General features: G+C 74.0%; 54 protein-coding genes, 1 other RNA gene and 1 pseudogene (1 of these 56 only partly in view). 31 read left to right on the forward strand and 25 right to left on the reverse strand.

Features of this window, described 5'->3' with window-relative positions; genetic code table 11:
* The 3 genes from EFE23_RS13220 to mctP all read left to right on the forward strand — a co-directional run.
* On the forward strand, positions 1 to 678 hold a 678-nt coding region (locus tag EFE23_RS13220; RefSeq protein ID WP_199737057.1), incomplete at its 5' end, for a histidine phosphatase family protein.
* A gap of 347 nt (positions 679 to 1025) precedes the next feature.
* Positions 1026 to 1268: a DUF3311 domain-containing protein gene (locus EFE23_RS13225; RefSeq protein WP_123241214.1), complete on the forward strand. Its 243-nt coding sequence runs from the start codon at positions 1026 to 1028 to the stop codon at positions 1266 to 1268.
* Positions 1268 to 2923: a monocarboxylate uptake permease MctP gene (gene mctP / locus EFE23_RS13230; protein ID WP_123241215.1), complete on the forward strand. Its 1656-nt coding sequence runs from the start codon at positions 1268 to 1270 to the stop codon at positions 2921 to 2923. Before EFE23_RS13225 ends, mctP begins: the two co-directional genes overlap by 1 nt.
* Before the next feature lie 57 nt (positions 2924 to 2980).
* Here mctP and EFE23_RS13235 read toward each other — a convergent pair whose 3' ends face one another.
* Complete coding sequence (locus EFE23_RS13235) at positions 2981 to 3448, reverse strand: MarR family winged helix-turn-helix transcriptional regulator (protein WP_123241216.1); 468 nt, start codon at positions 3446 to 3448, stop codon at positions 2981 to 2983.
* 55 nt (positions 3449 to 3503) lie between these two features.
* On the opposite strand from EFE23_RS13235, the gene EFE23_RS13240 reads away from it, so the two are divergent.
* Positions 3504 to 4736, forward strand: coding sequence for an MFS transporter (locus tag EFE23_RS13240; protein WP_123241217.1), 1233 nt, complete (start codon positions 3504 to 3506; stop codon positions 4734 to 4736).
* 11 nt (positions 4737 to 4747) lie between these two features.
* On the opposite strand, the gene EFE23_RS13245 is transcribed toward EFE23_RS13240, so the two are convergent.
* Complete coding sequence (locus tag EFE23_RS13245; RefSeq protein ID WP_123241218.1) at positions 4748 to 5509, reverse strand: sulfite exporter TauE/SafE family protein; 762 nt, start codon at positions 5507 to 5509, stop codon at positions 4748 to 4750.
* A gap of 123 nt (positions 5510 to 5632) precedes the next feature.
* Here EFE23_RS13245 and EFE23_RS13250 point away from each other — a divergent pair, with 123 nt between their 5' ends.
* From EFE23_RS13250 to EFE23_RS13275, 6 genes are all read left to right on the forward strand, one after another.
* Complete coding sequence (locus tag EFE23_RS13250; RefSeq protein ID WP_123241219.1) at positions 5633 to 6142, forward strand: SigE family RNA polymerase sigma factor; 510 nt, start codon at positions 5633 to 5635, stop codon at positions 6140 to 6142.
* The gene (locus EFE23_RS13255; RefSeq protein ID WP_148058445.1) at positions 6139 to 7587 is read left to right on the forward strand and encodes a hypothetical protein; all 1449 of its coding nucleotides are present in this window, start codon (positions 6139 to 6141) and stop codon (positions 7585 to 7587) included. The genes EFE23_RS13250 and EFE23_RS13255 overlap by 4 nt, the downstream gene beginning before the upstream one ends.
* A gap of 156 nt (positions 7588 to 7743) precedes the next feature.
* Positions 7744 to 8028, forward strand: a complete 285-nt coding sequence (locus EFE23_RS13260) for a hypothetical protein (protein WP_123241221.1) — start codon at positions 7744 to 7746, stop codon at positions 8026 to 8028.
* A gap of 15 nt (positions 8029 to 8043) precedes the next feature.
* The gene (locus EFE23_RS13265) at positions 8044 to 8412 is read left to right on the forward strand and encodes a PIN domain-containing protein (protein ID WP_148058446.1); all 369 of its coding nucleotides are present in this window, start codon (positions 8044 to 8046) and stop codon (positions 8410 to 8412) included.
* A 60-nt stretch (positions 8413 to 8472) separates the two neighbouring features.
* Positions 8473 to 8883, forward strand: an RNA gene (rnpB, locus tag EFE23_RS13270) — RNase P RNA component class A.
* 61 nt (positions 8884 to 8944) lie between these two features.
* The gene (locus tag EFE23_RS13275; protein ID WP_123241223.1) at positions 8945 to 9589 is read left to right on the forward strand and encodes a class I SAM-dependent DNA methyltransferase; all 645 of its coding nucleotides are present in this window, start codon (positions 8945 to 8947) and stop codon (positions 9587 to 9589) included.
* On the opposite strand, the gene EFE23_RS28160 is transcribed toward EFE23_RS13275, so the two are convergent.
* Entirely contained in the window at positions 9586 to 9729 is a 144-nt protein-coding gene (locus EFE23_RS28160) for a VOC family protein (RefSeq protein WP_158675854.1), read from the reverse strand. The genes EFE23_RS13275 and EFE23_RS28160 overlap by 4 nt on opposite strands.
* 27 nt (positions 9730 to 9756) lie before the next feature.
* A complete protein-coding gene (locus tag EFE23_RS13280; protein ID WP_123241224.1) occupies positions 9757 to 10821 on the reverse strand; it encodes a DNA glycosylase AlkZ-like family protein in 1065 nt (354 codons plus the stop codon).
* 88 nt (positions 10822 to 10909) lie between these two features.
* On the opposite strand from EFE23_RS13280, the gene EFE23_RS13285 reads away from it, so the two are divergent.
* Positions 10910 to 11236 carry a PadR family transcriptional regulator gene (locus tag EFE23_RS13285; RefSeq protein WP_123241225.1) on the forward strand — a complete coding sequence of 109 codons (327 nt, stop codon included), beginning with the start codon at positions 10910 to 10912 and terminating at the stop codon, positions 11234 to 11236.
* The gene (locus EFE23_RS13290) at positions 11230 to 12201 is read left to right on the forward strand and encodes a hypothetical protein (protein WP_233600966.1); all 972 of its coding nucleotides are present in this window, start codon (positions 11230 to 11232) and stop codon (positions 12199 to 12201) included. Before EFE23_RS13285 ends, EFE23_RS13290 begins: the two co-directional genes overlap by 7 nt.
* A 25-nt stretch (positions 12202 to 12226) precedes the next feature.
* Here the strand turns inward: EFE23_RS13290 and EFE23_RS13295 are convergent, their stop codons facing one another.
* The 3 genes from EFE23_RS13295 to EFE23_RS28490 form a co-directional block, all read right to left on the reverse strand.
* A complete protein-coding gene (locus EFE23_RS13295; protein ID WP_148058447.1) occupies positions 12227 to 12688 on the reverse strand; it encodes a hypothetical protein in 462 nt (153 codons plus the stop codon).
* A 139-nt stretch (positions 12689 to 12827) separates the two neighbouring features.
* Positions 12828 to 13277: a hypothetical protein gene (locus EFE23_RS13300; protein WP_148058448.1), complete on the reverse strand. Its 450-nt coding sequence runs from the start codon at positions 13275 to 13277 to the stop codon at positions 12828 to 12830.
* Between the two features lie 165 nt (positions 13278 to 13442).
* Entirely contained in the window at positions 13443 to 14480 is a 1038-nt protein-coding gene (locus tag EFE23_RS28490) for a hypothetical protein (protein WP_199737058.1), read from the reverse strand.
* Positions 14481 to 14766: 286 nt separating this feature from the next.
* On the opposite strand from EFE23_RS28490, the gene EFE23_RS13315 reads away from it, so the two are divergent.
* The 3 genes from EFE23_RS13315 to EFE23_RS13330 all read left to right on the forward strand — a co-directional run bounded on the left by EFE23_RS13315 (position 14767) and on the right by EFE23_RS13330 (position 17745).
* A complete protein-coding gene (locus EFE23_RS13315) occupies positions 14767 to 16329 on the forward strand; it encodes an RNB domain-containing ribonuclease (RefSeq protein ID WP_233600967.1) in 1563 nt (520 codons plus the stop codon).
* A gap of 245 nt (positions 16330 to 16574) precedes the next feature.
* Positions 16575 to 17273: an NADPH-dependent F420 reductase gene (gene npdG, locus EFE23_RS13325; protein WP_123241228.1), complete on the forward strand. Its 699-nt coding sequence runs from the start codon at positions 16575 to 16577 to the stop codon at positions 17271 to 17273.
* Between the two features lie 28 nt (positions 17274 to 17301).
* Positions 17302 to 17745 carry a VOC family protein gene (locus tag EFE23_RS13330; protein WP_123241229.1) on the forward strand — a complete coding sequence of 148 codons (444 nt, stop codon included), beginning with the start codon at positions 17302 to 17304 and terminating at the stop codon, positions 17743 to 17745.
* A gap of 46 nt (positions 17746 to 17791) precedes the next feature.
* Here EFE23_RS13330 and panB read toward each other — a convergent pair whose 3' ends face one another.
* On the reverse strand, positions 17792 to 18637 hold the full coding sequence (gene panB, locus EFE23_RS13335; RefSeq protein WP_123241230.1) for a 3-methyl-2-oxobutanoate hydroxymethyltransferase: 846 nt from the start codon (positions 18635 to 18637) through the stop codon (positions 17792 to 17794).
* 130 nt (positions 18638 to 18767) lie between these two features.
* Positions 18768 to 20531, reverse strand: coding sequence for an NAD+ synthase (locus EFE23_RS13340; RefSeq protein ID WP_123241231.1), 1764 nt, complete (start codon positions 20529 to 20531; stop codon positions 18768 to 18770).
* 235 nt (positions 20532 to 20766) lie between these two features.
* Here EFE23_RS13340 and glnA (EFE23_RS13345) point away from each other — a divergent pair, with 235 nt between their 5' ends.
* From glnA (EFE23_RS13345) to EFE23_RS13360, 4 genes are all read left to right on the forward strand, one after another.
* Positions 20767 to 22116, forward strand: coding sequence for a type I glutamate--ammonia ligase (gene glnA / locus EFE23_RS13345; RefSeq protein ID WP_123241232.1), 1350 nt, complete (start codon positions 20767 to 20769; stop codon positions 22114 to 22116).
* 80 nt (positions 22117 to 22196) lie between these two features.
* The gene (locus EFE23_RS13350; RefSeq protein WP_123241233.1) at positions 22197 to 22622 is read left to right on the forward strand and encodes a DUF350 domain-containing protein; all 426 of its coding nucleotides are present in this window, start codon (positions 22197 to 22199) and stop codon (positions 22620 to 22622) included.
* Positions 22623 to 22655: 33 nt separating this feature from the next.
* Positions 22656 to 23348, forward strand: a complete 693-nt coding sequence (locus EFE23_RS13355; RefSeq protein WP_123241234.1) for a helix-turn-helix transcriptional regulator — start codon at positions 22656 to 22658, stop codon at positions 23346 to 23348.
* A 96-nt stretch (positions 23349 to 23444) separates the two neighbouring features.
* Positions 23445 to 23819 carry a VOC family protein gene (locus tag EFE23_RS13360; protein WP_123241235.1) on the forward strand — a complete coding sequence of 125 codons (375 nt, stop codon included), beginning with the start codon at positions 23445 to 23447 and terminating at the stop codon, positions 23817 to 23819.
* A gap of 82 nt (positions 23820 to 23901) precedes the next feature.
* Here the strand turns inward: EFE23_RS13360 and EFE23_RS13365 are convergent, their stop codons facing one another.
* A complete protein-coding gene (locus EFE23_RS13365) occupies positions 23902 to 24357 on the reverse strand; it encodes a hypothetical protein (RefSeq protein WP_123241236.1) in 456 nt (151 codons plus the stop codon).
* A gap of 179 nt (positions 24358 to 24536) precedes the next feature.
* On the opposite strand from EFE23_RS13365, the gene EFE23_RS13370 reads away from it, so the two are divergent.
* A complete protein-coding gene (locus tag EFE23_RS13370; RefSeq protein WP_123241237.1) occupies positions 24537 to 25421 on the forward strand; it encodes a Vgb family protein in 885 nt (294 codons plus the stop codon).
* 119 nt (positions 25422 to 25540) lie between these two features.
* Here EFE23_RS13370 and EFE23_RS13375 read toward each other — a convergent pair whose 3' ends face one another.
* Positions 25541 to 26470: a S66 peptidase family protein gene (locus EFE23_RS13375; protein WP_123241238.1), complete on the reverse strand. Its 930-nt coding sequence runs from the start codon at positions 26468 to 26470 to the stop codon at positions 25541 to 25543.
* A gap of 364 nt (positions 26471 to 26834) precedes the next feature.
* On the opposite strand from EFE23_RS13375, the gene EFE23_RS13380 reads away from it, so the two are divergent.
* The gene (locus EFE23_RS13380; protein ID WP_123241239.1) at positions 26835 to 27602 is read left to right on the forward strand and encodes a type 1 glutamine amidotransferase; all 768 of its coding nucleotides are present in this window, start codon (positions 26835 to 26837) and stop codon (positions 27600 to 27602) included.
* Position 27603: 1 nt separating this feature from the next.
* Positions 27604 to 30636, forward strand: a complete 3033-nt coding sequence (locus EFE23_RS13385; RefSeq protein WP_123241240.1) for a bifunctional [glutamine synthetase] adenylyltransferase/[glutamine synthetase]-adenylyl-L-tyrosine phosphorylase — start codon at positions 27604 to 27606, stop codon at positions 30634 to 30636.
* Between the two features lie 624 nt (positions 30637 to 31260).
* On the opposite strand, the gene EFE23_RS13390 is transcribed toward EFE23_RS13385, so the two are convergent.
* Entirely contained in the window at positions 31261 to 32844 is a 1584-nt protein-coding gene (locus EFE23_RS13390; protein WP_123241241.1) for a hypothetical protein, read from the reverse strand.
* Between the two features lie 44 nt (positions 32845 to 32888).
* Between EFE23_RS13390 and mptB (EFE23_RS13395) the strand changes: the two genes are divergently transcribed.
* Positions 32889 to 34292, forward strand: coding sequence for a polyprenol phosphomannose-dependent alpha 1,6 mannosyltransferase MptB (gene mptB, locus EFE23_RS13395; RefSeq protein ID WP_199737059.1), 1404 nt, complete (start codon positions 32889 to 32891; stop codon positions 34290 to 34292).
* 10 nt (positions 34293 to 34302) lie between these two features.
* Complete coding sequence (gene mptB / locus EFE23_RS13400; protein ID WP_123241243.1) at positions 34303 to 35796, forward strand: polyprenol phosphomannose-dependent alpha 1,6 mannosyltransferase MptB; 1494 nt, start codon at positions 34303 to 34305, stop codon at positions 35794 to 35796.
* A 283-nt stretch (positions 35797 to 36079) separates the two neighbouring features.
* Here the strand turns inward: mptB (EFE23_RS13400) and glnA (EFE23_RS13405) are convergent, their stop codons facing one another.
* Positions 36080 to 37504 carry a type I glutamate--ammonia ligase gene (gene glnA, locus EFE23_RS13405; protein WP_123241244.1) on the reverse strand — a complete coding sequence of 475 codons (1425 nt, stop codon included), beginning with the start codon at positions 37502 to 37504 and terminating at the stop codon, positions 36080 to 36082.
* Between the two features lie 298 nt (positions 37505 to 37802).
* Between glnA (EFE23_RS13405) and EFE23_RS13410 the strand changes: the two genes are divergently transcribed.
* Positions 37803 to 38213 carry an RDD family protein gene (locus tag EFE23_RS13410; RefSeq protein WP_123241245.1) on the forward strand — a complete coding sequence of 137 codons (411 nt, stop codon included), beginning with the start codon at positions 37803 to 37805 and terminating at the stop codon, positions 38211 to 38213.
* Between the two features lie 251 nt (positions 38214 to 38464).
* Here the strand turns inward: EFE23_RS13410 and EFE23_RS13415 are convergent, their stop codons facing one another.
* Positions 38465 to 39154, reverse strand: coding sequence for a DUF4191 domain-containing protein (locus tag EFE23_RS13415; protein ID WP_123241246.1), 690 nt, complete (start codon positions 39152 to 39154; stop codon positions 38465 to 38467).
* A gap of 211 nt (positions 39155 to 39365) precedes the next feature.
* On the opposite strand from EFE23_RS13415, the gene EFE23_RS28495 reads away from it, so the two are divergent.
* Both EFE23_RS28495 and EFE23_RS29435 read left to right on the forward strand, forming a co-directional pair.
* A complete protein-coding gene (locus EFE23_RS28495; protein WP_199737060.1) occupies positions 39366 to 39536 on the forward strand; it encodes a hypothetical protein in 171 nt (56 codons plus the stop codon).
* Positions 39537 to 39745: 209 nt separating this feature from the next.
* The gene (locus EFE23_RS29435) at positions 39746 to 42688 is read left to right on the forward strand and encodes a helix-turn-helix transcriptional regulator (RefSeq protein WP_305034508.1); all 2943 of its coding nucleotides are present in this window, start codon (positions 39746 to 39748) and stop codon (positions 42686 to 42688) included.
* Positions 42689 to 42772: 84 nt separating this feature from the next.
* On the opposite strand, the gene EFE23_RS13425 is transcribed toward EFE23_RS29435, so the two are convergent.
* The gene (locus EFE23_RS13425; protein ID WP_123241248.1) at positions 42773 to 44647 is read right to left on the reverse strand and encodes a DUF423 domain-containing protein; all 1875 of its coding nucleotides are present in this window, start codon (positions 44645 to 44647) and stop codon (positions 42773 to 42775) included.
* A 105-nt stretch (positions 44648 to 44752) separates the two neighbouring features.
* Positions 44753 to 45799, reverse strand: coding sequence for a lipoyl synthase (gene lipA / locus EFE23_RS13430; protein ID WP_199737061.1), 1047 nt, complete (start codon positions 45797 to 45799; stop codon positions 44753 to 44755).
* Positions 45800 to 46188: 389 nt separating this feature from the next.
* On the opposite strand from lipA, the gene aspS reads away from it, so the two are divergent.
* From aspS to EFE23_RS28505, 3 genes are all read left to right on the forward strand, one after another.
* A complete protein-coding gene (gene aspS / locus EFE23_RS13435) occupies positions 46189 to 47475 on the forward strand; it encodes an aspartate--tRNA(Asn) ligase (protein WP_123241250.1) in 1287 nt (428 codons plus the stop codon).
* Positions 47476 to 47557: 82 nt separating this feature from the next.
* A complete protein-coding gene (locus EFE23_RS28500; RefSeq protein ID WP_199737063.1) occupies positions 47558 to 47722 on the forward strand; it encodes an RNA polymerase sigma factor in 165 nt (54 codons plus the stop codon).
* Positions 47723 to 47792: 70 nt separating this feature from the next.
* Positions 47793 to 48074 carry an FUSC family protein gene (locus EFE23_RS28505; protein ID WP_373684015.1) on the forward strand — a complete coding sequence of 94 codons (282 nt, stop codon included), beginning with the start codon at positions 47793 to 47795 and terminating at the stop codon, positions 48072 to 48074.
* Positions 48075 to 48095: 21 nt separating this feature from the next.
* Here the strand turns inward: EFE23_RS28505 and EFE23_RS28510 are convergent.
* From EFE23_RS28510 to EFE23_RS13465, 5 genes and pseudogenes are all read right to left on the reverse strand, one after another.
* Positions 48096 to 48395 (reverse strand): annotated as a pseudogene (locus EFE23_RS28510) (adenine nucleotide alpha hydrolase family protein); the annotation flags it as partial.
* 45 nt (positions 48396 to 48440) lie between these two features.
* A complete protein-coding gene (locus EFE23_RS13450; RefSeq protein WP_123241252.1) occupies positions 48441 to 48779 on the reverse strand; it encodes a VOC family protein in 339 nt (112 codons plus the stop codon).
* 17 nt (positions 48780 to 48796) lie between these two features.
* Positions 48797 to 48976 (reverse strand): hypothetical protein, encoded by a 180-nt coding sequence (locus tag EFE23_RS13455; protein WP_199737062.1) that lies wholly within the window; start codon positions 48974 to 48976, stop codon positions 48797 to 48799.
* Positions 48977 to 48993: 17 nt separating this feature from the next.
* Positions 48994 to 49635, reverse strand: coding sequence for a lipoyl(octanoyl) transferase LipB (gene lipB, locus EFE23_RS13460; RefSeq protein ID WP_123241253.1), 642 nt, complete (start codon positions 49633 to 49635; stop codon positions 48994 to 48996).
* 59 nt (positions 49636 to 49694) lie between these two features.
* On the reverse strand, positions 49695 to 51518 hold the full coding sequence (locus EFE23_RS13465) for a DUF6311 domain-containing protein (protein ID WP_123241254.1): 1824 nt from the start codon (positions 51516 to 51518) through the stop codon (positions 49695 to 49697).
* 188 nt (positions 51519 to 51706) lie between these two features.
* On the opposite strand from EFE23_RS13465, the gene EFE23_RS13470 reads away from it, so the two are divergent.
* A complete protein-coding gene (locus EFE23_RS13470) occupies positions 51707 to 52933 on the forward strand; it encodes an extracellular catalytic domain type 1 short-chain-length polyhydroxyalkanoate depolymerase (RefSeq protein WP_123241255.1) in 1227 nt (408 codons plus the stop codon).
* A gap of 27 nt (positions 52934 to 52960) precedes the next feature.
* Here the strand turns inward: EFE23_RS13470 and EFE23_RS13475 are convergent, their stop codons facing one another.
* The 4 genes from EFE23_RS13475 to EFE23_RS13495 all read right to left on the reverse strand — a co-directional run.
* A complete protein-coding gene (locus EFE23_RS13475) occupies positions 52961 to 53860 on the reverse strand; it encodes a TIGR01777 family oxidoreductase (protein ID WP_123241256.1) in 900 nt (299 codons plus the stop codon).
* A gap of 353 nt (positions 53861 to 54213) precedes the next feature.
* Positions 54214 to 55131: an LLM class flavin-dependent oxidoreductase gene (locus EFE23_RS13485; RefSeq protein ID WP_123241266.1), complete on the reverse strand. Its 918-nt coding sequence runs from the start codon at positions 55129 to 55131 to the stop codon at positions 54214 to 54216.
* Between the two features lie 92 nt (positions 55132 to 55223).
* Positions 55224 to 56117: an oxidoreductase gene (locus EFE23_RS13490; RefSeq protein ID WP_123241257.1), complete on the reverse strand. Its 894-nt coding sequence runs from the start codon at positions 56115 to 56117 to the stop codon at positions 55224 to 55226.
* Positions 56114 to 56439: the 3' portion of a hemerythrin domain-containing protein gene (locus EFE23_RS13495; protein WP_233600969.1), read on the reverse strand. It continues 187 nt past the right edge of the window; only the last 326 of its 513 coding nucleotides appear in the window; the start codon falls outside the window, past its right edge — the gene reads right to left on this strand; the stop codon is at positions 56114 to 56116. Before EFE23_RS13495 ends, EFE23_RS13490 begins: the two co-directional genes overlap by 4 nt.

A 56439-nucleotide genomic window follows, 5' to 3' on the forward strand; every position in this document is an offset into this window, starting at 1 on the left:
ACCGGCACCGACCCGGCCACCACGCCGGCCTCCTGGGAGCCGCGGCCCGTCGAGGAGGGCACCCGGCTGATCCTGGTCCGGCACGGCGAGACCGAGCACACCGTGCAGAAGCGCTACTCGGGACGCGGCGACGTCCCGCTCACCGACCGGGGGCGGGCCCAGGCCGCGGCCACCGCCGCCCGGGTGGCCGCGCTGGCGCCGTCCGTCGCGGCCGTGGTCAGCTCGCCGCTGTCCCGGTGCACGGCGACCGCCGAGGCGGTCGCCGCGCTGGTCGGCAACCCACCGGTACGCCCCGACGACGACCTGATCGAGTGCGACTTCGGGGTCTGGGAGGGACGCACCTTCGCCGAGGTACGCGAGGGCTGGGCGGGCGAGCTGGACGCCTGGCTCGCCTCCCCGAGGATCGCCCCGCCGCAGGGCGAGTCGTTCGCCGCCGTCGCCGAGCGGACCGGCCGGGCGGTCGAGCGGCTGCGGGACGCGTACCCGGGGGAGACGGTCGTGGTGGTCTCCCACGTCTCGCCGATCAAGCTGGTGCTGCGCGACGCCCTGGCCGCCGGTGACGCCTTCCTGCACCGGCTCTACCTGGACACCGCCGGCGTCTCGGTGCTGGACCTGTACCCCGACGGCGGCGTCGCGGTCCGCTCGGTGAACGACACCGCCCACCTGACCGGGCTCTGAGCATCGAGGTCCCTGGGAGCCGCACCGGCCGAGGACGAGCGCTCCTGTTCGGGCCGCTTTCGAGCTGATGTCGGCAACGACTCGCCGGGGCGGATGGCGCGCGCGGCGATCCGGCGCCGGGACGGCCCCGGGCCTGTTGAGTCGTTCGTGACATCAGCTCCACAGGCGGCGGCAAGGGGGCCCAGCCGACCGGGCCGGAGCAGGCCAAGGGGATGACGCCGGCCGTTCGGCGCACGCGGGCCGCCGCTCGGCGCATCACCGTCGTCCGGCTGAACGTGACCGCGCTCACAGGGTCGTAGCCTCCGGCCGTCACATGGCGAGTTACGACTTTCCCGGAGGTGTGTCACATGGCTGCACCAGAACCGGAGGCGCCGACAACGGCGCGATCCAGGGCGAAGGACCACAGCCCCTGGAACTGGTTGCTCTTCCTACCGATCGTGGTGCCGCTGATCCCGGCCTTCTTCAACGCCGACTCACCCCGGCTGTTCGGGTTTCCGCGTTTCTACTGGCTGCAACTGGCCTGGATCATTCTCGGCGTGGCCACCACCACGCTGGTCTACCAGATGACGAAGAAGCGGGGTGACCGCTGATGTGGCGCGACCACCTCACCGAGATCATCGTCTTCACGCTGCTCTTCCTGCTGGTCAGTGCGATGGGATTCGTGGCGGCCCGGTGGCGGGCCCCGCGCGACATGGCGCACCTGGACGAGTGGGGGCTGGGCGGGCGCAACTTCGGCGGCTGGATCACCTGGTTCCTGGTCGGCGGTGACCTCTACACCGCCTACACCTTTGTGGCGGTGCCGGCGCTGATTTTCGGGGCCGGCGCGATGGGCTTCTTCGCCGTGCCGTACACGATCGTCATCTACCCGATGGTGTTCCTGGTGCTCTGCCGCCTCTGGTCGGTATCCCACCGGCACGGCTACGTCACCCCGGCGGACTTCGTCCGCAACCGCTTCGACTCCCCGATCCTCGCGCTGCTGGTCGCGATCACCGGCATCGTGGCGACCATGCCGTACATCGCCCTGCAGTTGGTCGGCATCGAGTCGGTGCTCAAGACGATGGGCGTGACCGGCGACAACGCGCTCGCGCGGCACCTGCCGATCATCATCGCGTTCGCCATCCTGGCCGCGTACACGTACCAGTCCGGGCTGCGCGCTCCGGCGCTGATCGCCTTCGTCAAGGACTCGCTGATCTACATCGTGATCCTGGTCGCGGTCATCTACCTGCCGTACAAGCTCGGCGGCTGGGGGAGCATCTTCGACGCGGCGGACGCGAAGTTCAAGGCGTCCCCCGCACCGGGGGACGGCATCCTGCTCAACGCCAACAACCAGCTCCAGTACGTCACCCTGGCGTTCGGCTCGGCGCTGGCGCTGTTCCTCTACCCGCACAGCATCACCGGAGTGCTGGCCAGCCGGAACCGCGACGTGATCAAGCGGAACATGTCCGCGCTGCCGGCGTACAGCCTGCTGCTCGGGTTGATCGCGCTGCTCGGCTACATGGCGATCGCGGCGAAGGTGAAGCCGCTGCCGGGAGCCTCGGCGGGCAGTGTGGACAGCAACACCGTGGTGCCGCTGCTGTTCGACCAGCAGTTCCCGGACTGGTTCGCGGGCGTCGCGTACGCGGCCATCGGCATCGGCGCGCTGGTGCCGGCGGCGATCATGTCGATCGCGGCGGCGAACCTGTTCACCCGCAACATCTACAAGGAGTACCTGAAGCGCGACGCCAGCCCGGCGCAGGAGGCGCAGATCTCGAAGATCACCTCGCTGCTGGTCAAGGTGGGCGCGCTGGCGTTCATCATCTTCCTCGACCCGCAGTTCTCCATCGACCTGCAGCTCATCGGTGGCGTGATCATCCTCCAGACGCTGCCGGCGGTGGCGCTGGGCCTCTACACCCGCTGGTTCCACCGCGGCGCGCTCATCGCCGGCTGGGTGGCCGGCATGGGCATGGGCATGTGGATGCTCTACCAGATCGGCAACCCGGCCACCGGCAAGAAGCACTTCGCCGGCTCGGCGTTCCCGCTCTCCGAGTTCGGCTTCGACACCAAGAAGACGATCTACGTCGGGATCGTGGCGGTGCTGGTCAACCTGGCCGTGGCCGCGCTGCTCACCCTGGTCCTGCGGGCGGCGAAGGTGGCCGACGGGGTGGACGGCACCACCCCGGACGACTACTTCGCCGACGAGGGCGACCCCCGGGTCACCCCCGGCACCGAACGCGACGCCGACTCCGCCCGGGAGCCCGTCGCCTGAACCCACGAGGCCCCCGGTGTGCCGATCGCGCGGCGCCCCGGGGACCTCGTCGTGTGCTCAGCGGGGCCGGTTGCGCGCGTCCAGGGCCTCGTTGAGGCGGTGCAGCAGGTCGGCGAGGGTGCCCCGGTCGTCGGGGGACCAGTTGGCCAGGATGTCGCCGTAGAGCCGGGTGCGGGCCGCCTGCACCGCGGCCATCCGCTGCAGGCCGGCGGGGGTGGGCGAGATCACGGTGCCGCGCCCGTCGGCCGGGTCGGGGGTACGCGCGATCAGGCCGTCCCGGTGCATCGCGGAGACCTGCCGGGTGACCGTGGAGCCGTCCAGGTTCAGCCGGGCGGCCAGGGCCGACACGTTCTGCGGGCCGGCCTTGTCCAGGTGCCGCAGGATCACGTACGCGGCGCGGTCCAGCACCCGGTGCTCGGCGGTGCCGGTGGCCCGGCGGGTCGCCTCGCCCAGCCGCATGAGCAGCGCGACCTCCGTCTCGATCCGGCCGAGTGTGATCTCTTCCGCAGTGGCGTCGTCGCTCATAGCTGTATGATACAACTGAATTACCTGTACGATACAGCTATCTGGGAGGCGCGGAGTGGATCGGCGATCCGAACCCAACCGCAGTGCCATCTACGCCACCACGCTGGTGGCCTTCCTCGCCATCGCCGGCATCGCCGTGGTGGACCCGATCCTGCCCGCCATCGGCGAGGCCATCGGGGTCACCGCCTGGCAGGTCGAGCTGCTGTTCACCGCGTACATCGCGGTGATGGCGGTCGGCATGATCCCGGCGACCCTGGCCAGCGGGAGGTTCGGCTTCAAACCCGTGCTGATCACCGGCGTCTCGGTGGTCGGCCTGGCCGCGATCCTCGCCTCGTTCAGCAACGACATCGTGCAGCTCTCCGCGCTGCGCGGCGTCTGGGGACTGGGCAACGCGATGTTCTTCGCCACCGCCATGGTGGTGCTGGTCAACCTCGCCAACGACCGGGAATGGGTGGTCGGCCTCTTCGAGACCGCGCTCGGCCTCGGCTTCGCCGTCGGCCCGCTGCTCGGCGGCCTGCTCGGCGAGGTGAGCTGGCGGCTGCCCTTCTTCGTCTGCGGCGTGTTCATGGTGCTGGCGCTCGCCGTCGCCGCGCGCAAGCTGCGCGAGCCGGCCCGCAAGCAGGCCCCGGTACGCGTCGGCCAGATCTTCTCCACCTACCGCAAGCCGGCGTTCATCACCCTCTGCGTGGTCACCGCCGCCTACAACTTCGTCTTCTTCGTGGTGCTCGGCTACACCCCGCTGTACCTGCACCTCGACGTCATCCCGCTGGGGCTGGCCTTCACCGGCTGGGGCCTCGGCCTGGCCGCCGGCATCCTGCTCGTCGGCCACCGGCTGGCGCACCGGATCGGCGCGGTGCAGACCGTCGGTGTGGCCATCGCCGGCCTGCTGGTCTGCATGGTCCTCTTCGCCACCTCCACCGGCACCGCCATGTCGCTGGTGGTCCTGGTGCTCGCCGGCCTGTTCATGGGCCTGGCCAACGCCAACCTCACCGACCTGGCGCTCGGCCTCGGCTCCAGCGACCGGCGGGTCGCCACCGGCGCGTTCAACCTGGTGCGCTGGGGCGCCGCCGCACCGGCCCCGATCATCGCCGGCAAGCTCGCCGAGCACGGGCTGGCCCTGCCGTTCTGGGTCGGCTTCGGGGTGCTCGCCGTCGGCGTGCTGGTCTACCTCGCCTTCGCGCACGTGATGGCCGCCGGCTACGGCGAGCGGGTGCTCTGGTCGCGGTGGAACTCGGCCGCCCGGCGCAACGAGCACGCCCCCGAGGAGCCGGTCGGCGAGGCGTACTGAGCCCGGGCGGCTCAGCGCAGGGCGCGGTAGAGCAGGTAGAGACCGATCACCGTGCCGAACACCACGATCATGGCCTTCAGCAGCACCGGCGGCAGCCGGCGGACCAACCGGGCGCCCGCGTACCCACCGACCAGGGTGGCCGGCGCGACCACCGCGACCGCCGCCCAGTCCACCGGGCCGAAGAGCGAGAACACCACCAGCGTGGTCAGCCCCACCACGGCGGAGAGCAGATTCTTGATCGCGCTCACCCGGGCCAGGGTGGTGTCCAGCACCAGGGCCAGCCCGGCCACCAGCATCACGCCGAGCGCGGCGCCGAAGTAACCGCCGTACACCGAGCCGAGCCCGACCATCGCCTGGACCGTGACCGTCCGGCGGCGCGGGCTGAGGTCGGCCGGGTGGCCGACCAGCCGGCGCAGCGGATCCTGGAAGGCGAGCACGGCGGTCGCGCCCAGCACCAGGAACGGCACCACCAGTTCGAACGCCCGCGCCGGGGTGGCCAGTAGCAGCACGCAGCCGACCAGCGTGCCCGCGATCGTGGTGGGGATCAGCAGCGCCACCCGGCGGGCCGGCGGCAGATCCGGGTAGCTGCCCGCCACACTCGCCACGTAGCCGGGGAAGACCGACACCGAGTTGCTGACGTTCGCCGGGACCGGGGGCAGGCCGGTGGCGATCAGTGCCGGGAAGGTGATCAGGGAGCCGCCCCCGGCCACCGCGTTCACCGTGCCCGCGGCGAGACCGGCGGCGAGCAGGAGCGCGGCGTCGGAGAGGTTCATGGTTACCGGAGGCTAGTACGACCGGGCCGGAACTCAACTTTTCGCTACCCTGCCGCGTCGTTCCCTGCGACCGGACCGCACGAAGGGAGCGAGCCGTGCATCGTCACGACGGGGGGTCGGCCGGTGGATGACCCGGAGTTCCGCGAGTTCGTGCAGGCCCGCTACACGGACCTGCTGCGCACCGCGTACCTGCTGACCGGCAACCGGGACGCCGCGCAGGACCTGGTGCACGAGGCGCTGCTGAAGGTGATGCGGCACTGGCGGCGGGTCGACGAACCGATCGCGTACGTGCGGCGGGCCATGGTGAACGAACGGACCAGCCGCTGGCGGCGGGTCGGGCTGCGCGAACTGCTCACCTCGACGGTGCCGGACCGGGCCGGCCCGGACAGTACCGACGGGGTGGCCGTCCGGGACGAACTGCTCGCCGCGCTGGACCGGCTGCCGGTCCGGATGCGCACCGTGCTGGTGCTGCGCTACTGGGAGGACCTGCCCGAGGCGGAGGTGGCCGCGGTCATGGACTGCTCCCTCGGCACGGTGAAGAGCCAGGCGGCCCGCGGGCTGGCCCGGCTGCGCGAGGTGCTGGCGGCGTCGCGGCCGAAGATGGCCGGCGGATTGCTGGGGGAGCGGGCATGAGTGTGGACGAACTGCGGGCCGGGCTGGCCCGGATCGCCGGCACGGTGGTGCCGGACCCCGACCCGTACACGCTGGTGCTGCGGCACGCACGGCGGCGCCGGCGGCGCCGGTTCGCCGGCCTGGTGGCGGCGGTGGCCGCGCTCCTCGCGGCGGCGCTGACCGCGCCCGTGGCGCTCACCGCCGCCGACCGGCACGACCGGGCCGACGACCTGCCGCTCGGCCACGGCCATCCGGTCGACTCGCCGTGGGGTTGGCGCCTGCTCGACTCGCCGACCCGGGGCAGCCTGGCCGGGGACAAAGCCTTCCTGGCCGAGGTGGTCCGGCTCTTCGACCGCCGGCGCGCGGAGCTGCGCATGGCCGCGGACCTGCCGACGGTGAAGGTGCTCTTCGCCGACGACTCCGCCGGTGTCCGGCAGGTGGTCGTGGCGTACCGCTCGGCGACCGCCGCGGCACTGGTCAGCCGGGAGGGCCCGGTGGGAGCGTCCCCGGTCCGACTGCTGGGCGGCGACGGGATGAGCAACGGACGGGCGGACCCGTTCAGCCTGCTCACCGCCGTCGCCGGCACGGTCGGCGACCAGCGGCAGTGGTTGCTCGGCCTCGCCCCGGCCGGCTGCCGCATCTCCCTCGGCCGCGCCGCGTACGCCGGGCAGTCCACCCTGCGCCGGACCTGGCAGCTGGTGAACACCGACGGGTACGTCCTGCTCGAGCAGGACGTGGCCGGCGGCTGGTGGCGGGTCGAGTGCGACGGCAGGATCCGCCACGAGGGCCCGATCTGGGTCGCCGACACGGAGGGGCGCGGCAACGCCGACGGGTCGTATCCGACCGACGGCCGCTGGGCGCCGGCCGCCGACCCGCCCAACCCCACCGTGGCCCGGCAGGCCGGCCGGGTCTACCGGGCCCTGGCCGGCCAGGCCGGCCTGATCGACGCCGGGCCGGTGATCCGCTGGTCCGGCCGGCTCGACGCCGCGGGCGGCGAGGCGGTGCTGCTCGCCGCCGTCGCTCGGGTGGGCCCCACCCTGCTCCAGGTGGGCGGCACCGGCGCCGCTCCGCTGGTGGCCGACGCCACGGCCCGGGATCCCGCCCCGACCGACACGGTGCCGGCTCCGGAGCCGTTGCGGTCGCCGCTGGTCAGCACCGGATACGGCCCGGCGTACGACCTGGTGGCGGCCCGGGTGCCGGTCCGCGACGGCGAACGGGCCGTGCTGGGCGGACAGTTGCTGGTGGTGCCGCGCAAGGGCGTGGTCCGGGTCGAGGCGGTCGTCGACGGCACGGTCCGGGCCAGCGCTCCGGTGACCGGCGGCGCCGCCCTGCTCACCCTGCCGGTCGGGAGCACGGTCACGCTGCGCGGGCTCGACCGGGACGGCGTGGTGCGCTGCTCGGGGCCGCTGCGCGAGCCGGCGGCGGGCGAGCGCCTCTTCAACGAGCCGCTCGTCTCCGCCTGGTAGACCGACGGCGCTCGGGCGGAAGCGGCCGGTCCTGGCCACTCCCGCCTGGCCCGCCGTCGGGCGCTCGGCGGTGCGGCTCGTCACCGTCGGCAGAGCGTCCGGACACGCCGCCGCAGGACCGGGCCGGCGCGGTATACCACCCGTATACTTCGTGGCATGGACACGACCATCAAGGTGGACGCCGAGGTGCGGGACCGGCTGACGGTGCTCGCCCGGGAGCGGGGTATCAGCATGCGCGACCTGGTGGCGGAGTTCGCGCGGGCGACGCCGACCCGGGAGGAACTCCGGGAGCGTGCCGCCAGGGCGGAGGCCTACCTACGGTCGCGTCTCGCGCCCCAGCTCGACGACGAGGACCTGGCCCGTGCTGAGGGCGTGTGGGCGGCCATCGAGTCGGGTGACGCACCGGAGAGCCTTGCCGAACCTCGCAGACGGGTCGCGTGAGGCGTGCACGGTGTCGTGTTCGACCACACCGCTCTGCTGGCGTTCGGGGCCGGCCATCAGCTCCTGTCGGCCCTGGTCGTTCGCGCGCACGGTGAGCACGGTAGGCGGCTGTTCGTGCCGGCCCTCTGCCTGGCCCGCGCCATTGCCCACCGTCCGGCGCTGGGCGAGCACATCGGCGCGCTACCGATGATCGATGTCGCCGAGCTGCGTTACTCGGGCGCGCTCGCCGTGGGGCAGCTGGTGAAGCAGGGCGTGGACTGGCAACTGGCCCACGCGGTGGTGGTCGGCCGCCCTGCCCCCGAGTGGCCCGAGGGCCGTCCGGTGCTGACCGAGTCGCCGAAGGCGTATGCCGGGCTGGGCGTCGTGACGATCGACATCGGCTGAGCGACCGCCGGGTGGGAAATGAGCGCGGTGACCGCGTCGTTAGGATGAGTGCGCGACGGACGAGTCGACCGGGCGGCCGCGTCGACGGGCTGCGGCCCGTCGCCGAGGAACGTCCGGACTCCACAGGGCAGGGTGGTTGCTAACGGCAACCCGGGGTGACCCGCGGGACAGTGCCACAGAAAACAGACCGCCGGCCCCGAAACGGGACGGTAAGGGTGAAACGGTGGGGTAAGAGCCCACCAGCATCCCGGGTGACCGGGATGGCTCGGTAAACCCCACCCGGAGCAAGGCCAAGAAAGGGCCGTCACCGCAAGATGACGACCCGCGCAGACGCTCGAGGGCTGCCCGCCCGATGTCTGCGGGTAGGCCGCTGGAGCCTGCCGGCGACGGCAGGCCGAGATGGATGGCCGCCGCCGGCGCGCCTTCGGGCCGCGTCGGTCACAGAATCCGGCGTACAGGTCGACTCGTCCGTCGCCCATCAGCTCAGCGCGCACCGAACCGGAACTCTCCGCGGATCACTACGCTCGGCGGGATGAGCGATCAGGGCTGGTTGGCTGACACCCGGACTTCCTATGACACGGTCGCGGTCGCCTACGCCGACCAGCTGCGTGACGTTCTCGCCGGCGAGCCCTACCTGCGGGGGAGCCTGGCGTTGTTCGCCGACATGGTGCACGCCACCGGCGGCGGCCCGGTGGCGGACGTGGGCTGCGGACCAGGGCAGGTCACCGCGCATCTCCGCACGTTGGGCGTCGACGCGTTCGGCATCGACCTCTCACCGGCAATGGTCGAGGTGGCCCGGCGGGATCATCCGGGGGTGCGGTTCGAGGTGGGCTCGATGACGGACCTGGACCTGGCCGATGCCTCGGTTGCCGGCCTGCTCGCGTTCTGGTCGCTGATCCATGTCCCCGACGACGCGATTCCCACGGTCTTCGGCCAGTTCTGGCGGGTGTTGCGTCCCGGCGGACCGTTGTTGATCGGCTTCCACGTCGGCGACGAATCGCGGCTGAAGACCCAGGGATACGGTGGTCACCCGATGAAGGTCCACGTCCACCGCCGCCAGCCTGGCCAGGTGGTGGCCCGGCTGCGCGACGCCGGATTCACGGTTGAGGCTCAGCTGCTGCTCGACCTGGACCAGGCCGTCCCAGGGGCCGTCATCTTCGCTCGCCGCCAGCCCTAGACCGACCGCGGCCCGTTCGAGGCCGCACCGGGCTCAGGTGCCGGGGACCGTCCCCACGCGGTGAAGCCGAGGCGGGCGTACCAGGCCACGGCGGCGTTCGCGTCGGCGGTGCGCAGGACCGGTGCCAGACGTTTCGTCATCCCTGCAGTGTGGACCTCCGGGACCGGCTACGGCAGGCGCGACTCCGGCAGGTCGAGCCAGGATGCCAGCGCCGCCAGCTCCGCGTGCACGGCCGCGGTCAGCTCCGGGGTGAACGGGACGTCCTGGTGGATCGCGTCCACCCGGAGCACCTTGCCCTTGCGGTCGGCCGTCACGTCGACCTTGCCGACCAGCCGGTCGTGGTGCAGCACCGGCAGGGCGAAGTAGCCCCAGCGGCGCTGCGCCTTCGGCACGTACATCTCCAGGCGGTAGTCGAAGTCGAAGAGTTCCAGCGCCCGCTTGCGGTCGTGGACCAGCCGGTCGAAGGGGGAGAGCAGGGCGGTGCGCCCGGCGAACGGCGCGCCGTCCAGCGCGGCCGGGTCGACCCGCCAGGGGCCGGACGTGCCCTCGATCTCCGCCGGCTCGCCGGCCTCGCCGACGACCAGGGGGCGGGCCACGCCGAGCGAGCGGAGCAGTCGTTCGTCGCGGGCCCGGCGGGCCTCCTCGGCCGGGACGGTGGGCGTGCCGGCCGGGTAGACCCGCTCGGCCAGGTCCCAGGTGCGCTGCCGGCCGATCCGGCCGGCGATGGCGATCTCGCCGCGCGCGGCGAGGAACTCCAGCATCTGGGTGACGTTGCGGTTGTTGGTCCAGCCGGTCGACGGCCACGGCACCACGCTGCGGTCCTCCACGTCCCGGCTGAGCAGCGGCCCGGCGTCGCGCAGCCGGTCGAGCACGTACCGGCGGAACGTGTCGTTGGCGGCCAGCCAGTCGCGGCGCCGGGGTTCCGGCGGCCAGGCCGCCATGTCGGCCAGGTGCAGCCGCAGGTCGGTCATCGGCCGGATCATCGCCCGGTGCTCGAACAGGGCCCGCTCGTCCTCCAGCGCCCGGGTCAGCTGCGCCGGCCGGTACGCGGCGCCGAGCCGGGTCCAGGCGACCAGGTCGGCGTTGGGCGCCACCGCGGCGGTCGGGTCGATCTGCAGGAAGGTCAGCCGGTCCACCACCGCCAGCAGGTCGGTGGGGCGCCGCGCGTCGAGGAGCTGGGCGCGGACGGCGAGCCGGCGGGCGGTGGCGCGGTCGAGCCGGTGCGGTGCCATGCCGGGAGGCTACTGCCGCCGGCGGACAGCCCGTCGCCCCGGCCGGTGGGGGCGGCACCCTATGTAGAGTTCCGATACAGTGCCTCCCATGCGGATGACCATCCCGGTGGCCAAGGTGCTCGCCGCGCTCCTCGCCGACCCCGAGGACCCGCGCTACGGCCTCGACCTGATGAAGCTCACCGGCCTGCCCAGCGGCACCCTCTACCCGGTGCTGCACCGGCTCCGGGCGGCCGGCTGGCTCACCGCCGACTGGGAGGAGATCGACCCGGTCGCCGCCGGTCGGCCCGCCCGCCGCTACTACCGGCTCACCGCCGAAGGGGTGCGCGCCGCCCGCCCGGCCCTGGCCGAGCTGCGGGCGCTCGCGCCCGACCGCGGGCCGTCCAACGTCACGCCGACGGGAGCCCCGGCGTGGTGACCCGCCGGCTGGCCGGCTGGCTGCTCCGCGCGGCGGTCCGGCGCTGGCCGGCCGAGCTGCGCGACGAGCTGTCCCGGGAGTGGGTCGCCGAGCTGCACGTGCTGGCCGGGCGGGGGGAGCGGTGGCGGATGCTGCGCTTCGCCGCCAGCCTGGCCACCAGCCGGTCGGGCGCGCCCGTCGTCGACCGGGTCCGGTTCGACGCCCGGGCCCGCCGTACGGCGGCCACGCTGCTGCTGGCCCCTCTCGTCTGCCTGGCCATCCCCCTGGCCGCGGGCCTGTTGGTGAACCTCGTGCTCAGCCGGTTCGCCACGGCCCACTGGCTGATCGACGCCCAGCCTTCGGGGCTGGCCCTTCTCACCGCCGGCCTCGCGGTACTGCTGGCCCGGCTCGCCCACCGCAGCGCCGCCCGCGGCACCCGTACCGGTCCGGTCCGGACGGCCCTCGGCATAGTGCTGCCCGTCGGCCTGACCGCCGTCGGCGCCGAGTACGCCCTGAACGAGACCACCGACGACCTGGTCCGGGTCGCACCGGCCCTGCTGGTGTGGCTCCCCGGCCTCACCCTGGTGCTCCACCGCGTGGGGGTGCTCGCCGGCCGAGGCCGGACCCGGGCCGCCTGGTGGGTCGGCGGGCTGGGCGCGTTCGTCGTCGCCGACCTCGCCGTGGCGCTCATGGTGGTCGCCAACATCTCCGGCAGCCCGGAGACCGTCATCGACGGGGTGGCGCAGGGAGACGCCATCGACCGGATCTCCGCGCCACTGTGGCTCTTCACCAGCTTGACCGACTGGTCGTTCGGGCTGCCCCGACCGACACCGTCGGAGATCTTCCTGATCAGCGACCTGGTGGAGCTGCAACCCTTCCTCTACCTGGCCTGCACCCCGTACGCACTGACGTACGCGATCGGCGCGGCGCGACCCGCGGAGCCCGTCGGCGTCCGGACGCCGGAACCGGCGCCGTCGCCCGCCTAGGGTGTCCGCCCGGCCCGGGACACCGTCAGGCGGACCAGGCGGCGATCCGGCCGACCCGCTCGTAGTGCCGGGCCAGTTCGGCGTCGATCCGCTCGAGGCGGGCGTCGGTGAGCACCACCCGGGGGTCCTGCCAGGCGCGCGCGGCGAGCATCCGGTGGCGCAGACCCGCCGGGGGATGGCTGGCGAACAGCGAGACGTGTTCCCGGACCGAGAGCTGGCGTTCCAGGGGCAGTCGCTCGGCGGCGCCGGCCAGTGCCCGGCTGGTGCCCGTCCGCCAGGCCGCCGCCCCCTGTCCGGCGCGGGCCGCCTGGCGGACCACCAGCGCCACGGACTCGTCGCTGAGCAGCACGTCGAGCAGGCGGGTGGCGGCGGCCGTGCCGGCCGCCCGGGCGGCCAGCTCGTCGGCCAGGTACTCGGCCCGTTGGCTGTCTCGCAGCGCGGTCGCGACCAGTACCAGGTGGCCGCCGACCACTCGCAACCGGCGCACCAGGGCATCGCCTCGCGGATCGACACCGTCGCCGCGCCGCATTCCGGGCAGGCCCCCGTACCGGGCTTCGTGGTGATCATGACGGTCGATCGTTGCCGGAAACGCCGGTCCCGGGTACCGGCCGTTCGGCGGAGACCGGTCAGGCCGGGCAGGGCAGCCGTTCCAGGGCGGAGGGGGTGGCAGACCGGCTCACCACCTGCGCGAAGCACGCCGCCGCGGTGGCTTCCTGCCAGCCGAACACCGACGCGGCGGTCTTCGCCACGCGTACCCGGAAGACCAGCCGGACCCCGGCGTCGCCGGCCTGCACGGTCAGCACCTCGACCCCGTCCAGCTCGGCGGCGGCGTCCCGCAGCGCGGCCTCCCGCGCCGACGGCGCGGCCAGCAGGGCCGCCCGGGTGCGCTGCGCGGTCGCCGTCACCTCGCGGTCGGCCCGGCGCTCCAACCGCCGCTGGGACCGGTCCCGCAGCAGCGGCAGGGCCACCGCCGCACCCACGGCGGCGACCAGCAGGACCGCCGCCCCCGTGAGCAGCCGGCGCCGTAGGCGTGTCGAGTGTCCCCCCTCGTACCGCACCCCGGGATTGTCCGTCACCGACCCACCACCTGGCTGCCCCGTCTTTCCCGGTTCCGCCCCCGACCGTCCCGGAGCCGGTCTACTGTGGAGGACATTAGGGATTATTTCGGGCGTTCCGGTGGCGGTCGGTCGCTTCCCGGTGCACAGTGATCGCATGAGCGACAACGGAAGTGGTGGGCACTACTACTGGTGCACGCGACACCACCGGGTCGAGACCGATGCCGACGTGTGCCCCGCGAAGCACGTTCTCGGACCGTACGCCTCAGCCGCCGACGCGGAGAACGCCCTGCAGCAGGTGCGGGAGCGCAACGAAGCGTGGGACGCCGAGGATGCCCGTTGGGCCGGGGAGGACAGGTAGACGGCGCGGGACGGCCCGCGTCGAGGTGATCTGTGCTCCGCGAGGGCGAGAGCACGTCCCAGGAAGGGAACCGAGATGGCCGTAGCACAGCAGGCCACCACCCGCCCGGCGGCGAAACGTACGACCGCGAAGAAGGCCAGCGCGGCGAAGCGGACCGTGGGTGCGACCACGGCCAGGACGGCCACGGTGACCAAGGCGTCGCCGAACGCCTCGGGGGCCGGCGCCGGCCGGGTGCCGGCGAAGAAGGCCGTCGCTCGCAAGGCCGCCGCCAAGAAGGTCGTGTCGGCGGCCCGGAAGGCGCCCGCGAAGAAGGCGCCGGCCACCAGGACCACCGCCAAGAAGGCCCCCGCCAAGAAGACCACCACCAAGGCCACCACGGCGACGAAGAAGACGGCCGCCGCGGCGAAGAAGGCACCGGCGCGGAAGGCGCCGGCGACGACCACGGCCGCGAAGAAGACCACCGCCACGAAGAAGGCGCCGGCGAAGAAGACCACGGCCGCGAAGAGGGCGCCGGCGAAGAAGACCACGGCGGCGAGGCGGGCTCCCGCGAAGACCACGACCGCCGCCCGGAAGGTCACCTCCACCGGGAAGAAGGCCACCGCCGCGGTGAAGAAGGCCGGACCGGCGGCGAAGAAGACCACCGCCGCGAAGAAGACCACGGCGAAGAAGGCGCCGGCCAAGAAGACCACCGCCGCCAAGGCCACGGCGACCCGCCCGAGCGCCGGTGCCCGCAAGGCGGCGGCGAAGAAGGCGCCCGCGAAGAAGGCCACCGCCAGCTCGTCGACCGCCGCGCGGAAGGCGGGGCGGAAGGCCGCCGGGGCGGTGAGCGCGATCGAGGCCAGGACGAGCACCTCGACCGGCACCCACAAGCGGATGACCGCGGCTCGGAAGCCGGCCGGCACCCGGGTCGTCGCGGGTCGCTCGACGGCCAAACCGGCGAGCACCCGGAGGGCGACCGGCTGACGTTCGGGGCGTCCGCCACTCACCGGCTGCCGGTCCGGCGGCGCCTCCGCTCGGCGGGTCGCACGCCGCGCGCCGCGACGACGGCGTCGGTTCGGCGCGTCCGACGCCGGGCCGTGGCCGGAGGCCGCCGCCGCGGCCGGTGGTGTCGGTGGGCGGATCAGGTGCCGCGCTGTCAGGATTGACCCCGTGGTGATCCGACGCGTACTGGCGCCCCGCATCGACTTCGGCGCGCTGCGCCGCGAGCTGGGACTGCCCGAGAGCTTTCCGGCCGCGGCGCAGCGCGAGGCCGACGAGGCGGCTGCCGCGCCGCTGCCGGCCGTCGCGGACCGGACCGACGTCCCGCTCGTCACCCTCGATCCGGCGACCTCGCGCGACCTCGACCAGGCGATGCACCTCAGCCGCCGTCCCGGGGGCGGCTTCCGGGTCCGGTACGCGATCGCCGACGTCGCCACCCACGTACGCCCCGGCGGGGCGCTGGAGGAGGAGACCTGGCGTCGCGGGCAGACCGTCTACCTGCCCGACGGCAACGTCCCGCTGCACCCGCACACGCTCAGCGAGGGGGCGGCCAGCCTGCTGCCCGACGCCGACCGGGCGGCCGTGCTCTGGACCATCGACCTCGACGCCGACGGCGGCACGGTCGCCGTCGTCCTGGAGCGGGCCCGGGTGCGCAGCCGGGCCAAGCTCGACTACGTCGGTGTGCAGCTCGCCGCCGACGCCGGCCGGCTGCCCGAGCCGATCGCCCTGCTGCCCGAGATCGGCGCCCTGCTCACCGCCCGCGGGCTGCGCCGCGGCGCGATCAACCTGCCGCTGCCCGAGCAGGACGTGGAGCCCGACGGCGACGGCTGGCGGCTGGTGCTGCGCGGGCCGGTCCCGATGGAGGACCACAACGCGCAGATCTCCCTGCTGACCGGGATCGCCGCCGCCGACATCATGCTCGCCGGCCGGGTCGGGCTGCTGCGCACCATGCCACCGCCGAAGCCGGAGGCGGTGGAGCGGCTCCGGCTGGCCGCCGGCCCGCTGGGCGTGCACTGGCCGGTGGGGATGTCGGTCGGTGAGGTGCTCGCCGGGCTGGACCCCGCCCAGCCCCGGGCGGCGGCCTTCATCGACCAGGCGGCCGAGCTGATGCGCGGGGCGGCGTACACCGCCTTCGACGGCGAGCTGCCGGAGCAGCCGGAACACGGCGGGGTGGCCGCCGCGTACGCCCACGTGACCGCGCCGCTGCGCCGGCTCGCCGACCGGTACGCGACGGAGGTCTGCCTGGCCCTGTACGAGGGCCACGAGGTGCCGGAGTGGGCCCGCGCCGCGCTGCCCCAGCTGCCCGAGGTGATGGGGAGCACCGACCGGATCGCGTCGGCCGCCACCCGGGGCGCGGTCGAACTGGCCGAAGCGGTGCTGCTGTCCCACCGGGTGGGGGAGACCTTCGAGGCGGCCGTGCTGGACGTGGACGCGCCCCGACCGGTCGCCGAGGTGCCCCGCCAGCCGGGGCACGTCGACGCGGAGCGGCCGGCGGGCCAGAACGGCGACCGGGCGGCCACGGGCCGGGCGGGCGGGAACGGTGACGCCAAGGCGGGCCGGCCGGGCGGGAACGGTGAGGGCAAGGCGGGCCGGCCGCCGGGCGGCACGGTCGCCCTGGACGAACCGCCGGTCCGCGCTCGGTGCCACGGTGAGCTGCCGCTCGGCGAGCGCGTCGCGGTCCGCCTCGTCGCCGCCGACCCCACCGAGCGGAAGGTCCTCTTCGAACGCGCCTGACCCCCCTCGTCGCCGGTCACCCTCGGCGCGCCCACCACGCCTACCCGCCGCGCGCCGACCCGGCGCTGCCAAGATCCGCACAACATCCCGGAAGTTGCTGCTTCGCCGGGCCGGGGAGGGGCCAACTTCCGGGAAGTTGTGGCCTCGGCCGAGGAGCGGGGCGGTGCACGGGCGGGCGGGCCGAGCGGGGATTGTCACAGCGCCCGGCCGGCCTGCCGGGCGGTGATCTTTGCGAGGATGGCGGCATGGCTTACGACGCGACCACGCTGCCCGACGTCTCCGGGCTGACCGTCGGCATCATCGGTGGCACCGGGGACCAGGGAAGAGGGCTCGCCTACCGCTTCGCCCAGGCCGGGCAGGCGGTGCTGATCGGATCCCGCTCGGTCGAGCGGGCGGCGCAGGCCGCGGCGGAGATCGCCGCGCTGCCCGGCGTACCGGCCGGGACCGAGGTGGCCGGCGCGGACAACGACGAGGTCGCCCGGCGCAGCGATGTGGTGATCATCGCGGTGCCGTGGGACGGGCACGCCGCCACCGTCGCTTCGCTGGCCGGCCCGCTCGCCGGCAAGATCGTGGTCGACTGCGTCAACCCGCTCGGCTTCGACAAGCAGGGCCCGTACGCGCTGACCGTCGCCGAGGGCAGCGCCGTCCAGCAGGCTGCCGGGCTGCTTCCCGAGTCCCGGGTGTGTGCCGCGTTCAACCACGTCTCCGCGCCGCTGCTGGCCGACCCGCAGATCGAGCGGATCGACCTCGACGTGCTGATCTGCACCGAGGACCGGGAACTGGTCGGCGTGGTCGCCGCGCTGGCCGCCCGGATCCCCGGCATGCGGGGCATCTACGCCGGCCGGCTGCGCAACGCGCACCAGATCGAGGCGCTCACCGCCAACCTGATCGCGATCAACAAGCGCTACAAGGCGCACGCCGGCATCCGCGTCACCGATCTGTGATGTCCTACCCGTAGGGCACCATCGCCGGATGGAGTGGCAACTGGTGATCGACTGTCGGGAGCCGTCGCGGCTCGTCGCGTTCTGGGCCGAGGCGCTGCGCTACCGGCCGCAGCCGGCGCCGGACGGGCATGCGACCTGGCGGGACTGGTATCTGTCGGTGGGGATTCCGGCCGACGAACTGGGCGAGGGTGACTGCGCGGACCGGCTGGAGGATCCCACCGGGGCCGGGCCGCGGATCTGGTTCCAGCCGGTCCCGGAGTCAAAGTCGATCAAGAACCGGCTGCACATCGACCTGAAGGTCGGCGGCGGCCGGGGCGTGCCGTTGGCCCGCCGACGGGCTGCGGTCGACGCCGAGGTGGCGCGCCTGACCGGGCTCGGCGCGCGGGTGCTCGGGTCGATGGACGACCCCGACAACGGCTACTACTCGGCGCAGCTCGCCGACCCGGAGGGCAACGAGTTCTGCGTGGTCTGATCCGGCCGGGCGGCGCGACCCGGGGGCCGCGCCGCCCGGCGTGCGGTCAGAAGGTGTGCTCGGCGGCGGGGAACTCGCCGCCGCGTACCTCGTCGGCGAAGCGGCGGGTGGCGTCGGTCAACGCCCCGGCCAGGTCGGCGTAGCGCTTCACGAAGCGCGGGGCCTTGCCGGTGCGCAGCCCGGCCATGTCCTGCCAGACCAGCACCTGGCCGTCGGTGTCCGGGCCGGCGCCGATGCCGACGGTGGGGATCCGCAGCTCGGCGGTGATCCGCTTGGCCACCTCACCGGGGACCATCTCCAGCACCACCGCGAAGGCGCCCGCCTCGGCGACCGCCCGGGCGTCGGCGATCACCTCCTCGGCGGTGTCGCCCCGGCCCTGCACCCGGTAGCCACCCAGGGTGTGTTCGCTCTGCGGGGTGAAGCCGATGTGCGCCATCACCGGGATGCCGGCCCCGACGATCGCCTCGATCTGGGCGGCGCACCGCCGGCCGCCCTCCAGCTTCACCGCGTGGCAGCCGCCCTCCTTCATGAACCGCACCGCGGTCCGCAGGGCCTGCGTCGGCCCCTCCTCGTACGAGCCGAAGGGCAGGTCACCGACGATCAGTGCCTGCCGGGTGGCCCGGACCACCGCGCGGACCAGCGGCAGCAGCTCCTCGGCGGTCACCGGCAGGGTGGTCTCGTACCCGAAGACGTTGTTCGCCGCCGAGTCGCCGACCAGCAGCACCGGGATGCCCGCCTGGTCGAAGATCGCGGCGGTGTACTGGTCGTACGAGGTGAGCATCGCCCAGCGCTCGCCGCGGTCCTTGGCGGCGATCAGATCGCGGGTACGGACCCGCCGGGTGGCCGGCCCGCCGTAGAGGGCGGTCACCTCGGTCGGGGTGGACTCCACCATGACTCTTCTCCTTCCTCGAGGCCGCGCTCGCGGTCCCCGGGTTCCGCCGCGATCGTCGCACCGGAGAACCGGCCGTGGGCAGGTCGGAGTGGAGGATTTCACTTCCCCCGGCCCGGGCCGGGGGAAGTGGTCAGCCGTGCTCGCGCCAGCGGTTGGTGATCGGCAGCCGGCGGTCCCGCCCGAACGCCTTGATCGAAATCTTGGTGCCGGGGGCGGACTGCCGGCGCTTGTACTCGGCGGTATCCACCATCCGCAGCACCTTGTCCACGACGGCCGGGTCGTGGCCGGACGCGATCAGCCCCTCCCGGCCCAGGTCGCCGTCGACGTAGCCGATCAGGATCGGGTCGAGCACGTCGTACTCGGGCAGGCTGTCGCTGTCGAGCTGGCCCGGGCTCAGCTCGGCCGACGGCGGCTTGCCGATCGAGCTCTCCGGGATCGGCGGAGTCTCGCCCCGGCGCTCGGCGTCCGCGTTGCGCCACTTCGCCAGCCGCCAGACCAGCGTCTTCCAGACATCCTTGATCGGGTTGTAGCCGCCCACCGAGTCGCCGTACAGGGTGGAGTAGCCCACCGCCAGCTCGCTCTTGTTGCCGGTGGTGAGGACCAGGTGACCCTCCTGGTTCGACAGCGCCATGAGGATCACGCCGCGCACCCGGGCCTGGAGGTTCTCCACCGTCACCCCGGACAGCGACATGTTGGCCAGGAAGGTGTCCACCATGGGCTGGATCGGCTCGATCCGGTAGTCCAGGCCGGTCCGCTTGGCCAGCTCCGCCGCGTCGGCCCGGGAGTGCTCCGAGGAGTGCTGGCTGGGCAGCGACACCCCGACGACCCGGTCGTGACCGAGCGCGTCGACCGCGATGGCCGCGCACACGGCGGAGTCGATGCCGCCGGACAGGCCGAGCACGACCGACGGGAACCGGTTCTTGTTGACGTAGTCGCGCAGGCCCAGCACGAGCGCCTGCCACACCTCGGCCTCGTCGGCGACCGGCTCGATGATCCCGCCGCGCGCGACCGCCCCGGTGGGGGCCGGCGGGAGGATGTCGCTGATCTTGGCCCGGACCACCCGCATGTCGTCGGCGAGCTGCTCGACGGGCTCGACGCGCTCCTTCGCCGCCGGCAGCTCGACGTCGTGCACCAGCAGGTGCTCGACGAACTGCGGCGCCCGGGCGAGCAGCATGCCGTCCGCGCTGACGATCATCGAGTCACCGTCGTAGACCAGCTCGTCCTGGCCGCCGACCATGTTGACGTACGCGATGGCGGCGCCGGCCTCGGCGGCCCGGCGGCGGACCAGCGGCAGCCGGACGTCGTCCTTGTTCAGCTCGTACGGCGAGCCGTTGATGGTGAGCACCAGCCCGACGCCGGCCTGCCGGGCGACGGCGAACGGGCCGCCGGCCTGCCAGAGGTCCTCGCAGATGGTCAGCGCCACGTCCACCCCGCCGATCCGCACCACGGTGAGGGTGTCGCCGGGGACGAAGTACCGGTCCTCGTCGAAGACGCCGTAGTTGGGCAGGTGGTGCTTGAAGTACCGGGCCGCGACCGCACCGCGGTGCAGCAGCGCGGCGGCGTTGCGGGCACCCTTGCCCGGCTCGGCGTCGCCGCTCACCTGGGGCGGGCCGTCCGCGTCCAGGTAGCCCACCAGGACCGGCAGGTCGCCGAGCCCGTCGGCGGCCAGGTCGGCGGCGAGCCGTTCCAGTGCGGCCCGGGACGCGGCGACGAAGGACCGGCGGAACACCAGGTCCTCCACCGGGTACCCGGTCAGCATCAGCTCCGGGAAGAGGGCGAGCTGAGCGCGGGCGTCGGCGGCCTTGCGGGTCCAGGCGCGGACCAGGTCGGCGTTGCCGGCGAGGTCGCCGACGGTGGGGTTGACCTGGCACAGGGCGAGACGCAGGGTGGGCATGCCCTCATCTTGCCCCAGCCGGAGGGGCCGAATCCGGCCGGACGCGGGAGACGCCGGACACCTCGCTCCGGGCGGCGGGCCGGCCGGCGGGGCGGCGTCCCCGGGGCGGGACACGGCAGGACGACCGCCGGGGTGGTCGCGTAACGTCGGCGTAACGAGGCCCGGGGAGACTGGGCGGTCAGGTCGGGTAAAGCCCGGCCGAAGGCGGACAAGAGTGTCGCGAGGGGTTGGGGAAGTGGACCGTCAGCAGGAGTTCGTCCTCCGTACGCTGGAAGAGCGGGACATCCGGTTCGTCCGGCTGTGGTTCACCGACGTGCTCGGCACGCTCAAGAGCGTGTCGGTGGCCCCGGCGGAGCTGGAGGCGGCCTTCGAGGAGGGCATCGGATTCGACGGCTCGGCGATCGAGGGCTTCGCCCGGGTCTTCGAGTCCGACATGGTGGCCATGCCCGACCCGACCACCTTCCAGGTCTTCCCGTTCGAGGGCGGGGTGAGCGGCGAGAGCGCCCGGATGTTCTGCGACATCCTCCTGCCCGACGGCAGCCCGTCCTGGGCCGACCCCCGGCACGTGCTGCGCCGGGCACTGTCCAAGGCCGCCGAGAAGGGCTTCACCTTCTACACCCACCCCGAGATCGAGTTCTTCCTGCTCGAGAACGGCGCCAACGACGGCTCGCTGCCGACCCCGGTGGACACCGGCGGCTACTTCGAGCACACCACCCACGCCGTGGCCCGGGACTTCCGCCGCCAGGCGGTGCTGGCCCTGGAGCGGATCGGCATCTCGGTGGAGTTCAGCCACCACGAGGTCGCCCCCGGCCAGCAGGAGATCGACCTGCGCTACGCCGACGCGCTGACCACCGCCGACAACATCATGACCTTCCGGCACGTGGTGAAGGAGGTGGCGCTCTCCACCGGGGTGCAGGCCAGCTTCATGCCGAAGCCCTTCACCGACCAGCCGGGCAGCGGCATGCACACCCACCTGTCGCTGTTCGAGGGGGAGCGCAACGCGTTCCACGACGCCGGCGACCCGATGAAGCTGTCCAAGGTGGCCAAGTCGTTCATCGCCGGGCTGCTCACCCACGCCCGCGAGTACACGGCGGTCACCAACCAGTGGGTCAACTCGTACAAGCGGCTCTTCCCGCAGGCGCTGCCGGACCGGATCACCGAGAGCCCGGCGTACGTCTGCTGGGGCCACCTGAACCGGTCCGCGCTGGTCCGGGTGCCGGCCTACGGCAAGCCGAACTCGGCCCGGGTGGAGGTCCGCTCGCTGGACTCGGCGACCAACCCCTACCTGGCCTTCGCGGTCATGCTCGGCGCCGGCCTCAAGGGCATCGAGGAGGGGTACGAGCTGCCTCCGGGCGCGGAGGACGACGTCTGGTCGCTGAGCAGCGCCGAGCGGCGGGCCATGGGCTACGAGGCGCTGCCGGAGAACCTGGCCGAGGCGATCGACGTGATGGCCGGCTCGGAGCTGGTCGCCGAGGTACTCGGCGAGCACGTCTTCGACTTCTTCCTGCGCAACAAGCGGGCCGAGTGGGAGCAGTACCGCCGCGAGGTCACCCCGTACGAGCGGCAGCGCTACCTCTCGCTCTAGATCACTGTGGTGCGGTGCCGCTATCGTCTGCGGCACCGCCCCGGCACGCGCGTCGGGCAGGCGAGCCGGGGAGGCGTTCGGTGCTGGGAGATCTGCTCAACGGGGCGTGGCAGAGCATCGTGTTCGGCGTCGTCGGGGTGGCGCTGATGGCGGCCGGCTTCCTGCTGGTCGACCTGCTCACCCCGGGCCGGCTGCGCGAGCTGATCTGGGTGCGCCGCAACGGCAACGCGGGGCTGCTGCTCGCCGCCAATCAGCTCGGCATCGCCGGGATCGTCTTCACCGCGATCCTGACCAGCTACAGCGACTTCACCAAGGGCCTGGCCTCGACGGTCATCTTCGGCGTGATCGGGCTGGCCATCATGGCGCTGGCCTTCTTCGTGCTCGACCTGCTCACCCCCGGCCGGCTGGGCGAGATCATCTGCTCCGACGAGCCGCACCCGGCGGCCCGGGTCAGCGCCGCCACCCACTTCGGCGCGGCGCTGATCGTCTGCGCCTGCATCGCCTGAGCACTGTCGTACCCAGGGCCTAGCGTCCGGGACGTGAACCGGACCGACCGTCTCTACGCCCTGGTGGAGGAGCTGCGGGCGGTGTCGCCGCGCCCGCGCAGTGCCCGCTGGCTGGCCCAGCGCTTCGAGGTCAGCGCCCGGACCATCGAGCGCGACATCGCCGCGCTCCAGGGCGCCGGCGTGCCGATCTGGGCCGAGCCGGGCCGCACCGGCGGTTACATGGTCGACCGCGCGCGGACCCTGCCGCCGGTCAACCTCAGCCCCACCGAGGCGGTGGCGATGGCCGTGGCGCTGCACCGGCTCGACGGCACGCCGTTCGCCGCGGCCGCCGGTGCGGCGCTGCGCAAGCTGGTCGCCGTGATGCCCGCCGCCGACGTGGCCGAGGCGCACCGCCTCGCCGGCCGGGTGCGGCTCATCGGCCGTGGGCCGGCCACGCCCGTCCCGGCCGCCGTCGCCGACGCGGTCGCCGCCCGGCGGGTGCTGCGCCTGCGGTACGCGGACCGCGCCGGCGCGGGCTCGGTGCGCGACGTGGAGCCGCTGGCCTACCTGGGCAACCCGACGCACTGGTACCTGGTCGCCTGGTGCCGGCTGCGGGACGGGCTGCGCTGCTTCCGGACCGACCGGATCGTCTCGGTGCGCCCGCTGGCCGAGCCGGTGACCCGGGAGCTGCGCCCCGAGGACATCGACATCCCGCACGACCGGGTACGCCCGCTCAGCCTGGTCTGAGAACGCGGGGAAACACCGACAGGACGCTGTCGCGGACGTCGCCGAGGCTGACTTCTGACGACGCCGGCCGACCGGCCGGCGCACCGAGGAGGAACCATGTCCCGCACGCCCGTCACCTGGTTCGAGATCGGCTCCGACCGGCCGGAGGAGGTCGAGCGCTTCTACGCGGACCTGTTCGGCTGGACCTTCGAGGAGCAGGGCGGCCCGGGTGCGTCGTACCGGCAGACGGCGGCCGGTGAGGAGCAGGGGATCGGGGGCGCGATCCGGGCCACGAACGGCCAGTCCCCGAACTACGCGATCTTCTACGCCGAGGTGGCCGACGTGGCGGAGACCTGCCGCCGGGCCGAGGCGGCCGGTGGCAAGGTGCTGGTGCCGCTGCGTACGACGCCGAGCGGGCTGACCTTCGCCCATCTGCTCGACCCGTCCGGCAACCACATCGGCGTCTTCACCCCGCCGGCAGCCGCCGCCTGATCGCCGGAGCAGTGTGGGTGGCCCCGCCGTGCCGGCCGGGAGGGAGGTACGGCCGGGCTGAGGGGCGGCGGGGCCACCCGGGTCAGTTGTCGCCGTGGCCGTGCCAGCCGCCGCGGTGGCCGGCGCCACCGGGGCCGGGGAAGACGCCGGACTGGACGGCCTTCAGCACCGCGTCGGCCTGCTCCTGGGTGAGCTTGCCGTCCTTGACGGCCTGGTCCAGCCGCTCCTTCAGCTTCGCCTGCCGATCCTCGGTGGACGGCCGCTCCGGCCGATCGGCCCGGTGCTGGTCGCGCAGCTTCTCCAGCGCCGCGGTGACCTTGTCGGTCGGTACGCCCAGCTCCTTCGCGAGCGACTCGGCGAACTCCTGCTGCCGGTCGGCGCGCTGCTGCTGCCGGTCGCCGCCCTGGTCGGTGCTCGTGCTGGCGCTCGGGCTCTTGTCGTCGGCGAGCGCCACCGTCGGGGCGGCGATCCCGACGCCGAGCACCCCCGCGGCGGCCAGGCCGACCAGCAGCTGCTTCCTCGACATCCTGCGGATCATGCGGTTCTCCAGTTCGGTGGTGGTGCGATGACGCCACCGACAGTGACCGTCGAACCTGGGGAAACGCCGTCGCGACCCTATGAAGACGCTGACAATGCGGCGTCGAATCGGACAAACAGGTTGCGGAAGTGTGTCCGGTTCCGGCAGCGTGGGCCGTTCCCGAGCGAAAGGTGAGCGCCGTGACACCTCCTGCCATCCGCGAGATTCCGCTGACCGGGCCGGGCACCGGACCGTACGGGATCACCACCGGGCCGGACGGCGCGCTCTGGCTCACCCTGGCCGGGTCGGGCGGCGTCGCCCGGCTCGGACCCGGCGGCGAGGTGCGGACCCACCGCACCGATCCGGCGGAGAGCCGGCCGCTGATCATCGTCACCGGGCCGGACGGCGCCCTCTGGTACACCCGCTCCGGGGACCACCGGCTCGGCCGCATCACCGTCGACGGGCAGGCCGGCTCCGTCGCGCTGCCAACCGGCACCGCCCCCTGCGGTCTGGCCGTCGGCCCCGACGGCGCCCTCTGGTACGCGGGGATGGGCGACGACACCGTCGGCCGGGTCACCGTCGACGGGCAGGTCAGCACGTTCCCGCTGCCGGTCGCCAAGGGCTTCCCGTCGATGCTGGCCGCCGGGCCGGACGGGGCGCTCTGGCTCACCCTCAACCAGGCGAACGCGATCGGCCGGGTGGGTCTCGACGGCGAGGTCGCCCTGCACGCCCTGCCGACCGACGCCGCCGGGCCGGTCGGCATCACCCTCGGCGGGGACGGCGCGCTCTGGTTCGTCGAGATCGCCGCCGGTCAGCTCGGCCGGATCACCCCGGACGGCACCATCGACGAGTTCCCGCTGCCGGACCGCGCCGCCCGCCCGCACGCCATCGTGGCCGACCCCGCCGGCAGCTGCTGGTTCACCGAATGGGGCGCGAACCGGATCGGCCACATCGACCCCGCCGGCCGCATCACCGGACACGACCTGCCCACCCCCCACTCGGAACCCCACGGCCTCACCGTCACCCCCGACGCCCAGGTCTGGGCCGCCCTCGAAACCGGCGCGGTTGCCCACCTCACCCCCTGACCCGTCGGTCGATCATGAAGTTGGCGGCAGTCGTCGATCTTCAAACCGCCGTCAACTTCATGATCGACCAGGTGGGGTGGGGGTGGGGTGGGTGGGGGGTGGGGGGGTGGGGTGGGGGGTTAGGTGACGGCGGGGGTGACGGTGAGGGTGGCGGTTTGGGTGTCGAGGGTTGCCGGGGTGCCGACGGGGACCGTCAGTTGGCCGACGCCGTGGCCGATCGGGAGGCCACCGAGGACCGGGACGCCGAGATCGCCGAGGCGCTCGACCAGCACGTCGTTGACGGTGGTGTCCCAGCCGTCCGCGCAGTCGGTGAACTGACCCACCGCCACCCCGGCGATCCCGTCCAGCGCGCCGCAGCGGCGCAGGTGGGTGAGCATCCGGTCGACCTTGTACGGCGGCTCCTGCACCTCCTCGATCAGCAGGATCGCACCGGTCAGGTCCGGCATGTCCCGGGTACCGATCGACGCGGTGATCAGGCAGAGGTTGCCGCCGAGCAGCCGGCCCTCGGCCCGGCCGGGCACCCGCACCGGGTACGTCTCCTCCTCCGGCACCGCCTCGACGGTCACCGGTTCGGTGGTCATCAGCGCGGCGTGCAGCGACTCCGCCGAGCGGGGCGGGGTCCGGTCGTCCAGCCAGGCCGCCCCCGGGCCGTGCACGCCGGCCAGCCGGGCGCCCCGCCAGAGCGCGAACTGCAGCGCGGTGATGTCGGAGAAGCCGGCCACCACCTTCGGGTCCCGGCGTACCGCCGCCATGTCGATCAGGTCGACCACCCGCTGCGCGCCGTAGCCGCCCCGGGTGCAGATCACCCCGCGCACCTCGGGGTCGGCGAACGCGGTGTTCAGGTCGGCGGCGCGCAGTTCATCCCCGCCGGCCAGGTAGCCCTGGCGGGCGTACGCGTTCGGCGCCAGCACCGGGCGCAGCCCCCAGCCGGTCAGCAGTTCGATGCCGCGCGCCACCCGCTCGGGGCGGGTGGGGCCGGACGGCGACACCAGCATCACCGGGTCGCCGGGACGCAGGACCGGGGGGCGCAGGCAGTCGTCGGTGGGCACGTGCCGGAGCCTAACGGCCCCGCCGTCGTGGCCGGGCCGCCCGTCGAGCCGGTCACCGCCCCCAGCGCCCGCGCCGCGTCCGGGCCGCGCGGCGCGGCCCGCTGATCGCGCCGCCGGTGGGGGTGCCGGTGCTTCCTGCGCCGCCTTTCGAGCTGACATCATCAACGACTCGCAACCCGACCGGACGGCGTGGCCGCGCTCGCTCCGCCCGGGCGTGAATCGTTCACGACATCAGGTCGAAAGGGCGCCGCACAGGCATCCCTGCCTCGCGCGCCTGCCCGCCGGACCGCGCCGCGGCGCCCGACCGCGTCCGCGCGCCGAGCCGGACCGGGCGGCGTCGGGCGTACCCGATAGCCTCGACGTCGTGGCGACCGCGCTGGTGATCGAGAACGACCCGACCGACGACCTCCGCCGACTGGGGGAGTGGCTGACCGAGGGAGGGATCGAGCTGCGCGTGCTGCGCCCGCACGCCGGCGACGAACTCCCCGCCGACCTCGACGGGTACGCCGCGCTGGTGGTGCTCGGCGGCGACCAGCAGGCGTACCCGCTGCCGGACGGCAGCCCCAGCGCGCCCTGGCTGCCGGCGCTCGAAGGGCTGCTGCGCAAGGCCGTCCGGCAGCGCGTCCCCACCCTCGCGATCTGCCTCGGCGCGCAGCTGCTGGCCCGCGCGCACGCCGGCCAGGTGGAGCGCAGCCCGTCCGGCCCGGAGATCGGTCCGGCCGTGGTCGGCAAGCGGGACGCCGCCGACAACGACCCGCTCTTCCGGTACGTGCCGCTGATGCCGGACGTGTTGCAGTGGCACTCCGACGAGATCACCGAGCTGCCGCACGGCGCGACGCTGCTGGCCGCCTCCACCCGCTACCCGCACCAGGCGTTCCGGCTCGGCGACCGGGCCTGGGGGCTGCAGTTCCACATCGAGTGCGACACCGCGATGATCGCCGACTGGGCCCGCGACTCGGCCCAGCTCGCCGAGCTGGGCTACGACCCGGAGCTGGTGGTGGCCGCCTGTGCCCGGGTGATGGCCGACGTCGAGGCGGTCTGGCAGCCGTTCGCCATCCGGTTCGCCGCGCTCGCCCTCGGCGAGCTGGACGACGACTCCACCCGCCGCAGCCTGCCGCTGCTCGGGCACTGAGATGACCCGACCGACCCGGGGACGGCTCGCCCGGTACGGCTTCGCCGAGGGCGACGGCGGGCGGGCCGCCGACCTGCTCGGGCCGGACGGGCTGCGGCTGTGGCGGCCGGACGCCCAGGAGCCCGCCGACGAGCGCGCCGCGGACCTGCTGACCGCGCTCTCCCGGGCCGCCGACCCGGATCTGGCGCTGCGCCAGCTGCACCGCCTCGACGAGGCGGAACGCCGGGCGGCCGGGGCGGGTGGGCCGGGGGAGGAGAGCCTGCTCGACGCCCTCCACGACGACCCGGGGCTGCGCCGCCGGCTGGTCGCGGTGCTCGGCGCCTCGGCGGCGCTCGGCGATCACCTGGTGGCCAACCCCGGCCAGTGGCGGGTGCTGGCCACCGAGGCGGACGGGCTCGCGCCCCCCGCCGAGGGGCGGCTCGACCTCGCCACCGCCGCCCGGCTGACCGCCGCCACCGGCCCGATTCCGGTGCTGCGGCAGGCGTACCGGCTGGCGTTGCTGCGGATCGCGGCGGCCGACCTGACCGGCGGGCGCGGCCTGGAACAGACCATGGCGGCGCTCTCCGGGCTCGCCGACGCCACCCTGGCCGCCGCCTACGACATCGCGGTGGGCGAGCTGCCGGAGGCGACGCCCCCGCCCCGGCTGGCCGTCGTCGCGATGGGCAAGTGCGGCGGTGACGAGCTCAACTACGTCTCGGACGTGGACGTCATCTTCATCGCCGCCGCCGACGACGACCTGGGCGCGGCGACCCTCGTCGCCACCCGGCTGATCCACATCTGCGGGCTGGTCGCCTGGCCGGTGGACGCCGCGCTGCGCCCCGAGGGCAACCGGGGGCCCCTGGTCCGCACCCTCGCCAGCCACCTCGCCTACTACCGGCGCTGGGCCCGGACCTGGGAGTTCCAGGCCCTGCTCAAGGCCCGTCCGGCGGCCGGCGACCTCGACCTGGCCCGGGAGTGGATCGACCAGCTCGCGCCGCTGGTGTGGACCGCCGCCGAGCGGCCGGAGGCGGTCGAGGACGTCCGGGCGATGCGCCGGAAGATCATCGACAACATCCCACCGAAGGAGCTGGAACGCGAGATCAAGCGCGGCCCGGGCGGGCTGCGCGACATCGAGTTCGCCGTCCAGCTGCTCCAACTGGTGCACGGCCGGGGCGACGAGTCGCTGCGCGCGCCGGGGACGATCCCGGCGCTGCGCGCCCTGGTCGCCGGCGGCTACGTCGGCCGGGCCGACGGCGAGGCGCTGCTGCGCGGCTACCGCTTCCTGCGCGGCGTCGAGCACCGCCTCCAGCTCCAGGGCCTGCGCCGCACCCACACCGTGCCCACCGAGCCGGCCGCGCTGCGCTGGCTGGCCGCCGCGCTGGGCTACCAGGCAACCCCGGGCCGCAGCGCCGTCGAGGAGTTCCGCGCCGAGTGGGTCACCCACGCCACCGAGGTACGCCGGCTGCACGCCAAGCTGCTCTACCGGCCGCTGCTGGAGTCGGTGGCCCGGGTGCCCGCCGAAGGGCTGCGGCTCACCCCGGAGGCGGCCCGACACCGGCTGGAGATCCTCGGCTTCGCCGATCCGGCCGGGGCGCTGCGCCACCTCCAGGCGCTCACCGGCGGGGTGAGCCGGACCGCCGCGATCCAGCGCACCCTGCTGCCGGTGCTGCTCAGCGAGTTCGCCGACGCGCCGGAGCCGGACCGGGGGCTGCTCAACTACCGGCAGGTCTCCGACAAGCTCGGCAGCACCCCGTGGTACCTGCGGCTGCTGCGCGACGAAGGGCCGGTGGCCCGGCGGCTGGCCCGGGTGCTCTCCTCCTCCCGGTACGCGGCCGACCTGCTGGCCCGCGAACCGGAGGCGCTGCGGCTGCTCGCCGAGGACAGCGAGTTGACGCCACGCCCGCGCGAGGTGCTCGGCGAGGGGTTCGCCGCGGCGGCGGCCCGGCACGACGACCCGGTCGAGGCCATCCGGGCGGTCCGCGCCCTGCGCCGCCGGGAGCTGGTCCGGCTGGCCTGCGCCGACCTGCTCAGCCGGGCCGGCGCGCTCGCCCCGCTCACCCCCCGCTCCGCCGAGCCCGGCGCCGAGCGGGTGCCCACCCTGGTCGACGTCAGCGCGGTCGGCGCCGCGCTGACCGACGTCACCGACGCCACCCTGGCCGCCGCGCTGCGGATCGCCCGGGCCACCCAGCCGGCGCCGCCCGGGCTGCGCTTCGCGGTGATCGGGATGGGCCGGCTCGGCGGGTACGAGTCGAACTACCTCTCCGACGCCGACGTGCTCTTCGTCTACGACCCGCCGCCGGGCGCGGACGAGGGCGCGGCCAGCGCCGCCGCCCACGCCATCGCCGAGGAACTGCGCCGGCTGCTCTCCGCGCCGGCCCCCGACCCGCCGCTCGGGGTGGACGCCGACCTGCGCCCGGAGGGCCGGCAGGGCCCGCTGGTGCGCAGCCTCGCGGCGTACGCGCAGTACTACGCCCGCTGGTCGAAGGTGTGGGAGGCGCAGGCGCTGCTGCGGGCCCGGTTCGTCTGCGGCGACGCCGACCTGGGCGCCGCGTTCGAGGCGATGGCCGACCCGGTCCGCTACCCGGCCGACGGGCTGACCCGCGAGCAGGTGGTGGAGATCCGCCGGATCAAGGCGCGGGTGGAGACCGAGCGGCTGCCCCGGGGCGCCGACCCGGCCACCCACACCAAGCTCGGCCGGGGCGGGCTCGCCGACGTCGAGTGGGCGGTGCAGCTGCTCCAGCTCCGGCACGCCGGCCGGCGACCCGAGCTGCGCGGCACGCGTACCCTCGACGCCCTCGCGGCGGCCCGGGACGCCGGCCTGGTCGACCCGGAGGACGCCGCCGAGATGGCCGCCGGCTGGACCCTCGCCGCGCAGGTGCGCAACGCGCTGATGCTGGTCCGCGGCCGGGCCGGGGACCAGCTGCCCCGGCACGGGGTGGAGCTGGCCGGGGTGGCCCGCCTGCTCGGCCGGGAGGACCCCGGCGAGTTCCTCGACGAGTACCTGCGCACAACCCGCCGGTCCCGCGCCGCGATGGAGCGCGTTTTCGATGGCTGATGGAAGCCAACGGCGGGCTTCCCTGCTCGTTGAAGTGTCACGCGTGGTGGTTCAGCTGCAATTCGCCGCAACATCCTGCTCGATGGTCGTAGTAATACCCTGCCGGGCCTCTTCGATGCTCTTGTCTACCAGTCTTTTGCCCGGGGGATCGAGCGCAACGAGATAAACTTGGAGGTCCCTGACCATTTCCAGTTGCTCCAGAGCCGCTCCGCTCCCCTTGCATAGAGCATGGGCTCCGGAGGTTTGGTCGGTTCTGCCCCCCAGGATCCACCATCGGGTAGCGTTAAACGGTGAGTGGTGGCGGAGTACTCGGCAAGGTACTTGTCGAAATCCTGGTACCGGCTGTCATTCTTGGGTGCCGGCACCACTGGATCACTATCGGATGCGCAGCTGGCAGAAACAGTAGCATCCTTCGCTCTCCTTTAGGGAGCCCTGAGCGAGCCCTGAGCACGCCGAATAGAGCCATGCAGGATTTGTGGGTCGTTTGCTTAAGATTTGTCTACGCATCGTGATCATGCGGCTCGTTCATGCTGCTGGGTTGCGATGGGTAGCCAAGAAAGGCTGTGGTGAATGTCACAGCCTCGTGTTCTTGCGTCGACTGAGGCCCTCCGCGGCCATGGCTCTTCAGCCATGGATGGTGTAGATGCCGGGCCGCGAGGTCCGCAAGGCGGTCCATGTTCCGGCAGGCGTGAGGATGCCCCCGGGATCGCTCGTGAGCCAACGGCTGTATCTGATGCGAAGCAGGATGCGCTGTTGGGATGGTGCGCTGACTGTCACCGCGTCTGACGTCGCAGAAATCAATGTCGCTGGCGGCTCAACGATGGAGGTGTGCTGGGCGACCGAGTAGAGCTGCCAATGTTGACTTGCCCAGACCAGGCGCAGGTAGGGTAGCTGGTCCTCGATGAGTCGAGTCTCCGCCCGGCCGACCCAAGACAGTTCGGCGTCAGGCACCGCGACGTACTCCACCGCATTGTCGGTCAGCCAGGCGCGATAGCTCGCCGGGGTGAGTGCGACGCCAGTGCCGCGGGCCCCGGGGACGGTGGTGAAGAAGAGCGGGTTGCGGGCGATGTCGGCCTGCCGCAGCCAGCCCCGGGCCAGCGGCACCTCGCCGAGGTGGGCCGCCTCCCAGTAGTTGCGGGTCGGCGGCACCTCCACCCGGCCGGTTAGCCCGCGCCTGGCAAGTTCGGCCCGCAGCGGTGCGAAGTATGCCGGGTCGGCGGTGGGGTCGCTCGCGCTGCGCAGGTCGGCGGCGACCACGGGCGGCTGCCACCAGCACACCGTGGCCAGCAGCACGGCCAGCGCCGCCGCGCCAGCCACCCGATGCCGGGCCACACGCTGCGGCAGGCGGTCCGCCAGCCGGCGGGGTAGCGCCGCGCTGGCGGCCAGCACGGGTAGGGCGAACATCACCACCAGCCGGGTCGCGTTCAGGCCGACCGGGGTGTGCACCAGCGCCGCGGCGAGCACGCCGGCCGCGGACAGCAGCGCCCCCACCCGCACCGGCCGGTATCCCACCAGCGCCGCCACCAGCAGGCTGGTCAGCACCGCGTGAAGCGTATCGGTCCGGCTGATGTTCATCCAGCCGCCCTCGCCGAAGAGCAGCCCGGTCACCGCGAGCGGGGCGGCGGCGGGCGCGGCGAGCAGCAGGCCGTCGGCGTATCGGCGGGTGAGCAGCAGCGCGACGCCGGCCAGGCCCACGAAGAGCCCGGCCACCGGGCTGGCCGCCGAGGCGAGCAGGGCCGCCAGCACGGCGAGGCCCGCGCGCGGCCACCGCCATCGGACGCCGGTGGGCAGGGTCAGCGCCAGCAGCGCGGCCAGCCCGAAGGCCACCCCGAGGGCGTACGTCACCCGGCCGGAGACCAGGTTGGCGGCGATGGTGAGCACGCCCACCAGGCCGCCGAGCAGCGGCCGGGGCACCCGGGTCCGGACCAGCAGCGCCGCGAACGCGGTGGCCGAGGCGAGCAGCGCGAGCGCGCCGGTGAGACGTACCCCGAGCAGGGCCATCAGCGGAGGCGACAGCAGGCTGTAGCCCCAGGGGTGCACCCCGCCGTACCACCGCAGGTCGACCAGGGCGGGCCCGTGCTCGGCGAAGAACCCGGCGCGGGCCACCTGGGCGGACATGTCCGATCCGGTGGCCGGGAGGGTGAGTTGGAGCACGCCGAGGACCAGCGCCGACGTGGCGCACAGCGCCATCACGCGACTGCCCCGCATGCCCACCTCCGATCGCGACCCACCGTACTGGCAGCATGTCGGGCGTGCCTCACCACCTCTCGCGCTGGATCGGCCTGTCGGGTTCGGTGCTGCTCGCCGTGGCCGCCGTCCTCGGCGGCGCGCTGCCGCACGGCGCCCTGCGCCCCACCCCGGTCAGCATCTGGCAGGGCCCGCACGGGCCGTTGATCATCGGCCTCTGGCTGGTCGGCACGGCGCTGCTCGCGTGGGCCTGGTGGGCGCTGCGCGACGCCGTCCCGTCGACCCGGTGGGCGCTGGTCACGGTCGCACTCTGGCTGCTGCCCATGCTCGTCACCCCGCCGCTGGGCAGCCGGGACATGTACGCCTACGCCTGTCAGGGGGCCAGCTACGCGGCCGGCATCAGCCCGTACGAGCAGGGCGTCTCCGCGCTGCCCTGCCCGTGGCTGGACACGATCTCCTACATCTGGCGCGACACCCCCGCCCCGTACGGTCCGCTGTTCATCGTGTTCTCCGGGGCGGTGGTGCAGCTGACCGGCTCGCTGGTCGGCAGCGTGGCGCTGTTTCGGCTGCTCGCGGTGGCGGGGGTGGCGCTGACCGCCTGGGCCCTGCCGGTGCTGGCACGCCGCTGCGGGGTGCCGCCGCGCCGGGCGATCTGGCTGGCGCTGGCCTGCCCGCTGGTGCCGGTGCACCTGATCTCCGGCGGGCACAACGACGCCATGATGGTGGGGTTGCTCGTCGCCGGGCTGGCGGTGGTCGCCGCCCGGCCGGGCCGCCCCCTGCCGCTGCTCGGCGCCGGGCTGCTGCTCGGCCTGGCCGCCACGGTCAAGGTCACCGCGCTGGTGGTGGTGCCGTTCGCGGCGCTCGCGGCGATCGTCGGGCCGTACCGGATCCGGACGCTGATCCGCGACGGCGCGTGGGTGGTCGGCCCGGCGGTGGCCGCGGTGGTCGCGGCGACCCTCGCCGCGGGTCTGGACTTCGGCTTCGTCAGCGGCCTGGAGCAGGGCAACCTGGTGGTCGCCTGGGCCTCGCCGTCCACCGCCGTCGGGCAGACCGTCGGCTATCTCGCGGCGCCGTTCGGCGTGCACGTCGACGCGCTGCCGGTGACCCGGGCGATCGGCCTGCTGGTCCTGGTCGGGGTGCTGGTCTGGCTCTGGTTCCGGGCCTGGCGCCGGCAGGACCCGTTCTGGCACGCCGCGCTCGCGTTGACCGCGACCGTCGCGCTCTCCCCGCTCTTCCACCCGTGGTACTGGGTGTGGCCGCTGGCGCTGCTGGCCGCCACCGCCCACCGCACCGGCTGGTTCTCAGTGGTCACCGTGGTGTCGTCGTTCCTGGTGCTGCCCGACGGCACCGGTTTACCCCGGTTCACCAAGATGCCGGGTGCACCGCTGATGACGCTGTTCGTGATCGTGCTGGTCGTCCGGTTGGTACGGTCGGCTCGGGCGGAACGGCAGGCGGTTCCCGCGGACTGAGGGGAGCGCCGTGAGCGAGGCCGACGGGCCGGTCCGGCCGGTCGCCGCCGCCCTCGCCCGGTACGCCGGACTCGCCGGGGCGGTGCTGCTGACCGTCGCCGGCTGGCTGGGCGGCGCGCTGCCCGACGCCCCGCCCGTCACCCGCCTCGTGGACGTGTGGGACGCCCCGCACGGCCCCGGAGTCCTCGCCTGCTGGCTGGCCGGCACGCTGCTGCTGGTGTGGGCCTGGTGGTCGCTGCGCTGGGGCGCCCCGTCCACCCGGTGGGCGTACCTGACCGCCGGGCTGTGGTCGCTGCCGCTGCTGGTCGCGCCGCCGGTGGGGAGCCGGGACGTCTACTCGTACGCCTGCCAGGGCTGGTCGTGGATGCACGGCGTCGACCCGTACCGGGTGGGGGTGGCGGCGGCCGGCTGCCCGTGGACGGCGAGCGTGTCGCCGATCTGGCGGGACACCCCGGCCCCGTACGGGCCGTTCTTCGTGCTGCTGGCCGGCCTGGCGGTGCTGCTCGGCGGCGGTCTGCTGGGGGCGGTGGCGCTGCTGCGGGCGGAGGCGGTGGCCGGGCTGCTGCTGGCCGCGCTCTGCCTGCCCGGGCTGGCGCGGGCGGCCGGCGTGCCGACCCGGCGGGCGGCCTGGCTGGCGCTGGCCTGCCCGCTGGTCGGGGTGCACCTGGTCGGCGGCGCGCACAACGACGCGGTCGGGCTCGGTCTGCTGCTGTTCGGGTTGCTGGTGCTGGCGCGCAAGCCGGGGAAACCACCCGCCCTGGTGCTGGCCGGCGTGTTGCTGGGGCTGGCGGTGGCGGTGAAGGCGGTGGTCGTGGTGGTGCTGCCGTTCGCGGCGCTCGCCGCCGTGCTGGGCCGCTACACCTGGCGGGCGTTGCTGCGCGACGGCGGCTGGCTGGCCGGGGGAGTGCTGGGCGCGCTGCTGGGCATCTCGGCGGGGACCGGCCTGGGGCTGGGCTGGGTGGGCGGGCTGACCCGCAGCGGCGACTCCGAGCAGTGGACGTCGCCGCCGACCGCGGTCGGGTTCGTGGTCGACTACGTGGGTGCGCTGGCCGGCCGGGAGCCGCACGCCGTGCCGGTGGCCCGGGTGGCGGCGCTGGTGCTGCTCGCGGCGCTGCTGGTGGCGCTCTGGTGGTGGGCCTGGACGGCGCTGCGCCGGCTGGGCGACGCCCGGCAGCGGGTGGTCCGGCTGGCCGCCGCCCGGCCCCACCTGACGCTGGCCGGGGCGGGGCTGGCGTTGGCCGCCACGGTGCTGCTCGCCCCGGTCTTCCACCCCTGGTACGCGGTCTGGCCCCTGGCGCTGCTGGCGGTGGCGACCCGCGCCCTCGCCCGGACGGTCTGGTTCGTGGCGCCCGCCGCGGTGGCGTCGGTGCTGGTCCTGCCCGACGGCACCAACCTGGCCCGGTTCACCAAGGCGCCCGGCGCGATCCTGATGACCGCGCTGGTCGTGGGGCTGGTGGTGTGGGCGGTCCGGGCACGGCGGGTCAGCCTCCCGCCGGCCGACTGAGCCCCGCCCCGCCGAGGCGGCCCCGCCGCGCGTCCCTTGCGCCGCGCGTCCCTTGCGCCGCGCGCCCCTTGCGCCGCGGGCCCCTGCCCCACGGCGTGTTGATCGACTCCGGTTGCGGCAGGTCGGGGTGTCCGCCGCCTTAAAAGGCACCGATTGCGGCATGTCGAGTGGATCATTGCCCAGGGCGGGGCCCGTGCGGGTGCGGCGGGGCGGGAACGGGAACGGCCGGGCCGGCCCCGCGGTCGCGGAGCCGGCCCGGCCCGGCCGGTGTCGAGACGCTCGCTCAGCAGTCGAAGTACATCGCGAACTCGTGCGGGGTCGGGCGCAGGCGCACCGGGTCGACCTCGTTGGTCCGCTTCCAGTCCACCCAGGTGGAGATCAGGTCCGGCGTGAAGACGCCGCCGTCGAGCAGGTAGTCGTGGTCGGCCTCGAGCGCGTTGAGCACCTCCGGCAGCGAGCCCGGCACCTGCTTGACGTCGCCCCACTCCTCCGGCGGCAGGTCGTACAGGTCCTTGTCGATCGGCGCCGGCGGCTCGATCTTGTTCTTGATGCCGTCCAGGCCGGCCATCAGCATGGCCGAGAAGGCGAGGTACGGGTTGCTGGACGGGTCCGGCACCCGGAACTCGACCCGCTTGGCCTTCGGGTTGCTGCCGGTCACCGGGATCCGGGTGCACGCGGAGCGGTTGCGCTGCGAGTAGACCAGGTTGACCGGCGCCTCGAAGCCCGGCACCAGGCGGCGGTACGAGTTGACCGTCGGGTTGGTGAAGGCGAGCAGCGACGGCGCGTGGTGCAGCAGGCCACCGATGTACCAGCGGGCGGTGTCGGACAGGCCGGCGTAGCCGGTCTCGTCGTAGAACAGCGGCTCGCCGTTCAGCCACAGGCTCTGGTGGGTGTGCATGCCGGAGCCGTTGTCGCCGAAGAGCGGCTTGGGCATGAAGGTGGCGGTCTTGCCGTTGGCCCAGGCCTCGTTCTTCACGATGTACTTGAAGAGCTGGAGCTGGTCACCGGCGTGCAGCAGGGTGGAGAACCGGTAGTTGATCTCCGACTGGCCGGCGGTGCCGACCTCGTGGTGCGACCGTTCCACGCTGAAGCCGCCGTCGACCAGCCGGCGCACGATGCTGTCCCGCAGGTCGGCGTAGTGGTCGACCGGCGGCACCGGGAAGTAACCGCCCTTGTACGCGGTCTTGTAGCCGCGGTTGCCGCCCTCCTCCTCGCGGCCGGTGTTCCACGCGCCCTCGATCGAGTCGATGTAGTAGAACGACCGGTGCGCGGAGGTCTCGTGGCGGATCGAGTCGAAGATGTAGAACTCCGCCTCGGCGCCGAAGTACGCGGTGTCGGCGATGCCGCTCGCCGCGAGGAAGGCCTCGGCCTTCTTCGCCACGTTCCGCGGGTCCCGCGAGTAGGCCTCGCGGGTGAACGGGTCGTGGATGAAGAAGTTCAGCGCGAGCGTCTTCTGCGCGCGGAACGGGTCGATGAAGGCGGTCGCGACGTCGGCGAGCAGGAGCATGTCCGACTCGTGGATCGCCTGGAAGCCGCGGATCGACGAACCGTCGAACGCGAGGCCGTCGGTGAAGACGCTGTCGTCGAAGGACTCGACCGGCAGGTTGAAGTGCTGCATCACGCCGGGCAGGTCACAGAAACGTACGTCGACGAACTTCACGTCCTCGTTCTTGAGGTATCGCAGGAGTTCCTCGGGATTGGCGAACACACGTCCTCCTGGCAGGTCCACTCCGGTGGCTGACTCCTGGCGACGGTATGGCGGCGCGGTTGCCCGGCCGTGTCTCTTCTGTTTCCGCCGTGTTACGTCCCTCGCGGAGCGTCATCTGTGCCGCTCAGTCGCCTTCTGGTCTCCGTCCGGACGATACTCGTCGTCATGGTCTGCCGCTGATTGATGGCTTTGGTCCGATTCTTCAGGGGGCGTCGAACCGGTCGGCCGGGCGGCGAGCGCAACCCGGCCCGGCCCGGCCTGCCCCGCCCCGGACCTGGCCTGACTACCCTGGACCGCTGTGACCGATACCGCCGCCGCGTCGGTGCCGCCCGCCGCGGACCCCACCTTCACGCCCCCGACTCTCGGCCGCCGTTTCGGCGCGCTGGTCATCGACTGGGTGCTCTGCCTGCTGATCTCCAGGATCTTCGCCGACCCGACCCGGGACGGCTGGGCCCCGGTGCTGGTGCTGATCCTCGAGTACGGCTTCTTCCTCGGCCTGTTCGCCCAGACCCCGGGCATGTACGTCACCCGGATCCGCTGCCTGTCCTGGGCCGACGGCGGCCGGATCGGGCTGCCCCGCGCCCTGCTGCGCGGCGTCCTGCTCGCCCTGGTCGTGCCCGCCCTGATCATGGACGGGCACCGGCGCGGCCTGCACGACCGCCTCGCCGGCTCGGTCATCGCCGACGCCCCCCGTCCCACCCGCCGCTGACCGCACCCCACCCGCCACCCGCCCCGACCGCGCCGGCCCGCGCCGCGCCGCGGCCGCGCCGCGCCGGCGTCCCGCCCGCCCCGGTACGCGCTGTTTCCGGGAAAGAGTGCCCTCCGGGCGCCGGATGACCACTCTTTCCCGGAAACAGCGCGGATCAGGGGGGTGGGGTGGGGCGCGGAACGGGGGTGGGGGGTGGAAAGAAGAGGAGCCGGGCCCGTGCGGGGCCGGCTCCTTTTCGCGTACGTCGAGGGTCAGCGACCCCGGGTCTGGCGGAACGCGCCGCGCGGCGGCCGCATGTTCTTCGGGATCGCGCCCTTGGGCATCTGCGGGCGGGCGGTGAGCGCCTTGAGCCGCTTGTCGAGCGCGTTGACGTCCTTGGGGGTCAGGGTGCGGGGCAGCCGCATCAGCGTCATCCGCAGCTTGCGGATCGGCAGTTCGCCCTCGCCCTGGCCAATCACGTAGTCGTGCAGCGGGGCGGAGCCGATCACCTTGGCCAGCCGGCGCTTCTCCTGGCCGAGCAGGCCGCGCACCCGTTGCGGGTTCCCCTCGGCCAGCAGGATCACGCCCGGCCGGCCGATCACCAGGTGCACCATGTCCATCTGGGTGGTGGAGCTGACCGCCGGGGTGACCCGCCAGTCGCCGCGCATGCTCTCCATGATCTGCGCGGCCGCGCCCGGCTGCCCCTCGGCGGCGTTCATCATCGCCTTGTTGGACCGCAGGTTGAGCACGATCAGCACGGCGAGCAGGGCGAACAGGATGCCGATCGGCAGCCAGATCCAACCCCAGAGGAGCACCGCGACCACGGTGAGCGCGAGCGGGATCAGCACCGCCGCCGCGGTCAGCGGCGCGAACCACCGGTCCTGCTTGGCGGTGAACTGGAACACCATCCCGATCTGCTTCAGCCGCTGGCCGAACGAGACCTTCTCCTGGGGCTTTGCCATGCCGCAGAGTCTAGTGGTCGCCCCGCGAACCGTTGATCCGTGGCCGCCAGTCCGCGACGGCTGAGTACCTTACGGCGCTGCCGGGCCCCTGAGGCCCCCCGGTAAGGAGGGGGAGCGGCCGAAGATCAGGCGGCGGACCCATGCCCCGGGGGCACCTTCGCGCGGAAAGTCAATGTCGACAGCGAAACGACACCCGACAGGGGAGATCGAAATGTTCGGCAACGACGCAGACCTGATGCTCACGATCCACCGCAGCCACGCCTCCGAGCTCCAGGCCGACGCGGCCCGCGACCGGCTCGCCCGGTCGCTGCCCCGCCGCCACTCGCGCGGCTGGCTCAGCCGGCGTCACCACGCGACCCGTACGACCGACGCCCGGCGATGATCACCGTCGGCGAGAGGAGGGGCCCCTCGTCGACGCCGGGTGAGGCGAACGGGCCCCTCCTCAACGGCGTCCCGGCCGGCCCTGCGGGGGCTGGTGCGGGCGATCACGGTCCGGCCGCCACGGGGGCGGCCGGACCGGCGGCCGGCGGGCCGGGAGATCGGCCGGTCGGCGGGGACGGCGCGGCCGGCCGTCGTGGCATGCTCGACGGCGTGACCGTACGCGCCGCCAGCACCGTCCTCGTCGGCCGCCACGAGGAACTGGCCGCCCTGCGCGCCGCGCTCGGCCGGGCCCGCGCCGGGGAGCCCACCACGGTGCTGGTCGGCGGCGAGGCCGGGGTGGGTAAGACCCGGCTGCTGGAGGAGTTCGCCGCGCTGGCCGGCGACCTCGAGGTCCGGGTGCTGGTCGGCCAGTGCCTGGAGCTCGGCGAGGCCGGCCTGCCCTTCGCGCCGTTCGCCGCGGCGCTGCGCGAGGTGCTGCGCCGGGACGGCCCGGACGTCTTCGCCGGGTACGAGGCGGAGTTCGCCCGCCTGCTGCCGGAACTGGCCCGGGTGCCGGCCGGCATCGCCGCGCCCACCGGCCTGCCCGTCTCCGACACCCCGCGCGGCTACCTGTTCGACCTGGTCGCCGACCTGTTCGGGCGGATCGCCGAGGACCAGCCGCTGGTGCTGGTGATCGAGGACCTGCACTGGGCCGACCGGTCCACCCGGGATCTGATCGGTTTCCTGGTCCGGGCCGCCCGCGCCGCCCGCCTGCTGCTGGTCTGCACGTACCGCACCGACGAGCTGCACCGCGGCCACCCGCTGCGGCCCTTCCTCGCCGAGCTGGACCGGGCGCGCGGGGTGGACCGGGTGGAGCTGAGCCGGCTCGACCGGGACGGCACCGCCGCCATCCTCGCCGACCTGCTCGGCGCCGAACCCGCGCCGCGGGCCGTCGACGACGTGCACGGGCGTACCCAGGGCAACCCCTTCTTCATCGAGGAGCTGGCCGCCGCCGGCGACCCGGTGGGCTGCGCGGTGCTGCCCGAGACCCTGCGCGACCTGCTGCTGGCCCGGGTCGACCGGCTGCCCGAACCCGCCCAGCGGGTGCTGCGGATCGCCGCCGCCGGCGGCACCCGCTTCGCCCACCAACTGCTCGCCGAGGTCGCCGGCCTGCCCGAGCCGGAGCTGGAGGACGCGCTGCGCGCCGCGGTTGCCGCCCAGCTCGTGGTGGCCGACCCGGACGGCGACTACGAGTTCCGGCACGCCCTGGTCCGCGAGGCCGTCCACGACGAGCTGCTCCCCGGCGAGCACGCCCGGCTGCACGCCCGGTACGCGGCCGCGATCGAGGCGCAGCCGCACCTGGTGGCCGCCGGGCGCGCGCCGGCCGAGATCGCCCACCACTGGTACGCCGCCCACGACCACCCGCGCGCCCTGCTCGCCGCCCGCGTGGCGGCCTGCGCCGCCGCCGACCGGTACGCGTACGCCGAGCAGAGCCGGCTGCTGGAACGCGTGCTGGAGCTGTGGGAACTGGTGCCCGACGCCGCCGATCGGCTCGGCATGGACCACCTGCGGGTGCTGGAGGAGACCCTCGCGGCGGCCACCACCGCCGGCGACTACAACCGGGCGCTCACCCTCACCCGGGCCGCCCTGTCCGAGGTGGACACCGACGCCGAGCCGCTGCGCGCCGCCCGCCTGCTCGACCAGCGCGGCCGGCTGCTCGCCCTGCTCGGCAAGAGCGACGGCACCGCCGAGGTGCGCCGGGCGTACGAGCTGGCGGCGGGGGTGCCGGACGGCCCCGAGCGGGTACGGCTGCTCGCCGACATCGCGGCCCACCTGGCGAAGATCGATCCCGAGCAGGCCGGCTCGGTGGCCGCCGAGGCGATGGTCGCGGCCGAGGCGATCGGCGAGGACGTGGCCCTGCTGCCGACCCGGATCGCCATGCTCTGCCGCACCAGCAAGACCCCCGACCTGGGGCTCGCCGAGCTGCGCCGGGCGGAAACCCTGGCCCGGGCCACCGGCAACGCGCCCGCGCTGGTCAGCGCCCTGGTGCACCTCTCCGACGTGCTCTACGAGCTGGGCCGCTACGCCGAGTCGGCCGAGACGGCCGCCGCCGGGGTCAGCGAGGCGCGCCGGTTCGGGATCAGCCGCTCCACCGGGGCGTACCTGCTGTCCAACCGGGCCGAGGCGCTGATCGCGCTGGGTCGTTGGGACGAGGCGGACGCGGCCTGCGCGGAGGCCGCGCGGATCGACCCGCCGGGCGTGTCCGGGCTGCACTGGCTCCAGCTCCGCGCCGGGCTGCGGCTGGCCCGCGCGCACCCGGCCGCCGACGAGCTGGTCGGCCGGGCGCTGGCCTTCCTGGCCCGGCCCTACCTCTGGCCGAACCACCGGCTGCCGCTGCACGAGCTGCGCATCGAGGCCGCCCTCGCCGCCGACGACAAGCTGGCGGCGCTCGCGGCGAGCCGCGCCGCCCTCGCCGACGAGCGGCTCGCCCACCTCCCCCGGGAGGGCTGGCCGGTGCTCACCGCGGTGGCCCGGACCGCCGCGCTGACCGGCGACGCCGGGCTGGCCGGCGAGGCGTCCGCGGTGGCCGCCGCCCTGCCCGCCCGCTACCCGGCGGAGCAGGCACACGCCGCCCAGGTAGCCGCGATCCTGGCCGGCACGGGTACCGGGACCGGCGTTGGCGCCGCTGGCGGCGGGGTGCTGGCGGCCTGGCGGGTGGCGGTCGAGGCGTGGCGGACGGCCGGGCAGCCGTACCCGCTGGGCCGGGCGCTGCTCGGGCTCGCCGAGGCGGCCGCCACGGCCGGCGACCGGGACGCGGTCGCGGCGGCGGTCCGGGAGGCCGGCGAGATCGCCACCCGGCTCGGCGCCGCCCCGCTGGGCGAGCAGGTCGCCACCCTGGCCCGCCGGGTCGGGCTGCGTGGCGGCGGCCGTCCCGGCCCGGACCTGCTCACCAGCCGCGAGCAGGAGGTGCTGCGGCTGGTCGCCGAGGGACACAGCAACAGCCGGATCGCCGAGCGGCTCTTCATCTCGCCGAAGACGGCCAGCGTGCACGTGTCCCGGATCATCGCGAAGCTGGACGTCCGCAACCGGGTGGAGGCGGCCGCGCTGGCCCACCGCCTCGGCCTGCTCACCTCGACCCCGCCCGAACCGCGCAGGCCGAGCGCCGCCTCCTGAGGGGACATCGGCTCGGCGGCGCGGTCCGCTGCCGGGCGGTGCGGCTGACCGCGGGAGCCGGGACGGGGGACACCCGGCCGGGATCTACCTGCGGGTCAGGTAGATCCGCCACCCGTCGACGGTGACCACCTCGAGCCCGCCCCGGTCTCGACCGAGCCGGCCGTCCAGCCGGGCGGCCAGCGGCGACCCCACGGGCGCGACCCACGCCGCCACCGGGTCGGCCGCCACCGCCCGCCGGTACGTGGGCAGCCGGTCGAAGCCGGGCCGCAGCTCGTCGTCGACCACCGCGCAGATCACGTTCTCGCCGCTGGCGAAGGTGAGCCGGTTGCACGTCCAGTAGCCGCCCCACACGTGCCGTACGCCGAGCGCGCCCAGGGTGTCGACGAGGGCGCGGTGCCGATCGGCCTCGTCGTGCACGGCGGGCACCCGCGCGACGGCGGTGACGGTGGCCACGGCGGCCGTGCCGAGCACGGCGGTCAGCACCCCGACCGCCGCCAGGCTCGCCGCCCGGCCGAGCCGGCCCCCTGCCGGCTCGTCGCTGATCGACTGCACGTCGGCGAGATCGGGGTGTCCGAACGCGCCGGATACCGCCAGTTCGCCGATCCGGCGTCGCAAGGGAAGCCCCGACCGTCGGGAGTGGAGGGGTGCCCGCCGTGCGGCGTGCCACAGTGGCCAGAGCAGGGCTGGCGTGGCGATCGCCAGGCAGGAGAGGTAGCGGGCGCTCTCGATCGGGGTCCGGCCGGCCGAGCTGCTCACCGTGTACGCCGCCAGCACCGCCACCGCCGCGCCGAGCAACGCCAACCGCACCGCCGCCGACAATCGCCGCTCGTCCTCCCCGGATCTCGGGCACCCTCCAGGCAGGACGGACGGGGCGGGGCCAGGACCCGCCGGCGAGACCGGCCGGAGCGCCGGGGTGGGCGGGAGCACCGGAGCAGGCGGTGCGGACGGGTGAGCCGTTGCGGACACGGTGGAGTGAGGTGCGAGCGCTGGAACCGGGGGAGTCGCCCGGAGGGTGCGCGCGGCGGTGACCACCGCCAGCAGCAGCAGAGGCGGGAAGGCGACCGCCCACCAGAGCTGCCAGCCGGCGCAGTGGCTCGGCGAGCAGAAGCCCATGCCCAGCGGTGGCCCGAGCACCAGGCCGCCGTGCAGCCGCCCGGCCCAGCTCGCCGCCGCCTCCCCGCCGCCGGCCGCGAGGACCGCGGTGAGCGGGTTGCGGCCGTGCCGGACGCTGTCCAGCAGCATCGGCGCCGCGCCGAGCAGCAGCGCCCCGGCCAGCACAAGGCCCGCCCGCCCGGCCAGTTCCCGGCGCCGCCGCACGGCCAGCACCACGCCGGTGCCGAGGACGAATGGCAGGATCAGCGGGTCGACCCAGAGCATCAGCCCCGACACCAGGCCCCAGGCCGCCCAGCGGGGCAGCCGCGCTTTCGTCCGGTCGGCGGCGAGCGCCACGGTGAGCAGGGCGAGGCCGACTCCGGCCGGGTTCAGCTCGGGATAGCCGCCCCCGGCGATGAGCTGGTTCTTGAGCACCCGGTCGGAGCCGAGCGCGAGGAAGCCGACGACCAGCAGGGCGAACCAGGGATCGCCGCCGAGCCGGCGGGTGAGCCGCCAGGACAGGGCGAGGAAGAGCGCGTACAAAGCCAGGGTGGGCAGCCGTAGGACGAGCACCGACGGTCCGGTGAGCGCGATCAGCGGCGCGGCCAGGTACGCCTCCAGCGTGCCCATGTACGCCTGGCCGTAGAACCAGACGGGGAAGTGCTCACCCCGGGCGATGTGCAGGGCGGCCAGCCCCATGGTCGCCTCGTCGCTGTTGCTGGGCGGCGCGTCGGCGAGCAGCAGGGCCAGCCGGTAGCCGACCCCGGCCACCCCGACGAGCAGGGCGAGCAGCGCCGGCAGCCGGGGACGCCGGGGCGTACGCGGGCGGGTGGCCTCGCGTGGCTCCTGGCGTACCCCGGCGGTCATGCCTGCGATCATGGCATCCGGACGGCGGCCGGCGGCGGGTGACGCGGCATCCGGCCCCGCCCGGCCTCACCGGCTTGGGGCGCGGGCCGCGCCGCGGCGCGGGCCTCAGCCGGCGGCGGGGACCGCCTCGCGGGCCGTGAGGGCCTGCTGGTAGAGCCGCCCGGCCCGGTACGACGAGCGGACCAGCGGGCCGCTCATCACGCCGGCGAAGCCGATCTCCTCGGCCTCCTCGCGCAGCTCGACGAACTCCTCCGGCTTGACCCAGCGGGTGACCGGGTGGTGCCGGGGGGAGGGGCGCAGGTACTGGGTGATGGTGATCAGCTCGCAGCCGGCCTCGTGCAGGTCGCGCAGCGCCTGGGAGACCTCGGCCCGCTCCTCGCCCATGCCGAGGATCAGGTTGCTCTTGGTGACCAGGCCGGCGGCGCGGGCCTGGCGGATCACGTCGAGGGAGCGCTCGTAGCGGAACGCCGGCCGGATCCGCTTGAAGATCCGCGGCACGGTCTCCACGTTGTGGGCGAGGACCTCGGGGCGCGACCCGAAGACCTCGGCGAGCTGCTCCGGCACGGCGTTGAAGTCGGGGATCAGCAGCTCGACGCCGCAACCGGACTGCAGGGCGTGGATCTGCCGGACCGTCTCGGCGTAGAGCCAGGCGCCGCCGTCGGGCAGGTCGTCGCGGGCGACCCCGGTGATGGTGGCGTAGCGCAGGCCCATCGCGGCGACCGACTCGGCGACCCGGCGGGGCTCGTCGGCGTCGAACTCGGCCGGCTTACCGGTGTCGATCTGGCAGAAGTCGCAGCGCCGGGTGCACTGGTCGCCGCCGATGAGGAAGGTGGCCTCGCGGTCCTCCCAGCATTCGTAGATGTTGGGGCAGCCGGCCTCCTGGCAGACGGTGTGCAGCCCTTCGCGCGAGACCAGCCCGCGCAGCTGGGTGTACTCCGGGCCCATCTTGGCCTTGACCTTGATCCACGGCGGTTTGCGCTCGATCGGCGTCTCGGCGTTGCGCGCCTCGATCCGCAGCATGCGCCGCCCCTCAGGGGCGACCGTCGCGGTGGGCGGTGCCTGCTCAGTCGTCGGCGCGGAGTGCTCGATCGTCACGAAACCGAGCCTACGCCGGACGGCGGCAATCGATGAACGGCGGGCGACGGTCGTCACGCCCCGAATGTTGTGACACCGGACACGAGGGGCGAGAAACCTCCGTCACACGGGCCGGCGAAGGGTGCTAGCGTGCCGGCAAAGCTGCGACGGAGCCGAGTAGCGGGCCGATCCGCCAGCCCAGAGAGCCGCCGGTTGCTGCGAGGCGGTCTGGCGCCGGCCCCGCGAAGACCCTCCCGAGCTGCGGGAAGAACGGCGCTTCCGCGCTCAGTAGAGCCCGCCCGGCTGGCCCCGGTCAACAGGCGACGAACGAGGCTCCCGGGAGACCGGGGGCGAAGGTGTGGTGGCACCGCGAGGTTCCCGCTCGCCCACACCTCCCGGGGCTGAGGCGATGCTTCGCCGCCCGAGGGCGGCGCAGGCGTTGCGATCGACCGAGGAGCAGCCCAACCATGCACCGCATCCTGTCCACCCAGCTCAGCCACCAGGTCGGCGAATCCGTCCGGATCGCCGGCTGGGTGCACCGCCGCCGGCTGCTCAAGTCGGTGGCCTTCCTGATCGTCCGGGACGCCGCCGGCCTGGCCCAGGTGGTGGTCACCGACCCCGAGGTCCGCGCCGCCGTCGAGGCGCTGCCGGAGGAGACCGTCGTCGAGGTCGTCGGCACGGTCGTCGCGAACCCGACCGTCCCCGCCGGGGTCGAGGTCGTCGAGCCCACGGTACGGCCGCTCGGGCCGCCCGCCGTGCCGCCGCCGTTCGACCTGTACCGGCCGGTGCTCACCGCCACCCTGCCCACCCAGCTCGACCACGCCCCGACCGCGCTGCGCCACCCGACCCGCTCGGCGGCGCTGCGGATCTCGGCGGCGGCGGTGGCCGGTTTTCGGGCCACCCTGGACGCCCGCGACTTCGTGGAGATCCACACGCCGAAGGTGGTCGCCTCGTCCACCGAGAGCGGGGCGAACGTCTTCGCGCTGGACTGGTTCGGCCGGCCCGCGTACCTGGCCCAGTCGCCGCAGTTCTACAAGCAGCTCATGGTCGGCGTCTTCGAGCGGGTGTACGAGGTGGGGCCGGTGTTCCGGGCCGAGCCGCACGACACCGTCCGGCACCTGGCCCAGTACACCTCGCTCGACGTAGAGCTGGGCTTCGTCGCCGACCACCGGGACGTGATGCTGGTGCTCCGGGACACCCTGGCCGGAATGCTGGAGGCGGTTCGGGAGCGGGCGGGCGCAGCGCTCGCCAAACTCGGTGTCGCGCCGCCCGAGGTGCCGGCGGAGATCCCCGCGGTGCACTTCACCGAGGCGCTGAAGATCGCCGGGGCGCCGGCGGACGAGCCGGACCTGGCCCCCGCGCACGAGCGGGCGTTGGGCGAGTGGGCCCGCCGGGAGCACGGCTCGGACTTCCTCTTCGTCACCGGCTACCCGATGGCGAAGCGGCCGTTCTACACCCACCCGGACCCGGCCCGGCCGGCCCACTCCAACGGCTTCGACCTGCTGTTCCGGGGCATGGAGCTGGTCACCGGCGGGCAGCGGCTGCACCGGTACGAGGACTACCTGGCCGCGCTCGCGGCGCGGGGCGAGCCAATCGAGCCGTACGCCGGCTACGTGGACGCCTTCCGGCACGGCATGCCGCCGCACGGCGGCTTCGCCATCGGCCTGGAACGCTTCGTCGCCCGACTGACCGGCGTGGCCAACGTCCGCGAGGTCACCGCCTTCCCGCGCGACCTGCACCGGCTCACCCCCTGACGCCACGAAGAAATCCGGGGGCGCGGTAAACCTGGCCGCGCCCCCGGCCCGTGTAACCCGCGAGGGAGAGGACACCCAGCCGATGCACGGGGATGACGAGCGGCAGTTCACCAACCGGGTCGACGCGCGGGCGCCCGCGTTGCGGCGTACCGCGTTCCTGATCTGCGGCGACCGGCACGCCGCCGACGACGCCGCGCAGACGACGCTGACGAAGCTGACGAAGCTCTACCTGGCGTGGCCCGGCTGACCCGGCGGGACGAGATCGACGGGTACGCCTGGCGGGTGCCGCGCACCGGATCCTCGGCACACTGCTCGGGCTGCTCACCAGCGCGGTGCTGCTCGCGCCGCACCTGCCGCCGTACGCCACCGTGCTCGTGGTGGCGGTGCTGCAGATCGTCACCGAGCTGCTGGTCGGGCGGAACTACGGCCTGGCGCTGCTGTTCATCACCCCGATGGCGCTGCTGATGGGGCAGCTCGCGGTGGCCCGTCCCACCGGGCAGCTGCTCTTCGACCGGGGGGTGGAGACGGTGATCGGGGCCGGCATCGGCGGCCTGATCGTGGTCTGCGAACCGTGGTTGCGGTCGAGAATCAGCCGCTAGCACCCGGTCCGGCCGGATGAACGCCAGCGCCGCCTGGGCGTGGTGCTCATCGGCCTGCACCCCGTACGGCAGGCGCATCGCGACGAAGGTCGCCGGGTGGCCGGCCGCGCGGGCCCGTTCCGCGGCGAGCTGGCAGAGCCGCCCGGCGGTGGTGGAGTCCACGCCGCCGCTGATGCCCAGGACCAGGGTGGTCAACCCGGTGTCGACGAGGCGGTCGGCGAGGAAGACGACCCGCCGCTCGATCTCCGCGGCGGCGTCGAAGGTCGCCGGCACCTGGAGGTCCTCGGCGATCTGCCGCTGGGTGGACAGCACGTCGGTCATCGGGGGTCCTTTCGGGTCGGGCGGGACCGGAGGAGGTCGGCCGGATCAGGCGGGGCCGAGCACGGTGCGCGGGGGCTTCACGAACTCGACCTTCGCCTCGACCATCCGCCGGTAGGTGGCGTCGAAGTCGTCGACCCGGAGGAAGAAGCCGACCCGGCCGTGGGTCTGGTCGCCGACCGCCGCCCGCTGGTGCTCGCCATCGGCGCGGGCCAGCAGCAGCCCGGTGCCGCCGCCCGGCGGGCGGACCACCACCCAGCGCTTCGGCCGGCCGTCGTTGGTCAGGGACGGCTTGTCCTCGACCAGCTCGAAGCCGAGCACCTCGGTGAAGAAGGCGATCGCCGGGTCGTACTCGGCGACGACGAGGGCGACGAGATCGATCCGCACCGGACGAGGGTACGCGGTCAGCCGGACAGCTCGTCGCGCCGTCGGCGCAGGTGGTCCGCCTGCGGTGCGCTCAGGTCCAGCGCCAGCGCCCGGTCGTACGCGGCGACCGCCTCGGCCGGGCGGTCGAGGCGGCGCAGCAGCTCGGCGCGGTCGGGCCGGCCGGTCAGCGCGTCGAGGTCCCCGCTCCGGGACACCACGCCGCGGAAATTTCCCGTCAGACCTCGACGAGGGTGGCGAGGTGCCGCTCGACCACGGGGAGCACGTCGGCGACGGTGACCGGCCGGCCCAGCTCGGCGGTGAGGGAGGTGACCCCGGCGTCCCGGATTCCGCACGGCACGATCCGGTCGAAGTAGGTCAGGTCGCAGTCGCAGTTGATCGAGAAGCCGTGCAGGGTGACGCCCCGGGCCACCCGGATGCCGATGGCGGCCACCTTGCGGGCCGGCCCCCGGTCGTCCTCCGGCACCCAGACGCCGCTGCGCCCCTCGACCCGGCCGGCGGTCAGGCCGAACTCGGCGCAGACGTCGATCAGCATCTGCTCCACCCGCCGGACGTACGCGACCACGTCCACCGGGTCGGGCAGGGTGACGATCGGGTAGCCGACGAGCTGCCCCGGCCCGTGCCAGGTGATCTTGCCGCCGCGATCGACGTCGATGACCGGGGTGCCGTCCATCGGCCGGTCCCACGGCTCGGTCCGCTTGCCGGCGGTGTAGACGCTGGGGTGCTCCAGCAGCAGCACGGTGTCGCCCTGCTCGCCGGCCACCACGGCCGCGTGCAGGCGGCGCTGCTCGTCCCAGGCGGCCTGGTAGTCGAGCACACCGGCACGGACGGCGGTCAGCCCGGAAGTCGTCACGCTCACCCGTCCAGCCTAGACCCGCCGGCCCCGGTCGGGCGGCGTGAGCCTCGTCGCGTCCGGGCTCAGCCCGGGGGCACCCGCCAGATCCACACGTCGTCCACCCGCTGCGGCGGGCCGAGCAGGGCGGTGGCGGTGCGCCGCAGCGCCTCCTCGTCGACGTCGTACTTGGCACCGTGCACCCGGTCGGCCAGCACCACCGTCTCCACCCGCCAGTAGTGCAGGTCGGCCAGGGACTCCCGGATGCTGCCGTCGGTGATGATCGGCACGTACCCGGTCTTGCCGGCCTGGTCCATCAGCGAGTCGAAGGTGCGCGGCACCGGGCCGATCCGGCCCCGGCCGTCGGGCCCGCCGGGGCCGAGGAAGAAGCCGGCCGGGATGCGGAACTCGCCCTGCCGGTGGGAGAGGGCGTACGCCTGCCAGCGCTGACCGTCCGGGTAGACGTCGAGGGTCAGCGGCAGCGGGGTGAGCACCCCGCCGGGGGAGACGTACCGCTGCCAGGTGCCGCTGGTGACGAACCGCGGGATCGGCTCCCGCACGCTGGTCAGCAGCGGGGTGGGCAGCAGCGGCAGCAGCGCCACGGCGAAGCCGGCCGCCCAGGCCAGCTCGGTCCGGCGGTGCCGGGGCGGCCGGGCCCGCAGCCGATCGACCGTGTACGCCAGCAGCAGGCCGAGCACCGGCGCGACGACCAGGGCCAGCCGGGACGGCAGCGCCGCGTTGATCACCGGTAGGTTGTCCAGCACCCCGAACGGCAGGAGCTGGTCGGTGCGGCGGCCGTTCCACTTGGCCTTCGGCCCCCAGGAGAGCACCGCGAACACCACGGCGGTGGCGCCGAGCGCGGTGAGCGTGGCCCGGAACGCCCGGTCGGCCCGGGTCCAGAGGAAGCCGAAGCAGGCGACGGCGAGCACCAGCAGCGGGAGGCCGAAGAAGGAGTTCTCCTCGGTGGGGTTGGGGGCCAGCGAGGTGCCGAGCCCGGCCCACCCGGCGAGGGAGCGGCGCGGGTATGACCCGTACGCGGCGATGTCCTCGGAGTGGATGAGCGGGTCGAAGCCGGTGCCGTGGAAGCGTTGCGGCCCGGCGAAGTGCAGCCACAGCGGGTACGCCAGCAACACTCCGGCCACCGCCGCGGTCACCCCGAGCCCGCGCAGGAAGTTCGGCAGCGCGGCGGCGACCTCGGCCCGACGGGCCGGGTGCGGCGCCCAGACCGCCAGGAAGAACGCCAGCGCCAGGGCGGTGAAGAAGAGCCCCTCGGCGGCGATGGAGAAGGCGACCGCGACCAGCACCCCGAGCAGGATCCCGCCGCGGACCGCCCGGCCGGGGCGGCGCAGCCGGAACACGCCCCAGATCAGCAGGGGCACCAGCCAGCCGGCGGTCCAGTTCAGGTGCGCGTTGGCGTGCGACACCATCGCCGGGCAGTAGGCGATGAAGAGCGCCCCGACCGCGGCGGCCAGCCGGCTGGCCACCAGGTGCCGGCTCAGCAGCCAGTACCAGGCCACCGCGGTGGCGGCGAGGTTCAGGGTGAGGATCACCAGGAAGGTCGCCGGCGGCCCGATCAGGTACGTCAGCGGCGCGAACACCACCGCGTACGCGGTGATCGAGGTGTTGACCGCGAGGTTCACCCCGTCCGGCACGTTGATCAAATAGGTGAAGAGCGGGTTGTCGCCGTGGGTGACGGCGTGCCCGCCGAAGGCCAGCAGCCACTCGAAGAGCGCCTGGTCGCTGGAGTTCACGGTGATCGCGCGGCTGTTCGGGTCCCGCCACATGCCGCTGGTCACCCAGAACGCCAGCGTCACGGCGGCGACCAGCACGACCAGGTCGGCCCGCCGGTCCCGGCGGGCGGGCGCGGACGCGGGCGACGGGCTGGCGGCCAGGGACGGCGAGGACGGCACGGAGCGGACGTTACCAACCGGACCTGGACACGCCGGTCAGACACGAAACCTGCTGGCCCGACCGGCGGCCAACACTTCGGCGTTGGTGAATGTGTGAGCGGCGGCCATTCCGGGCCGGGAAACGCGGACGTAACGTTCCGGCAACTCGGGGGTGACCCAGTTCACATTCCGCAACCAGGGAGGTCGCCGTGCGCCGCTCCTCATCCCTTCTCACCCGGCTCGCCGGGGCGGCGGCCGGCGTCGTGCTGGCCGCCGCCGCCGTGCTCACCGCCGCCCTGCCCGCGCAGGCCGCCACGCTCACCCAGGTCACCGGCTTCGGCTCCAACCCCGGCAACCTGGCCATGTACGCGTACCGCCCGGACGGCCTGCCGGCCAACGCCCCGGCCGTGGTGCTGCTGCACGGCTGCACCCAGGACGCCTCCGGCTACTTCACCAACTCGGGCTGGCAGAAGTACGCCGACCTGTGGAAGTTCGCACTGATCGTGCCGCAGCAGTCCAGCAGCAACAACGCCAACTCCTGCTTCAACTGGTTCGAGACCGGTGACACCGCCCGCGGCCAGGGCGAGGCGCTGTCCATCAAGCAGATGGTCGACTACGCCAAGACGAACTACGGCGTGGACAGCGGCCGGGTCTACGTCAGCGGCCTCTCCGCCGGCGCGGCGATGAGCGCCGTCATGCTCGCCACCTACCCGGACGTCTTCGCCGCCGGCTCGATCATCGCCGGCATCCCATACCGCTGCGCCACCAGCATGGTCAACGCCTTCTCCTGCATGAACCCGGGGGTGGACAAGACTCCGGCGCAGTGGGGCGACCTGGTCCGCAACGCCTACTCCGGCTACTCCGGCCCGCGCCCCCGGGTGGCCGTCTGGCACGGCACCTCGGACACCACCGTCGCGCCGATGAACGCGACCGAGTCCCGCGACCAGTGGACCAACGTGCTGGGCGTCTCGCAGACCCCGACCAGCACCGCCTCCCTGCCCGGCGGCACCAGCCTGGAGGTGTACGGCAACGACCAGGTCCGGCTCTACCGGGTCTCCGGCATGGGCCACGGCACCCCGGTGGACCCCGGTTCGGCCACCGACCAGTGCGGCACGGCCACCTCGTACTTCCTGGACACCATCTGCTCGACGTACCGGGACGCGCTCTTCTTCGGCCTCGACGGCGGCACCGCGCCCAGCCCGACCCCGACGGCCACCGCGTCGCCCAGCCCGACGGCGTCCCCGTCGCCGTCGCCGACGGCCTCGCCGGTCTGCGTCACCGCCAGCAACTACGCGCACGTGGCCGCCGGCCGGGCCTACCAGTCCCTCGGCTACGCCTACGCGCTGGGCAGCAACCAGAAGATGGGCCTTTACAACACCTACTACACGACCACCCTGAAGCAGACCGGCCCCAGCTACTGGGTCATCGGCTGCTGACCCCGCCCGCGCGCCGCCCTTGCCGGCTCACTCGGTGAGGGCGGCGCGCAGCGCGCCCGGCAGGTCCGGGTGGGTCCAGTCGAAGCCCGCCTTGCTGAGCACGCCGGGCAGGACGCGGGTGCTGGTCAGCGCCTCGTGGGCGAAGCCGCCCAGGGCGATCTTCAAGGCCACCCCCGGCACCCACATGACCGCCGGCCGGTGCAGCTGCCGGCCCAGTTCCCGGGTGAACTCGGCGTTGGTCACCGGGTGCGGGCCGACCAGGTTGACCGGTCCGGCCAGGTCGTCGCGGCTCAGCAGGAAGGTCAGCGCGTCCAGCCAGTCCCGCATCGAGATCCAGGGCAGCCACTGCCGGCCGTTGCCCAGCCTCCCGCCGACGCCCAGCCGGAACGGCAGCAGCTGCGGCTTGAGCAGCCCGCCGTCGCGGTGCAGCGGCAGGCCGGTGCGCAGCCGCACCACCCGTACGCCGGCGTCCTCAGCGGGGCGGGTCGCCGCCTCCCAGACCCGGCAGACGTCAGCCAGGAAGCCCTCGCCGGCCGGTGCGTCCTCCTCGACCACCCGGTCGCCGGTGTTGCCGTACCAGCCGACGGCGGAGGAGTTGAGCAGGACCGCGGGCCGGTCGGCGGTGGCCAGGCCGGCGATGGTGATCGCGAGAGTGGTGGTGGTGTCCACCCGACTGGAGCGGATCACCTGCTTGTACGCGTCGTTCCAGCGCTTGTCGCCCACCCCGGCGCCGGCCAGGTTGATCACCGCGTTGGCGTCGGCGACCACCTGCGGGTCGAGCTGCGCGGCGGACGGGTTCCACTGCCGCTCGTCGGCGGTGCGGGGTGCGCGGCGGACCAGGCGGGTGACCTGGTGCCCGTCCGCGGTGAGCCGGTCGACCAGTCGGGTGCCGAGAAAGCCGGAGGCCCCGGCCATGAGGATCCGCATGTCCATATCTTCGTTTACGGCGCTGGTCGCGGATGCGTTGAGCGAAATCACTCACCCGTCACTCCCGGGCGCGGTACGCGGGGTCGCGAGCCAACATGCCTGCCAAGGCGAAGTGGGCGCGTCTCTGCCGACGTCGTGCGTCAGGCGATCCGTGTCCTGCAGATGCAGGGCTGGGTGGAGGGCGTCCACGGGGTCGGCGTGTTCGTCGCGAAGGAGCTGCCGGACGGGCGGGACCGGTCCTGAGACCGACATGTCGCTGAGACATGAACATGTCTGAGCGACATACCGCTCTCAAGGGCAGGTGCCGCCCCACGCGACACGCCGCCCCACCACGTCGGCGAGGTGGGGGTGGATCAGCCGGCGAAGCGGGGCAGGAGCGGGGCCAGCGCGTCGACGGCGCCGGCGCGTACCACGAAGCGGGTGATGCCCCAGCGGCGCCGGTGCTGCGCGACCGCCGTGACGATCTCATCGGCCGTGCCGATGAGCACGAACGGGGTGGCCAGCACCTCGGCGGTGGTGAGGCCGGTGTGGGCGGCGATCGACGCGGCGGCGGCCTCGGCGTCGTCGGTGACGGCCACCCGCTGGACCAGCGCCTCCAGCGCGGGCGCGCTGTCCCGCCCGGCCGCCCCGGCGGCCACCTGGTCGAGCTGCGCCTCGATCTGGTCGGCCCGCCACCGCACCCGGTGCGTGTGCCCGTCCGACCGGGTACGCCCGAAGCCGGTCAGACCGACCACGTCGGCGTGCGCGCCGGCCCAGCGCAGCAGCGCCGAGTTGGCCGTACCCAGGGTGAGCGGCACGCGGTCCTGGACCGGGCGTAGCTCGGTGAGCCGGGCGGCGTGCGCGGCCAGCTCCGCGGTGTCCACGGTGACCTCCTCGCCGGCGAGGAGGGCCTGCACGGCCTCGGCGACGGCGACGCACCGGCGGACCCGGCCGGCCACGTCGGGCCGCTCCCGGCCGACTGCCCGCCACTCCGCCGGGGTGTGGCCGGCGCCGAGACCGAGCCGGGCCCGGCCGCCGGAGACCACGTCGAGGGTGGCCACGTCGGTGGCGAGCAGGATCGGCTCCCGGACCCCGGCGTTGGAGACGTACGAGCCGAGGCCGAGCGTGGCCGTCACCCCGGCCGCGGCGGCGAGGGCCACGAACGGCGACGCGCCGTGGCCGGGATGGTCGGCGGCCTGCAGGGCGTCGAAGCCGGCGGCCTCGACGCGGCGAGCCAGATCGGCCCAGCTCGCCGCGTCGGTGGGTCCGGCCTGGACGGAGAAGATCACCATCACCCCAGCATCGCCGGGCGGCCCCGATGCCGGCCAGCCCGAACCCGCCGATTCTGCCGACGGGCGAATCGGCCGCGCCGCCCGGACCGGCGTCAGGCCGCGGCCCGGTGCACCGCTTCGAGCCGGGCCAGGTCGTCCTCGGTGAGGCGCAGCGCCCCGGCGGCCACGTTCTGGGCCAGGTGGTCGGGATTGCCGGTGCCGGGGATGGCGAGGACGTGCGGGCCGCGGTGCAGCGTCCAGGCCAACCGGACCTGGGCCGGGGTCACGCCGTGCTCCCGGGCGACGGCGATCACCTCGTCGTGCTCGACACCGGTCGCCCCGGCCTCCCGTCCGCTGGTGGCGAGGGCGAAGAACGGCACGAACGCGGTCCCGTGGGCGGCGCAGTCGCGGATCAGCGCGTCGTTGCTGAGCCGGTAGCCGAGGCTGTACGAGTTCTGCACGCAGACCACCGGGGCGACGGTACGTGCCTCGGCGACCTGGTGCGGGCGGACGGCCGACACGCCGAGGTGCCGGATCAGCCCGGCGTCGCGCAGTTCGGCGAGGGCCCCGAAGTGCTCGGCCAGCGGCTCCGGGCCGAACACCCGGAGGTTGACCACGTCGAGGTGGTCCCGGCCGAGCTGGCGCAGGTTCTCCTCGACCTGGCCGCGGAGCTGGTCGGGCCGGGCCATCGGCAGCCACTCGCCGGACGGATCCTTGCCCGGCCCGACCTTGGTGGTGATGACCAGCTCCTCCGGGTACGGCCACAGCGCCCGGTTGATCAGCTCGTTGGCCGAGCGCAGCGGCGAGAAGTAGAACGCCGCGGTGTCGATGTGGTTGACGCCCAGCTCGACCGCGCGGCGCAGGACGGCGATCGCCCGGTCCCGGTCGGTCGGGCTGCCGTCGGAATTGGCGGTCAGCCGCATCGCGCCGAAGCCGATCCGGTTGACGGTCAGGTCGCCGAGCTGCCAGGTGCCGGCCGCGGCGGCGTGGATGGTGTCGGTGGTCATGCGGTCTCCGTCCCCCTCGGATGGTGCGCCCGCGCCTGGGGTGGCGCGACGCCGAGCAGTTCCACGGACTCGCCGGCCAGCTGGTTCAACGCGGCGACGAGCTTTCGTTCCTCGTAGCTGAAGTGCGACTCCAGCAGCGCGGCGAGGCCGTCCAGTTCGGCGCGGACCGACCCGGGGTCGGCGGCCTCGGCGAGCAGCGTCTCGATCCGGGTGAGGATCGTCGCCACCACCTTGTGGTCCTCGGCCAGTTCGGCCAGCACCGGCCGAAGTTCGGGCGCCTGCTCGGCCAGGGCCCGGAACGCGCCGCCGTCCTCGCCCGTGT

Origin of the sequence: Micromonospora solifontis (assembly GCF_003725545.1) — a bacterium.
GTDB classification, from domain to species: domain Bacteria; phylum Actinomycetota; class Actinomycetes; order Mycobacteriales; family Micromonosporaceae; genus Micromonospora; species Micromonospora solifontis.

Excerpts from the sequence above, each read along its gene's own strand:
- EFE23_RS13225 (WP_123241214.1), top strand. The coding sequence starts at position 1,026 with ATGGCTGCACCAGAACCGGAGGCGCCGACAACGGCGCGATCCAGGGCG.
- mctP (WP_123241215.1), top strand. The coding sequence starts at position 1,268 with ATGTGGCGCGACCACCTCACCGAGATCATCGTCTTCACGCTGCTCTTC.
- EFE23_RS13235 (WP_123241216.1), bottom strand. The coding sequence starts at position 3,448 with ATGAGCGACGACGCCACTGCGGAAGAGATCACACTCGGCCGGATCGAG.
- EFE23_RS13245 (WP_123241218.1), bottom strand. The coding sequence starts at position 5,509 with ATGAACCTCTCCGACGCCGCGCTCCTGCTCGCCGCCGGTCTCGCCGCG.
- EFE23_RS13255 (WP_148058445.1), top strand. The coding sequence starts at position 6,139 with ATGAGTGTGGACGAACTGCGGGCCGGGCTGGCCCGGATCGCCGGCACG.
- EFE23_RS13260 (WP_123241221.1), top strand. The coding sequence starts at position 7,744 with ATGGACACGACCATCAAGGTGGACGCCGAGGTGCGGGACCGGCTGACG.
- EFE23_RS13275 (WP_123241223.1), top strand. The coding sequence starts at position 8,945 with ATGAGCGATCAGGGCTGGTTGGCTGACACCCGGACTTCCTATGACACG.
- EFE23_RS28160 (WP_158675854.1), bottom strand. The coding sequence starts at position 9,729 with ATGACGAAACGTCTGGCACCGGTCCTGCGCACCGCCGACGCGAACGCC.
- EFE23_RS13280 (WP_123241224.1), bottom strand. The coding sequence starts at position 10,821 with ATGGCACCGCACCGGCTCGACCGCGCCACCGCCCGCCGGCTCGCCGTC.
- EFE23_RS13285 (WP_123241225.1), top strand. The coding sequence starts at position 10,910 with ATGCGGATGACCATCCCGGTGGCCAAGGTGCTCGCCGCGCTCCTCGCC.
- npdG (WP_123241228.1), top strand. The coding sequence starts at position 16,575 with ATGGCTTACGACGCGACCACGCTGCCCGACGTCTCCGGGCTGACCGTC.
- EFE23_RS13330 (WP_123241229.1), top strand. The coding sequence starts at position 17,302 with ATGGAGTGGCAACTGGTGATCGACTGTCGGGAGCCGTCGCGGCTCGTC.
- panB (WP_123241230.1), bottom strand. The coding sequence starts at position 18,637 with ATGGTGGAGTCCACCCCGACCGAGGTGACCGCCCTCTACGGCGGGCCG.
- EFE23_RS13340 (WP_123241231.1), bottom strand. The coding sequence starts at position 20,531 with ATGCCCACCCTGCGTCTCGCCCTGTGCCAGGTCAACCCCACCGTCGGC.
- EFE23_RS13360 (WP_123241235.1), top strand. The coding sequence starts at position 23,445 with ATGTCCCGCACGCCCGTCACCTGGTTCGAGATCGGCTCCGACCGGCCG.
- EFE23_RS13365 (WP_123241236.1), bottom strand. The coding sequence starts at position 24,357 with ATGATCCGCAGGATGTCGAGGAAGCAGCTGCTGGTCGGCCTGGCCGCC.
- EFE23_RS13385 (WP_123241240.1), top strand. The coding sequence starts at position 27,604 with ATGACCCGACCGACCCGGGGACGGCTCGCCCGGTACGGCTTCGCCGAG.
- EFE23_RS13390 (WP_123241241.1), bottom strand. The coding sequence starts at position 32,844 with ATGCGGGGCAGTCGCGTGATGGCGCTGTGCGCCACGTCGGCGCTGGTC.
- EFE23_RS13415 (WP_123241246.1), bottom strand. The coding sequence starts at position 39,154 with ATGGCAAAGCCCCAGGAGAAGGTCTCGTTCGGCCAGCGGCTGAAGCAG.
- EFE23_RS28495 (WP_199737060.1), top strand. The coding sequence starts at position 39,366 with ATGTTCGGCAACGACGCAGACCTGATGCTCACGATCCACCGCAGCCAC.
- EFE23_RS13425 (WP_123241248.1), bottom strand. The coding sequence starts at position 44,647 with ATGACCGCCGGGGTACGCCAGGAGCCACGCGAGGCCACCCGCCCGCGT.
- aspS (WP_123241250.1), top strand. The coding sequence starts at position 46,189 with ATGCACCGCATCCTGTCCACCCAGCTCAGCCACCAGGTCGGCGAATCC.
- EFE23_RS28500 (WP_199737063.1), top strand. The coding sequence starts at position 47,558 with ATGCACGGGGATGACGAGCGGCAGTTCACCAACCGGGTCGACGCGCGG.
- EFE23_RS13475 (WP_123241256.1), bottom strand. The coding sequence starts at position 53,860 with ATGCGGATCCTCATGGCCGGGGCCTCCGGCTTTCTCGGCACCCGACTG.
- EFE23_RS13485 (WP_123241266.1), bottom strand. The coding sequence starts at position 55,131 with ATGGTGATCTTCTCCGTCCAGGCCGGACCCACCGACGCGGCGAGCTGG.
- EFE23_RS13490 (WP_123241257.1), bottom strand. The coding sequence starts at position 56,117 with ATGACCACCGACACCATCCACGCCGCCGCGGCCGGCACCTGGCAGCTC.